55 protein-coding genes (2 of these 55 cut by a window edge) are annotated in these 55991 nt (G+C 64.5%); 35 read left to right on the top strand and 20 right to left on the bottom strand.

Translation table 11 applies throughout. The features are described from left to right. On the bottom strand, positions 1-796 hold the 5' portion of the coding sequence (locus FHW83_RS26245) for a YifB family Mg chelatase-like AAA ATPase (protein ID WP_176649313.1). Its footprint begins 713 nt before the window's first position; the window shows 796 of its 1509 coding nt (coding positions 1-796); its start codon is at positions 794-796; its stop codon lies beyond the left edge, outside the window. Positions 797-893: 97 nt separating this feature from the next. Next, a complete protein-coding gene (locus tag FHW83_RS26240; protein ID WP_155468325.1) occupies positions 894-1133 on the bottom strand; it encodes an accessory factor UbiK family protein in 240 nt (79 codons plus the stop codon). 246 nt (positions 1134-1379) lie between these two features. On the opposite strand from FHW83_RS26240, the gene FHW83_RS26235 reads away from it, so the two are divergent. The 13 genes from FHW83_RS26235 (at position 1380) to FHW83_RS26175 (ending at position 13807) form a co-directional block, all read left to right on the top strand. Beyond that, positions 1380-2126 carry a TorF family putative porin gene (locus tag FHW83_RS26235; RefSeq protein WP_176649312.1) on the top strand — a complete coding sequence of 249 codons (747 nt, stop codon included), beginning with the start codon at positions 1380-1382 and terminating at the stop codon, positions 2124-2126. A gap of 11 nt (positions 2127-2137) precedes the next feature. Next, positions 2138-2476 carry a P-II family nitrogen regulator gene (locus FHW83_RS26230; protein ID WP_092279474.1) on the top strand — a complete coding sequence of 113 codons (339 nt, stop codon included), beginning with the start codon at positions 2138-2140 and terminating at the stop codon, positions 2474-2476. A gap of 13 nt (positions 2477-2489) precedes the next feature. Continuing rightward, entirely contained in the window at positions 2490-4031 is a 1542-nt protein-coding gene (locus FHW83_RS26225; protein WP_176649311.1) for an ammonium transporter, read from the top strand. Between the two features lie 114 nt (positions 4032-4145). Further along, entirely contained in the window at positions 4146-5447 is a 1302-nt protein-coding gene (gene gshA, locus FHW83_RS26220) for a glutamate--cysteine ligase (protein WP_176649310.1), read from the top strand. A gap of 32 nt (positions 5448-5479) precedes the next feature. Then, the gene (gshB, locus tag FHW83_RS26215) at positions 5480-6430 is read left to right on the top strand and encodes a glutathione synthase (RefSeq protein WP_176649309.1); all 951 of its coding nucleotides are present in this window, start codon (positions 5480-5482) and stop codon (positions 6428-6430) included. Between the two features lie 31 nt (positions 6431-6461). Next, positions 6462-6863, top strand: a complete 402-nt coding sequence (locus FHW83_RS26210) for a PTS sugar transporter subunit IIA (protein WP_176649308.1) — start codon at positions 6462-6464, stop codon at positions 6861-6863. 48 nt (positions 6864-6911) lie between these two features. Then, positions 6912-7181, top strand: a complete 270-nt coding sequence (locus FHW83_RS26205) for an HPr family phosphocarrier protein (RefSeq protein WP_154360511.1) — start codon at positions 6912-6914, stop codon at positions 7179-7181. 44 nt (positions 7182-7225) lie between these two features. Further along, positions 7226-8971: a phosphoenolpyruvate--protein phosphotransferase gene (gene ptsP / locus FHW83_RS26200; protein WP_176649320.1), complete on the top strand. Its 1746-nt coding sequence runs from the start codon at positions 7226-7228 to the stop codon at positions 8969-8971. Positions 8972-9081: 110 nt separating this feature from the next. Beyond that, a complete protein-coding gene (locus FHW83_RS26195) occupies positions 9082-10197 on the top strand; it encodes a homoserine O-acetyltransferase (RefSeq protein ID WP_229224371.1) in 1116 nt (371 codons plus the stop codon). Then, positions 10194-10796 carry a methionine biosynthesis protein MetW gene (metW, locus tag FHW83_RS26190; protein WP_176649306.1) on the top strand — a complete coding sequence of 201 codons (603 nt, stop codon included), beginning with the start codon at positions 10194-10196 and terminating at the stop codon, positions 10794-10796. The genes FHW83_RS26195 and metW overlap by 4 nt, the downstream gene beginning before the upstream one ends. Then, positions 10797-12044 carry an AmpG family muropeptide MFS transporter gene (locus FHW83_RS26185; protein WP_176649305.1) on the top strand — a complete coding sequence of 416 codons (1248 nt, stop codon included), beginning with the start codon at positions 10797-10799 and terminating at the stop codon, positions 12042-12044. Continuing rightward, the gene (locus FHW83_RS26180; protein ID WP_176649304.1) at positions 12031-12915 is read left to right on the top strand and encodes a M48 family metallopeptidase; all 885 of its coding nucleotides are present in this window, start codon (positions 12031-12033) and stop codon (positions 12913-12915) included. Before FHW83_RS26185 ends, FHW83_RS26180 begins: the two co-directional genes overlap by 14 nt. A 1-nt stretch (position 12916) precedes the next feature. Continuing rightward, positions 12917-13807: a pseudouridine synthase gene (locus FHW83_RS26175; protein ID WP_176649303.1), complete on the top strand. Its 891-nt coding sequence runs from the start codon at positions 12917-12919 to the stop codon at positions 13805-13807. A 3-nt stretch (positions 13808-13810) separates the two neighbouring features. Here the strand turns inward: FHW83_RS26175 and FHW83_RS26170 are convergent, their stop codons facing one another. Both FHW83_RS26170 and FHW83_RS26165 read right to left on the bottom strand, forming a co-directional pair. Beyond that, complete coding sequence (locus FHW83_RS26170; protein WP_176649302.1) at positions 13811-16795, bottom strand: S-layer family protein; 2985 nt, start codon at positions 16793-16795, stop codon at positions 13811-13813. 145 nt (positions 16796-16940) lie between these two features. Then, the gene (locus FHW83_RS26165; RefSeq protein WP_176649301.1) at positions 16941-17714 is read right to left on the bottom strand and encodes an exodeoxyribonuclease III; all 774 of its coding nucleotides are present in this window, start codon (positions 17712-17714) and stop codon (positions 16941-16943) included. A 76-nt stretch (positions 17715-17790) separates the two neighbouring features. On the opposite strand from FHW83_RS26165, the gene pyrE reads away from it, so the two are divergent. From pyrE to FHW83_RS26130, 7 genes are all read left to right on the top strand, one after another. Then, on the top strand, positions 17791-18456 hold the full coding sequence (gene pyrE, locus FHW83_RS26160) for an orotate phosphoribosyltransferase (RefSeq protein ID WP_176649300.1): 666 nt from the start codon (positions 17791-17793) through the stop codon (positions 18454-18456). Between the two features lie 75 nt (positions 18457-18531). Then, the gene (locus FHW83_RS26155) at positions 18532-18903 is read left to right on the top strand and encodes a hypothetical protein (protein ID WP_176649299.1); all 372 of its coding nucleotides are present in this window, start codon (positions 18532-18534) and stop codon (positions 18901-18903) included. Next, positions 18903-19748 carry an alpha/beta fold hydrolase gene (locus tag FHW83_RS26150; protein WP_176649319.1) on the top strand — a complete coding sequence of 282 codons (846 nt, stop codon included), beginning with the start codon at positions 18903-18905 and terminating at the stop codon, positions 19746-19748. The genes FHW83_RS26155 and FHW83_RS26150 overlap by 1 nt, the downstream gene beginning before the upstream one ends. A gap of 116 nt (positions 19749-19864) precedes the next feature. Further along, positions 19865-20428 carry a transcriptional regulator gene (locus FHW83_RS26145; RefSeq protein ID WP_176649298.1) on the top strand — a complete coding sequence of 188 codons (564 nt, stop codon included), beginning with the start codon at positions 19865-19867 and terminating at the stop codon, positions 20426-20428. Further along, entirely contained in the window at positions 20425-20994 is a 570-nt protein-coding gene (locus tag FHW83_RS26140) for a transcriptional regulator (RefSeq protein ID WP_176649297.1), read from the top strand. The genes FHW83_RS26145 and FHW83_RS26140 overlap by 4 nt, the downstream gene beginning before the upstream one ends. Continuing rightward, positions 20991-22049, top strand: a complete 1059-nt coding sequence (locus tag FHW83_RS26135) for a sensor histidine kinase (RefSeq protein ID WP_176649296.1) — start codon at positions 20991-20993, stop codon at positions 22047-22049. Before FHW83_RS26140 ends, FHW83_RS26135 begins: the two co-directional genes overlap by 4 nt. Continuing rightward, positions 22046-22786, top strand: coding sequence for a LytTR family DNA-binding domain-containing protein (locus FHW83_RS26130; RefSeq protein ID WP_176649295.1), 741 nt, complete (start codon positions 22046-22048; stop codon positions 22784-22786). Before FHW83_RS26135 ends, FHW83_RS26130 begins: the two co-directional genes overlap by 4 nt. A gap of 1 nt (position 22787) precedes the next feature. On the opposite strand, the gene FHW83_RS26125 is transcribed toward FHW83_RS26130, so the two are convergent. From FHW83_RS26125 to gatC, 6 genes are all read right to left on the bottom strand, one after another. Further along, positions 22788-24053, bottom strand: a complete 1266-nt coding sequence (locus FHW83_RS26125) for a M56 family metallopeptidase (RefSeq protein WP_176649294.1) — start codon at positions 24051-24053, stop codon at positions 22788-22790. Then, a complete protein-coding gene (locus FHW83_RS26120; protein WP_176649293.1) occupies positions 24050-24421 on the bottom strand; it encodes a BlaI/MecI/CopY family transcriptional regulator in 372 nt (123 codons plus the stop codon). The genes FHW83_RS26125 and FHW83_RS26120 overlap by 4 nt, the downstream gene beginning before the upstream one ends. A 57-nt stretch (positions 24422-24478) precedes the next feature. Beyond that, complete coding sequence (locus FHW83_RS26115; RefSeq protein ID WP_176649292.1) at positions 24479-26074, bottom strand: alpha-amylase family glycosyl hydrolase; 1596 nt, start codon at positions 26072-26074, stop codon at positions 24479-24481. A 119-nt stretch (positions 26075-26193) separates the two neighbouring features. Further along, the gene (gatB, locus tag FHW83_RS26110) at positions 26194-27654 is read right to left on the bottom strand and encodes an Asp-tRNA(Asn)/Glu-tRNA(Gln) amidotransferase subunit GatB (protein WP_176649291.1); all 1461 of its coding nucleotides are present in this window, start codon (positions 27652-27654) and stop codon (positions 26194-26196) included. Between the two features lie 25 nt (positions 27655-27679). Next, positions 27680-29152 (bottom strand): Asp-tRNA(Asn)/Glu-tRNA(Gln) amidotransferase subunit GatA, encoded by a 1473-nt coding sequence (gatA, locus tag FHW83_RS26105; protein WP_176649290.1) that lies wholly within the window; start codon positions 29150-29152, stop codon positions 27680-27682. Between the two features lie 120 nt (positions 29153-29272). Further along, complete coding sequence (gene gatC / locus FHW83_RS26100; RefSeq protein ID WP_176649289.1) at positions 29273-29575, bottom strand: Asp-tRNA(Asn)/Glu-tRNA(Gln) amidotransferase subunit GatC; 303 nt, start codon at positions 29573-29575, stop codon at positions 29273-29275. Positions 29576-29827: 252 nt separating this feature from the next. Between gatC and FHW83_RS26095 the strand changes: the two genes are divergently transcribed. Genes FHW83_RS26095 through FHW83_RS26065 form a run of 7 tightly spaced genes read left to right on the top strand, consistent with a single transcriptional unit; the run spans position 29828 to position 38061 of the window. Next, positions 29828-30871, top strand: coding sequence for a rod shape-determining protein (locus tag FHW83_RS26095; RefSeq protein WP_072789105.1), 1044 nt, complete (start codon positions 29828-29830; stop codon positions 30869-30871). A 51-nt stretch (positions 30872-30922) separates the two neighbouring features. Further along, on the top strand, positions 30923-32128 hold the full coding sequence (gene mreC, locus FHW83_RS26090; RefSeq protein ID WP_176649288.1) for a rod shape-determining protein MreC: 1206 nt from the start codon (positions 30923-30925) through the stop codon (positions 32126-32128). Then, positions 32125-32637, top strand: a complete 513-nt coding sequence (gene mreD, locus FHW83_RS26085; RefSeq protein WP_176649287.1) for a rod shape-determining protein MreD — start codon at positions 32125-32127, stop codon at positions 32635-32637. Before mreC ends, mreD begins: the two co-directional genes overlap by 4 nt. Before the next feature lie 20 nt (positions 32638-32657). Beyond that, positions 32658-34706 carry a penicillin-binding protein 2 gene (gene mrdA / locus FHW83_RS26080; protein WP_176649286.1) on the top strand — a complete coding sequence of 683 codons (2049 nt, stop codon included), beginning with the start codon at positions 32658-32660 and terminating at the stop codon, positions 34704-34706. Between the two features lie 12 nt (positions 34707-34718). Beyond that, positions 34719-35834: a rod shape-determining protein RodA gene (gene rodA / locus FHW83_RS26075; RefSeq protein WP_176649285.1), complete on the top strand. Its 1116-nt coding sequence runs from the start codon at positions 34719-34721 to the stop codon at positions 35832-35834. Continuing rightward, positions 35834-36931, top strand: a complete 1098-nt coding sequence (gene rodA, locus FHW83_RS26070; protein WP_176649284.1) for a rod shape-determining protein RodA — start codon at positions 35834-35836, stop codon at positions 36929-36931. Before rodA (FHW83_RS26075) ends, rodA (FHW83_RS26070) begins: the two co-directional genes overlap by 1 nt. A gap of 53 nt (positions 36932-36984) precedes the next feature. After that, a complete protein-coding gene (locus FHW83_RS26065) occupies positions 36985-38061 on the top strand; it encodes a septal ring lytic transglycosylase RlpA family protein (protein ID WP_229224370.1) in 1077 nt (358 codons plus the stop codon). Here FHW83_RS26065 and FHW83_RS26060 read toward each other — a convergent pair whose 3' ends face one another. From FHW83_RS26060 to FHW83_RS26025, 8 genes are all read right to left on the bottom strand, one after another. Continuing rightward, positions 38062-38733, bottom strand: coding sequence for an SPOR domain-containing protein (locus FHW83_RS26060; RefSeq protein ID WP_176649282.1), 672 nt, complete (start codon positions 38731-38733; stop codon positions 38062-38064). A gap of 11 nt (positions 38734-38744) precedes the next feature. After that, complete coding sequence (locus tag FHW83_RS26055; RefSeq protein ID WP_176649281.1) at positions 38745-39497, bottom strand: type III pantothenate kinase; 753 nt, start codon at positions 39495-39497, stop codon at positions 38745-38747. Beyond that, on the bottom strand, positions 39494-40282 hold the full coding sequence (locus tag FHW83_RS26050; RefSeq protein ID WP_176649280.1) for a biotin--[acetyl-CoA-carboxylase] ligase: 789 nt from the start codon (positions 40280-40282) through the stop codon (positions 39494-39496). Before FHW83_RS26050 ends, FHW83_RS26055 begins: the two co-directional genes overlap by 4 nt. Next, positions 40275-41057 carry an SDR family oxidoreductase gene (locus tag FHW83_RS26045; RefSeq protein WP_176649279.1) on the bottom strand — a complete coding sequence of 261 codons (783 nt, stop codon included), beginning with the start codon at positions 41055-41057 and terminating at the stop codon, positions 40275-40277. The genes FHW83_RS26050 and FHW83_RS26045 overlap by 8 nt, the downstream gene beginning before the upstream one ends. 2 nt (positions 41058-41059) lie before the next feature. After that, complete coding sequence (locus FHW83_RS26040; protein WP_176649278.1) at positions 41060-41734, bottom strand: thiol:disulfide interchange protein DsbA/DsbL; 675 nt, start codon at positions 41732-41734, stop codon at positions 41060-41062. A gap of 9 nt (positions 41735-41743) precedes the next feature. Beyond that, the gene (locus FHW83_RS26035) at positions 41744-42454 is read right to left on the bottom strand and encodes an SPOR domain-containing protein (RefSeq protein ID WP_176649277.1); all 711 of its coding nucleotides are present in this window, start codon (positions 42452-42454) and stop codon (positions 41744-41746) included. A gap of 21 nt (positions 42455-42475) precedes the next feature. Beyond that, on the bottom strand, positions 42476-44185 hold the full coding sequence (argS, locus tag FHW83_RS26030) for an arginine--tRNA ligase (protein WP_176649276.1): 1710 nt from the start codon (positions 44183-44185) through the stop codon (positions 42476-42478). Positions 44186-44256: 71 nt separating this feature from the next. Beyond that, positions 44257-44517 (bottom strand): hypothetical protein, encoded by a 261-nt coding sequence (locus tag FHW83_RS26025; protein ID WP_176649275.1) that lies wholly within the window; start codon positions 44515-44517, stop codon positions 44257-44259. 147 nt (positions 44518-44664) lie between these two features. Between FHW83_RS26025 and rsmB the strand changes: the two genes are divergently transcribed. The 8 genes from rsmB to FHW83_RS25985 all read left to right on the top strand — a co-directional run bounded on the left by rsmB (position 44665) and on the right by FHW83_RS25985 (position 52677). After that, positions 44665-46077, top strand: coding sequence for a 16S rRNA (cytosine(967)-C(5))-methyltransferase RsmB (rsmB, locus tag FHW83_RS26020; RefSeq protein WP_176649274.1), 1413 nt, complete (start codon positions 44665-44667; stop codon positions 46075-46077). Between the two features lie 64 nt (positions 46078-46141). Then, the gene (locus tag FHW83_RS26015) at positions 46142-46669 is read left to right on the top strand and encodes a DUF4390 domain-containing protein (RefSeq protein WP_229224369.1); all 528 of its coding nucleotides are present in this window, start codon (positions 46142-46144) and stop codon (positions 46667-46669) included. Beyond that, a complete protein-coding gene (locus FHW83_RS26010; protein ID WP_176649272.1) occupies positions 46670-48961 on the top strand; it encodes an ATP-binding protein in 2292 nt (763 codons plus the stop codon). It abuts the gene before it with no gap. Positions 48962-49021: 60 nt separating this feature from the next. After that, on the top strand, positions 49022-49735 hold the full coding sequence (locus FHW83_RS26005; RefSeq protein ID WP_176649271.1) for a response regulator: 714 nt from the start codon (positions 49022-49024) through the stop codon (positions 49733-49735). Positions 49736-49751: 16 nt separating this feature from the next. Further along, complete coding sequence (locus FHW83_RS26000) at positions 49752-50171, top strand: GTPase (protein WP_176649270.1); 420 nt, start codon at positions 49752-49754, stop codon at positions 50169-50171. Between the two features lie 100 nt (positions 50172-50271). Then, positions 50272-50529, top strand: coding sequence for a DUF3567 domain-containing protein (locus FHW83_RS25995; protein ID WP_176649269.1), 258 nt, complete (start codon positions 50272-50274; stop codon positions 50527-50529). A 47-nt stretch (positions 50530-50576) separates the two neighbouring features. Continuing rightward, the gene (locus tag FHW83_RS25990; protein WP_176649268.1) at positions 50577-51350 is read left to right on the top strand and encodes a class II glutamine amidotransferase; all 774 of its coding nucleotides are present in this window, start codon (positions 50577-50579) and stop codon (positions 51348-51350) included. 46 nt (positions 51351-51396) lie between these two features. Further along, complete coding sequence (locus FHW83_RS25985) at positions 51397-52677, top strand: EAL and HDOD domain-containing protein (RefSeq protein ID WP_176649267.1); 1281 nt, start codon at positions 51397-51399, stop codon at positions 52675-52677. A 100-nt stretch (positions 52678-52777) separates the two neighbouring features. Here the strand turns inward: FHW83_RS25985 and FHW83_RS25980 are convergent, their stop codons facing one another. Together FHW83_RS25980 and metH are read right to left on the bottom strand one after the other, a co-directional pair. After that, entirely contained in the window at positions 52778-53155 is a 378-nt protein-coding gene (locus FHW83_RS25980) for an SPW repeat protein (RefSeq protein WP_176649266.1), read from the bottom strand. Between the two features lie 72 nt (positions 53156-53227). Next, positions 53228-55991 carry the 3' portion of a methionine synthase gene (gene metH / locus FHW83_RS25975; protein WP_218106453.1) on the bottom strand. The gene runs 998 nt beyond the window's last position, so only the last 2764 of its 3762 coding nucleotides appear in the window; its start codon lies beyond the right edge, outside the window — the gene reads right to left on this strand; it ends in the stop codon at positions 53228-53230.

Below are 55991 nucleotides of genomic sequence, written 5' to 3'. Positions count from 1 at the left end.
TCCACTGCTCGATGCGGAAGGCGCCGGTCAGCGATTGCACGGCGGCCGCCTCCAGCGCCTCCTCGTCGCTCATCTCCGGCAGCAAACCGGGAAAGCGCGATGCCAGCATGGTCTTGCCCGAGCCTGGCGGGCCGACCAGCAGCACCGAGTGGTTGCCGGCCGCCGCCACCTCCAGCGCGCGCTTGACCATGCGCTGCCCTTTGACGTCGGCAAAGTCGGGATACTCGGGCGCTGCCGCCGGTGGCGCCGCCTCGTGGCGCGACAGCATGCTGTCCACCGACTTGCCGGCAAAGTGGCCGCACACCTGCAGCAGCGACTCGGCCGGGTAGATGGCGGCGGTGGATACCAGCGCCGCTTCGTCGGCGTTGGCCATCGGCAGGATGAAGGCCAGGCAGCCGCCGTCGCGCCGGGTGGCCAGCGACATGGCCAGCGCGCCGCGTATCGGCCGCAATTCGCCGGACAGCGACAGCTCGCCGGCGAACTCGTACTGATGCAGGCGGCGCGAGGGGATTTGTTTGGAGGCGGCCAGGATGCCCAGCGCGATCGGCAGATCGAAGCGGCCGGACTCCTTGGGCATGTCGGCCGGCGCCAGGTTGACGGTGATGCGTTGGGCGGGGAATTCAAAGCCGCCGTTCTGGATGGCGGCGCGGACGCGGTCCTTGGCTTCCTTGACCTCGGTGTCGGCCAGGCCGACGATGGTGAAGGCCGGCAAGCCGTTGGCCAGGTGCACTTCGACGCTGACTTCCTGCGCCTCCATGCCGGCCAGGGCGCGGCTTTTGAGTACGGCAAGCGACATGATGAGGCGAACCGGCGAAAAGGGACCAGCCGCCAGCGTAGCTCGCGCCCGCCGCGTCGCTTTGCGCTAGCCCAAACGGACCAGCACAAACCACCGTTTATTGGTTGATCTTGCTTTCCAGCTCGGCCAGGCGGGTTTCCAGCGCCTCCAGCTTGGCGCGGGTCTTGGCCAGCACCTGGGTCTGGATGTCGAACTCTTCGCGCGTGACCAGGTCCAGTTTGGCGAAACCCTGCGTCATCATGGACTTGACGTTCTTTTCAATGTCCTTTGCTGGTGAGTTTTCGATGGCCTGGCTGATCTTGTTTTGCAAATCGTTAAAAAAATTGTTCTTATCCATAATATTCCTTGATCCGGTTAGTCCATCAATGCACCATCATGGTGCGGATCGGCGTTAATGTGGTGCGAAATCGCCGATATTCCTGTTTTGGGGCGTGACAATTCTCACTTTGGGGCACGCGGGCCGTTGTCAATGTTAGCTGGCACACATTCTGCTAAGAAGGCAATGAATGCTTTTCATTGCTTCGCTTGACAAGATTTTAAACCGCAACTGCTAATGACGTTCAACTCACCAGGAAAAACAACTATGAAAATGACCAAGAACCTCACTTTGATCGCTGCGTTGACCTTAGCATTCGCATCCATGGCGCACGCGGAGGAGGCGGCACCCGCCCCTGAAGCGAAACCAGACAACGAAGTCACCTATAACGCTGCCGTTGTCAGCGATTACCGTTACCGCGGTATTTCGCAAACCCGCCTCAAGCCAGCCCTGCAGGTTGGCGCGGATTACGTGAACAACCCTACCGGCTTCTACGTCGGCACCTGGGCCACCAACATCAAGTGGGTCAAGGATGGCGGCGGCGACGGCTCGATCGAATGGGACATCTACGGTGGCAAGCGCGGCGCCATCAACGACACCTTCAGCTACGACGTCGGCGGCCTGTACTACGCCTACCCATCGAACGAGCTGCACCCAAGCGCCAACACCTTCGAACTGTACGGCCAGATCAGCGCCGGCCCATTCTCGGTCAAGTACTCGCACTCGACCACCAACCTGTTCGGCTTCGCCGACAGCAAGAACTCGGGCTACCTGGACGCGCAGTTCAACAACGAAGTGTACGACGGCTATGTGCTGAACCTGCACGTCGGCCACCAGAACGTGAAGAACAACGGCGCGGCCAGCTACACCGATTACAAGGTCGGCGTCACCAAAGATTTCGGCGTAGTGAGTGTGGCACTGGCGGCGGTCTATGCCGACACGGACGCCTACGTCGGAAAGGGGAAGAACCTGGGTAAAACCGGTGCTGTCCTGACCATTTCCAAAACCTTCTAAGCGAGGCCCGTATGAAACTGATTACCGCCATTATCAAGCCGTTCAAGCTTGACGAGGTGCGTGAAGCCCTGTCGGCCATTAACGTGCAGGGTATTACCGTGACTGAAGTAAAAGGCTTCGGCCGCCAGAAAGGCCACACCGAGCTGTACCGTGGCGCCGAGTATGTGGTGGACTTCCTGCCGAAGACCAAGATCGAGGCGGCGGTGGACGATGCCGTGGTCGAGCAGGCCATCGAGGCGATCGAAGGCGCCGCCCGCACCGGCAAGATCGGCGATGGCAAGATCTTCGTGTACAACCTGGAACAAGTGATCCGTATTCGTACCGGCGAGACCGGCAACGAAGCTCTTTAAGAGGATGATGAGAATGAAAAAAACCATAACGAGCTTGCTAGCTGGGGTATCCATCCTGTTCGCGCTGGCAGCCCCAGTACACGCCCAGGACGCCAAGCCGGCTGAAGCACCAGCCGCCGCCGTGGCCTCCGCCCCGGTCGCCTCCGCCCCGGCCGCCGCGCCAGCGGCACCGGCAGCCGCCGCGCCAGCCGCCGCCGCTCCGGCCGAAGCCGCCGCGCCTGCCGCGCCGGTCCCGCAAAAGGGCGACACCGCCTGGATGATGGTCTCGACCCTGCTGGTGATCCTGATGACGATTCCCGGCCTGGCCCTGTTCTACGGCGGCCTGGTGCGCTCCAAGAACATGCTGTCGATCCTGATGCAGGTGTTCATGGTGTTCGCCCTGATCATCGTGCTGTGGTGCATCTACGGCTACTCGCTGGCTTTCACCGAGGGTAACGCCTTCTTCGGCAAGTTCGACCGTGCCTTCCTGAACGGCATCTGGGATCCGGCCAAGGGCGCGTTCTCGTACGCGGCCACCTTCAGCAAGGGCGTGGTGATTCCTGAGTTCGTGTACGTCGCGTTCCAGGCCACCTTCGCCGCCATCACCTGCGGCCTGATCATCGGCGCCTTCGCCGAGCGCGCCAAGTTCACCGCCGTGCTGGCCTTCGTGGTGATCTGGTTCACCTTCGCCTACCTGCCGATCGCCCACATGGTCTGGTTCTGGACCGGTCCGGACGCGATCAAGGACGCCGCCACCCTGGCATCGGAAACCGCCAAAGCCGGCTTCCTGTTCCAAAAAGGTGCGCTGGACTTCGCCGGCGGCACCGTGGTGCACATCAACGCCGCCGTGGCTGGCCTGGTCGGCGCCTACATGATCGGCAAACGCGTCGGCTACGGCCGCGAATCGATGGCGCCGCACTCGGTCACCATGACCATGATTGGTGCGTCGCTGCTGTGGGTGGGCTGGTTCGGCTTCAACGCCGGTTCGGCACTGGAAGCGGCCGACATCGCCGGCCTGGCCTTCATCAACACCTTGCTGGCCACCGCCGCCGCCACCGTGTCGTGGGTGTTCGCCGAGTGGATCTTCAAGGGCAAGCCATCGATGCTGGGCGGCGCCTCGGGCGCGGTGGCTGGCCTGGTGGCCATCACCCCGGCATGCGGCTTCGTCGGTCCGATGGGCGCCCTGATCATCGGCCTGCTGGCCGGCGTGATCTGCCTGTGGGGCGTGAACGGCCTGAAACGCCTGCTGGGCGCGGATGACTCGCTGGACGTGTTCGGCGTGCACGGCGTCGGCGGTATCCTGGGCGCGCTGCTGACCGGTGTGTTCGCCGCACCATCGCTGGGCGGCCAGGGCATCTTCGACTACGTTGCCAACAAGGCATCGGCCGACTACTCGATCATCGGCCAGGTGACCACCCAGGCCACCGGCGTCGGCGTGACCATCATCTGGTCGGCCGTGGTGTCGGTGATCGCCTACAAGCTGGTGGACATCGTCATCGGCCTGCGCGTGCCGGAAGAGGAAGAGCGCGAAGGCCTGGATATCACCACCCACGGTGAATCCGCCTACCATGCTTAATTAACAACATTGCATCCGAAAAGCGCCCCACGGGGCGCTTTTTTTATTGCCTGCCTTTAAAATAGGGTTTTTGCCCTCATTTGGCATAGTCCGCACGGTAATAAGGATGTAAACATGGTTCCCCACCTCGTCACGGCCCTGAGCGGACCCCTGCTCGACCTGGAAGAAAAAATCCTGGCCGCCACCCCCGCGATCGAACGCTGGTTCCGCCTCGAATGGCAGGAGCACACGCCGCCGTTTTATTGCTCGGTTGACATGCGCAATGCCGGCTACAAGCTGGCGCCGGTGGATACCAACCTGTTCCCGGGCGGCTTCAACATGCTGGCCACCGAGATGCTGCCGCTGTCGGTGCAAGCCGCCATGGCGGCGATCGACAAGTATTGCCCGGACGCGCGCAACCTGCTGCTGATACCGGAAATCACCCAGCGCCACCCGACTTACTGGCAAAACGTGGCCCGCCTGATGCAGATTTTCCGCCAGACCGGCTTGCACGTGCGGCTTGGTTCGCTGTCGCCGGAAGTCACCGAGCCGACCCCGCTGCCGCTGCCGGACGGCAATATGCTGGTGGTGGAGCCGCTGGTGCGCTCGCCCAACGGCCGCCGCGTCGGCCTCAAGGATTTCGATCCGTGCACGATTTTGCTCAACAACGACCTGTCGGCCGGCATTCCGGACATCCTGCAGAACATCCACGAGCAAAGCCTGCTGCCGCCGCCGCACGCGGGCTGGGCGCTGCGCCGCAAGAGCAACCACATGAACGCCTACGACGAGGTGGTCAAGAAGTTCGGCAAGCTGATCGGCGTCGATCCGTGGATGCTGAATCCGTTCCACGCCAAGTGCGACGCGGTCAACTTCCGCACCGGCGAGGGCTACGAGTGCCTCGCCGCCAATGTCGACGCGCTGCTGGCCAAGATCAAGAAGAAGTACAAGGAATACGGCATCAAGGACCAGAAGCCGTTCGTGATCGTCAAGCCGGACGCCGGCACCTACGGCACCAGCATCCTGACCATCAAGGATTCGGCCGAGATCATGGACCTGACCCAGGCCCAGCGCGACAAGATGATTGTCATCAAGGATGGCAAGGAAGTGACCGACTTCATCATCCAGGAAGGCGTGCCGACCTTTGAAAGCATCGAGAGCGCGGTGGCCGAGCCGGTGGTGTACATGATAGACCGCTACGTGGTGGGCGGCTTCTACCGCATCCACGCCGAGAAGGGCATCGACCAGAACCTCAACGCGCCCGGTTCGCAATACGTGCCGCTGGCGTTCGCCCAGCAGCACGCGGTGCCCGATCTCAAGGCCAAGCCGGGCACGGCGGCGCCGAACCGCTTCTATGTGTATGGCGTGGTGGCGCGCCTGGCGCTGCTGGCGGCGTCGCTGGAAATGGAGCGCACGGATCCGAATCCGGAAGTGTACTAAAATCAGCCATTACCTCTACTGTTGAACGCCCAATGAAAATCGCCTTCCTCGCCGACCCGCTGTCGACCTTCAAGACCTACAAGGATTCCACCTATGCCATGATGGTCGAGGCGGGCAAGCGCGGCCACGCCGTCTACGCCTTCGAGCAAAAGGACATGGCGGTGGAGCAGGGCGTGGTCACCGCCAGGGTGGCGCGGATCACCCTGACCGGCGACAGCCAGGACTGGTATCGCGCGGCCGATCCGGTCGAAACCAACCTGGGCGAGTTCGACGCCATCATCCAGCGCAAGGACCCGCCGTTCGACATGGAATACGTGTACGGCACCTACCTGCTGGAGCTGGCCGAGAAGCAGGGCGCGATGGTGTTCAACAAGCCGTCCGCCATCCGCGACCACAATGAGAAGCTGGCCATCGCCCAGTTCAGCCAGTTCACCTCGCCCACGCTGGTGACGGCCGACGAGGCGCGCCTGCGCGCGTTCCAGAAGCAGCATGGCGACATCATCCTCAAGCCGCTGGACGGCATGGGCGGCGCCGGCATCTTCCGCGTCGGCGCCGACGGCATGAACCTCGGCTCCATCATCGAGACCCTGACCCAGCACGGCCGGCAAACCATCATGGCCCAGCGCTATATCCCGGACATCGTCAAGGGTGACAAGCGCATCCTGGTGATCGCCGGCAAGCCGGTGCCGTACTCGCTGGCGCGCATCCCGCAAAACGGCGAGGTGCGCGGCAACCTAGCGGCCGGCGGCATCGGCGTGGCCCAGCCGCTGACCGAGCGCGACTTTGAAATCGCCAACACGCTGGGGCCGATATTGGCCGCCCGCGGCCTGTTGCTGGTAGGATTAGATGTGATCGGCGACTTCCTGACCGAAGTCAACGTCACCAGCCCGACCTGTTTCCAGGAGATCACCCAGCAAGCCGGCTTCCCGGTGGCGGCGACTTTCATCGATGCGGTCGAGGCGGCGGTGGCGCTGGGCCGATGAAATCTTCAATACTCACTGGCGGTTTAACAATATGGTAGGCATACTGCTTATGACGCACGCACCACTGGGGGCGGCCTTTCTCGCGGCCTGCGCCCATGTGTTTCGTGGTCCGACCGAGCACCTGGAAGCGATTGACGTGATCGCCGACCAGGACCTGGGCGAAGTCCAGAATCTGGCGGCGGCGGCGATCAAGCGCCTGGACGATGGCGACGGCGTGCTGGTGATCACCGACGTCAAGGGCGGCACGCCGGCCAACTGCTGCAACCGGCTGGCCGACGCCGGCCGGGTGGAGGTCATCGCGGGCATCAGTTTGCCGATGCTGCTGCGCGCCATCACCTACCGCCGCGACACGCTGGACGTGGTTGTCGAGATGGCGCTGGCCGGCGCGCAAAGTGGAGCGGTGCGCGTCGACAACCGGACACGGGTCGGGTAACACCGGCCAATTTTTAGCAATGCGCACTCTGATTGAGACAAAAGAAAAATGATTCAGCAAGAACTCGAAATTATCAACAAGCTTGGTTTGCATGCGCGCGCTTCCGCCAAATTCACCCAACTGGCAGCAAAATACAAAAGCGATGTCTGGCTGACGCGTAACGCGCGCCGCATCAACGCCAAGTCCATCATGGGCGTGATGATGCTGGCGGCCGGCAAGGGCGCCAAGGTCCTGCTGGAAGCCGACGGCGACGATGAAGGCGATTGCGTCGCCGCCCTGACCGCCCTGGTCAACGACAAGTTCGGCGAAGGCGAGTAATGGCGGCGGAACGCAGCCGTCCCCGCTTCCCCGCAGGCCCGCCGATGGCCTCGTTCACCCTGCACGGCATCCCGGTCTCGCGCGGCATCGCCATCGGCCGCGCCCACCTGCTGGCGCCGGCGGCGCTGGACGTCAAGCACTACCTGGTGGCGGAGGAGCAGGTCGAGGCCGAGGTCACGCGCCTGCAGCAGGCGCTGGCCGCCGTGCACAAGGAACTGCAGACGCTGTGGAACGAGCTGCCCAAGGACGCGCCGACGGAGCTGGGCGCGTTCATCGACGTGCACGCCCTGATCCTGTCAGACCCGATGATCTCGGAGGCGCCGCTCGACATCATCCGCACCCGCCACTACAACGCCGAATGGGCGCTGCTGACCCAGATCGACGAGCTGTCGGCGCAGTTCGACGAGATCGAAGACCCCTACCTGCGCGAACGCAAGGCCGACATCCAGCAGGTGGCCGAGCGCGTGCTCAAGGTGCTGATGGGCACCGAGCAGATGCTGCCCAAGGCCGATGGCGGCGATGACGAGGTCCAGCCGCAGATGATCATCGTCGCGCACGATATCTCGCCGGCCGACATGCTGCAGTTCCGCGACCGCTCCTTCATCGGCTTTGTGACCGACGTCGGCGGCCAGAACTCGCACACCGCCATCGTCGCGCGTTCGCTGGACATTCCGGCGGTGGTCGGCATGTCCGGCGCCTCCACCCTGATCGAGCAGGACGACTGGCTGATCATCGACGGCGACGCCGGCGTGGTGATCGCCAATCCGAGCGCGCTGGTGCTGGAGCAGTACCGCGAACGCCAGGGCGCCGCCGCGCGCGCGCGCAAGAAACTGCAGAAGCTGAAGAAAACCCCGGCCATCACCAAGGACGGCACCGAGATCACCCTGCTGGCCAACATCGAGCTGCCGGACGACTGCCCGGCCGCGCTGGAGGCGGGCGCCAACGGCGTGGGGCTGTTCCGTTCCGAGTTCCTGTTCATGGGCCGCAACAGCAAGATCCCGTCCGAGGACGAGCAGTTCGAGCAGTACAAGAAAGCCGTGGTGGCGATGAAGGGCCGCCCGGTCACCATCCGCACGCTGGACATCGGCGCCGACAAGCCGCTCGATCAAAGCGAGCAGACCGCGCTCAATCCGGCGTTGGGCCTGCGCGCCATCCGCTACTGCCTGGCGGAGCCGCAAATCTTCCTGACGCAGCTGCGCGCCATCCTGCGCGCGTCGGCGTTCGGCAAGGTGCGCATCCTGATCCCGATGCTGGCGCATGCTTTCGAGATCGACCAGTCGCTGGCCATGGTGGCGCAAGCCAAGGCCGAGCTGCGCGAGCAGAACGTCAAGTTCGACGAAAACGTCGACGTCGGCGCCATGATCGAAATTCCGGCCGCCGCGCTGGCGCTGCCCATGTTCGTCAAGCGCATGGACTTCCTGTCGATCGGCACCAATGACCTGATCCAGTACACGCTGGCCATCGACCGGGTTGATTATGAGGTCGCACACCTTTACAATCCGCTGCATCCGGCTGTGCTGCAATTGATCTCGATGACGATTGCGGCCGGGCATAAAGCCGGGATCGACGTCGCCGTGTGCGGCGAAATGGCGGGGGATGTCAAACTGACACGCCTGCTGCTGGGCATGGGATTGCGGGAATTCTCGATGCATCCAGCCCAACTGCTCTCGGTCAAGCAGGAAATCCTGAACAGCGACCTTGCGCGCATCATGCCGCAAACCCGCAAGATCATGCGCTCGATGGAACCCAACGTAATTGCAGACGCGGTCGAACAATTGCAGTTGATGTAAAGCTGGTGGAGCCCACCCTCGCGGCTCCACCTTGTTAGATGGCCCGTGGGGCCGCCCCCAAAAAAACTAAACCAACGATGTCATCCCTCGGATACGTTAAGCCGCAAACCATGCATTTTGCCGAGCCCCTGCTCCTGCAAAGCGGCGCGTCGCTGCGCGACTATATGCTGATGTACGAAACCTACGGCACGCTGAACGCCGACAAGTCCAACGCGGTGCTGGTCTGCCACGCCCTGAACGCCTCGCACCACGTGGCCGGCGAATACGAAGGCAAGCCGAAAAGCACCGGCTGGTGGGACAATATGGTCGGCCCGGGCAAACCGCTGGACACCGACAAGTTCTTCGTTATCGGGATTAACAACCTCGGTTCCTGCTTCGGTTCGACCGGCCCGATGCACGTCAACCCGGCCACCGGCAAGCCTTACGGCGCCGCCTTCCCGGTGGTGACGGTGGAAGACTGGGTGGCCGCGCAGGCGCGCCTGGCCGACGCGCTGGGCATCCAGCAGTTCGCCGCCGTCATGGGCGGCTCGCTGGGCGGCATGCAGGCGTTGTCGTGGTCCATCATGTATCCGGAGCGCCTGCGCCACTGCGTGGTGATCGCTTCCACGCCCAAGCTGTCGGCGCAGAACATCGCCTTCAACGACGTGGCGCGCCAGGCCATCCTGTCCGATCCCGATTACCATGGCGGCGACTTCTACGAGCACGGCGTGGTGCCGAAGAACGGCCTGCGCGTGGCGCGCATGGTCGGCCACATCACCTACCTGTCGGACGACGACATGGCGGAGAAGTTCGGCCGCAAGCTGCGCGACTTCGCCGAGAGCGGCGACTACAAGTTCGATTTCGGCGTCGACTTCGAGATCGAATCCTACCTGCGCTACCAGGGCGACAAGTTCAGCGAATACTTCGACGCCAACACCTACCTGCTGATCACCAAGGCGCTCGATTACTTCGACCCCGCGCGCCTGCATGGCGGCGACCTGGCCAAGACCCTGGCCGGTACCAAGGCCAAGTTCTTCCTGGCGTCCTTCACCACCGACTGGCGTTTCTCGCCTGAGCGCAGCCGCGAGATCGTGCGTGCGCTGGTCAGCAACCGCCGCCAGGTCACTTACGCGGAAATCGACGCGCCCCATGGCCACGACGCCTTCCTGCTGGAGGATCCGCGCTACATGAACATGGTGCGCGCCTATTACGGCCAGGTGTGGAACGAGATCGGGGGCAAGGTATGAACTTCAATGAATTGAGCGCGGCACGGCCGGACTTGGCCTTCATCGCCCACTGGATTGGCGACAGGTCGCATGTGCTGGACCTGGGTTGCGGCGACGGCGTGATGATGGACTATCTGCAGAGCGACAAGCAATGCACCGGCTACGGCATCGAGCTGGCCGACGACGAGGTGCTGGCCAGCACCCGGCGCGGCGTGCGCGTGATCCAGCAGGACATGGAAAAGGGGCTGGCGCTGTTCGGCAACAACAGCTTCGACACGGTGCTGTGCCTGTCCTCGCTGCAGATGATGAAGCACGTCGAGGCGCTGCTGCGCGACATCGTCCGCGTCGGCAAGGAGGCGATCGTGTCGTTCCCGAATTTTGCCTACTGGCCGCACCGCGTGGCCTTGCTGAAGGGCCGCATGCCGGTGTCGGAATCGCTGCCGTACGAATGGTACGACACCCCCAACCTGCGCTGCGCCACCATCAACGATTTCCGCGACCTGGCGGAGGAGTGCGGGCTGGAAGTGATCGAATGTGTAGCGCTGGCGGAGGGGAAACGTGTATCCTTCCTGCCTAATCTGCGCGGCGATCTGGCCGTGTTCCGACTACGGAAAAAATAAATGACCCAAACCCGGCCCTGGCATAGCTACCTCAACGGACGCACCGTCTCCATCCTGTTCCTGGGATTCAGTTCGGGGCTGCCGCTCTACACGCTGATCTACCTGATGCAGGCGTGGCTGGCCAAGTCCGGGCTGGACGTCAAGGCGCTGGGCCTGTTCGGCCTGGCGATGTTCCCCTACACCTTCAAGTTCCTGTGGGCGCCGTTCATGGACCGCTACACGGTGCTGCCGCTGGGCCGCCGGCGCGGCTGGATGGCGCTGACCCAGCTGGCGCTGTTCGCCTTCATCGGCGGCCTGGGCATGCTGGACCCGAAGCTGGAGCTGTCGCTGATCGCCGGCATGGTGTTCCTGATCGCCTTCCTGTCGGCCAGCCAGGACGTGGTGATCGACGCCTACCGGCGCGAGATTCTGGCGGAGGAGGAGCAGGGCCTGGGCGCGGCCATCATCGTCAACGCCTACAAGGCCGCCAGCCTGATACCGAGCGCGCTGGGTTTGGTGATGGCGGACAGCCAGCCGTGGCAGATCGTGTTCTGGACCGTGGCGGCCTTCATGCTGCCGGGCTTTGTGTGCACCTTGCTGGCCAAGGAGCCGACGCTGTACGGCGAGCCGCCGAAGAATCTGCAAGAGGCGGTGGTGCTGCCCTTCCTGGAATTCGTGCGGCGCGATGGCTGGAAGCAGGCGCTGTTCATCATCGCCTTCGTGCTGCTGTATAAAATCGGCGACACCATGTCGACCGCGCTGTCGACCAAATTCTTCCTCGATATCGGTTTCTCCACCAAGGACATCGGCCTGGCGGCCAACGCCACCGGCTGGTGGGCCAGCCTGGCCGGCGGTGCCGTGGGCGGTATCTGGATGATCAAGCTGGGTATCAACCGCGCGCTGTGGGTGTTTGGCGTGCTGCAGGCGATCGCCATTCTCGGCTTCGCCTGGCTGGCGCAGGTCGGCCCGGACAAGCTGCTGCTGAGCGCCGTGTTCGGCTTCGAGGCGTTCGCCAGCCTGGGCCTCGGCTCGGCGGCGCTGGTGGCCTTCATGTCGCGCGCCACCGATCCGCGCTACACGGCCACGCAATACGCGCTGTTTTCCAGCCTGGCTGCGGTCCCGCGCACATTCATCAATTCTTCGGTAGGGTATATTGTTGCCGAAACCGGATGGTTCTGGTTCTTTATCGTATGCTTTATCCTTGCATTCCCTGCAATGATGATGCTGCCCAAAATCGCTCCGTGGAATAGTGGACATGAAAAAGTTTAAATTGAAGAGCGCCGTGCTGGCGCTGCTGCTCTGTACCAGCGCCATGTCGCTGTACGCGCAGGATGACGGTATCCCGGTCTCCAAGCTGTCGCGCATGCGCGGCCTGGCCGGCGCCGATGCCGCGCAGTTCGATCAACAGTCGAAACTGCAGTACAACCAGATGCTGTCCGAGGCGCACAAGAAGGACGCGGTGGCCACCGACACCAATCCGCAGCTGATCCGCCTGCGCGCCATCGCCAAGCGCATCATTCCGTTCACCACGCGCTGGAACCCGGATGCGGCCAAGTGGGACTGGCAGGTCAACCTGCTGCGCTCCGACACCGTCAACGCCTTCTGCATGCCGGGCGGCCGCATCGCCTTCTACAACGGCATCCTGACCAAGCTGAATCTGACCGACGACGAGGTGGCGATGGTGATGGGCCACGAGATCGCCCACGCGCTGCGCGAGCACGCGCGCGAGCAGGCCGGCAAGAACAACGTCACCTCGCTGCTGGGCCGCGTGGCCGGCGCCGCCGGCGCGGCCTACTTCGGCCTCGATCCGCGCCTGGGCGACGCGGTCGGCAGCGGCGCCGCCAAGGTGGCCTCGCTGAGCTTCTCGCGCAGCGACGAGACCGAGGCCGACCTGGTGGGCATGGACCTGGCCGCGCGCGCCGGTTTCGATCCGCGCGCCGGTATCGCGCTGTGGGAGAAGATGGGCGCGATCAACAAGAACCAGCCGATCAGCTTCCTGTCGACCCACCCGGCCGGCAAGGACCGCATCAAGGAGATGAACGCCAATATGCATCTGGTGCTGCCGGTGTACGCGCGCGCCAAGGGCCTGGACCCGAACAAGCTGCCGCCATACCGCTCGCTCGCGCTGCCCAAGACCTGATATGTCGCGTCACCCGCTGCCCATGCGCGACGGCGTCGCGCCCAGCTATCTGTATCTGCCGGAGGGCGACTGGCCTGACATGATCAGCTTCCTGGTGGCGCGCTTTCCGGACGTGAGCGAGGCGGCGTGGCGCGAGCGCATGGCGCGCGGCGATGTGGTGGATAACGACGGCAAACCGTTGCTGCCCACCAGCCGCTTCAAGCGCGGCCTGCGCATGTTCTACTACCGCGAGCTGGAATACCCGGAAACGCCGATCCCGTTCCAGGAGGAGATCCTGCACCTGGACGAGCATCTGGTGGTGGTGGACAAGCCGCACTTCCTGCCGGTGATACCGTCCGGCCGCTTCCTGCATGAGACCTTGCTGGTACGGCTGCGCAAAACGCTGGGAGAGGAAGACCTGGTGCCGATCCACCGGCTCGACCGCGAGACGGCCGGGGTGGTGATCTTTTCGCGCAACCCCGCCAGCCGCGGCGTGTACCAGTCCATGTTCCAGAAGCGCGTAATCGACAAGGAATACGAGGCGCTGGCGCCACGCCTGCACGATGTGCAGTTCCCCTTTACCTATCGCAGCCGCATGGTGGAGGGCGACAAGTTCTTCGTCATGAAGGAGGTGGAGGGCGAGCCGAATTCGGAAACGCTGATCGACGTGGTCGAGCATCGCGGTGAACTGACCCTGTACCGCCTGTATCCGCATACCGGCCGCCAGCACCAGTTGCGCGTGCACCTGTCGTCGCTGGGCATCCCGATCGTCAATGACGCCTTCTATCCGGTGGCCCTGCCGTGCAAGCAGGACGACGTGTCGCAGCCCTTGCAGCTGCTGGCGCGCGCCATCAGCTTCATCGATCCGCTGAGCGGCGAATGGCGCGAGTTCCGCTCGCGCCGTAGCCTGTAGCGCTTACGCCGAGATGGACGACAGGTCGACTTGCACGCCGACGATCACCGCCACAGTCACCGTCGCTCCCGTGTTGTGATAGATGTTGTAGCCGCCCGAGGTGCCGTCCGCGTGCCAGACTGCGCTGTCCAGCGTGATGGTGGTGTCGCCGCCGCCGGTGTTGGTGATGTTCAGGCGGCTGCCGCTGGTAAAGGACGTCACGTTGGAGGTGCCGAGAATGACCAGGCTATTGGTGCCGTCGGAACCGAAGTTGAGGGTCTCGATGCCGGTAAAGTTGTACAGATTGGACAGCGAGGCCGTGGTGTCATTGTTCAGGTTCAGCGTATCGGCGCCGGCGCCCGCGCTCACCACGGCGCTGGCATAGCCGTCCAGCGAGATGATGTCCGCGCCGCTGCCGGTGGTGACCGAGGCGGCCAAGCCGGCGCTGACCACGTTGCTGCCGCCGCCTGTCGTCACGCTGGCATTGTCGCCCACGCCGACCGTGGAATTCGACCCCGCCACGACGGTGTCGCCGTCGCCGCCAAACACCAGGGCGTGATTGCCGAGTGTGATGCTGTCCGCGCCGTCGCCGCCGATCACGGTGGTGTAATTGTCGGACGCGTGGTTGAAGGTGACACCGCCATCGGCCAGGTAGTAGGCCACGCCCGCCGTGGTCTGGCCGGGGAAGGGCGTGATGTTGCCGGCGCCATCGCTCAGGCGCAGCGCGTAGTTGTTGCCCAGTTCGCCGGAGACGCCGCTCAGCTCCCAGGTCGATACGCCCGAGCCGATAAAGGTGGTGGTGGCCTGCACCCAGGTGGCGCCGTGGTCGAAGCTGACTTCCACCAGCTCGTTCGAGGTGTCGGTGCTGCCGGTGATGCCGCCGTCAATGCTGCTGGCGCCGCTCGTGAACGACTGGCCCACCACCAGCGCGGCCGATGCCGCCGTGTCCACTTCCAGCGTGGCGCTGATGCTGGAGATCTGGCTGTCCATGCCACTGACCACTTGCTTGACCTGAATGCTGTCCATGGCGTAGGTGCCGTCGGTCAGGTTGAAGCCATCGCCGCTGCCCAGGTGCCAGCTGTCGCTTGAGCCGAGGCGGTAGTACCAGTCGCCGCCGCTGTCCACGCCGCTGATGCTGATGCGGTTGTTGCTGGTGATGCCGTCGGTGTGGCGAGTGGAGCTGGCATCGGTGTCCCAGGCCGGCGCCGTGTCTTCGTAGTTGATGCTCAGCGCGCCGGGCAAGGAACCGCCGCTATAGGTGCCGGCGGTGGTGAAGTGCAGCATCGGGTTGTCGCCGGTGATGCCGAAGTTGCCGGCCAGGTCGCTGATGGCCGCGCCCTGCACCGTGTAATGGGTGCCGGAGGTGAGTGCGCTGCTCAGGTTGATGGTCAGCGTCTTGCCGCTGGCCGCGCTGCTCGACAGCGTGACTTCCTGCATGTTGTCGGGATTGTCGTCATCCCGGATCTGGACCACGGTGCCGTCTTCCACCGCGATGTTCTCGTTGAAGGTGAAGGTCAGCTTGGTGATGCCGGTGCTGACCCCGGTGGCGTCTTCCACCGGCGCCGATGTGGAGATGACCGGCGCGGTCTTGTCGAGGGTGATGGCGCTGGTGCCGCTGGCGGTGCCGGTATTGCCGGCGATGTCGACAATGCGCGCGGCCAGCGTGTGCGCGCCTTCGCTCAGCGAACCGAGCGCGATGCTGACCGAGGTGCGCGCGGTCGGGTTGTACTGGTCGACGCTGAAGTAGTCCTGGCCGTAGTACAGGTCGGACGCCTGGATCACGTAGCTGGCCACCACTTGCGAGCTGTGGCTGGTGTCGACGATCTCGATGGTGTCGCCGGCGTGGAAGCCGTGCAGGCCGGCCACGTCGAGCGTGACCAGTTCCGTCGAGTAGGTGATGCGGTCGCTGTGCGAGACGCCGGTGTCGCTGTCGCTGGGCAGCGTCAGCGCGTGGCCGGCCAGCGACACGGCGCTGGTCAGCAAGGTGTACTCGGACGAGGCCACGCCGCTGGTGTTGCCGGCGGCGTCGGTCACGCGCGCCAGCACCTCGTGCGTGCCACTCTGCAGCGTGAGCTTGGTGCTGCTGGACCAGCTGCCGGCGCTGGCGGTGGCGCTGACCCAGCTGGCGCCGCCGTCGACCGACACCTGCAGCGTCTGGCCCGCGAGCAGCGAGCCGGAGTAGGTGCCGCTGATGGTCTGGATCGCGGTCTTGGTGATCAGGTCCGAGGCGCTGACGCCGGTGTCGGCGGAAAACGTGAAGTTGCTGCTGACGTCGATCTCGATCGGGTGGTTGTTGTAGCTGTAGGTATGGCTGGCCTGGGCGCTGCTGCCGCCGGTGGTGTTGCTCACGCGCGCCAGCAAGTTGCCGTCGAGGGCGCCGCCGGCGGCCTCGGTCAGGTTGTCGAGGTCGATCTGGCCGCTGTAGCTCCAGGTCTTGGCGCTGCTGTTGACGGTGGCCTTGTACCAGCTGGCGCCGTTGTCCAGCGACACCTGGACAAACTCGTTGGCGCCCAGCGTGCCGGTGTAGGTGCCGGTCACCACCTGGTCGCGCGCGGCGGTGATGTAGTCGCTGCTGTTGGTGCCGGTGTCGGTGAAGTGAATGGTGGTGCCCACCGCCGCCGCCGGCGTGGCCACCGGGGCTGCGGTGCCGGTGGCAACAAAGTTGAACAGCCGTGGCGAACTGATGGCCGCGTTGGCGCCGCCGCCATCGCTTTCCTCCACCGCGCCGGCGTTCATGGTGACGCTGTAGCTCAACCCGTTCTTGAGCGCGCTGTTGAGGTGGAACGTGACATCCTTGCCGTAGGTGATCTGTGGATCGCCGGCCGACAGCGTGCGCGCGTCGGTGGCGCCGACGATGCGTTCCTTCAGTCCCCCGGAGCCATAGTAGGACTGGGCGTAGCCGTCGCTGATCACAATATTGCCATCGCCGCTGGCGACCACGCGGTCAAAGTGCAGGACGATGGTGGAGTTGTCGGTGATGGTGACGGACTGCAGGACAGGGGTAGTCATGACGCTCAAGGTTATCTTTGGGAAAGCTCCAATGATAACAATGAAACATGGATATTTCTAATTAGTAAATTTCATGAGACCGAAATTTGTGCCGCGAAACAACGAAGTTGCTGCGCCCCAACTATGGAACGCAGCAAGTGAGCACTTACATCGCGTCGTAGATAATGGTCAGCGGCGCGTGGTCGGAGAATTTCTCATCCTTGTAGATGGCCACGCTGGTGGCCTTGGCGGCGATGCCCGGGGTGGCCACGTGGTAATCGATGCGCCAGCCCACATTCTTGGCGTAGGCCTGGCCGCGGTTGCTCCACCAGGTGTACTGCTCTTCGCGCGGATCGAGGCCGCGGTGCACGTCGACGAAACCGACTTCGTCAAAGATGCGGGTCATCCATTCGCGCTCTTCCGGCAGGAAGCCGGAGTTCTTCTTGTTGCCCTTCCAGTTCTTCAGGTCGATTTCCTTGTGGGCGATGTTCCAGTCGCCGCAGATCACCACCTCGCGGCCCTCGGCGTGCAGTTGCCGCAGGTGCGGCAGGAACAGGTCCATGAAGCGGAACTTGGCCTCCTGGCGCTCCGGACCGGACGAGCCGGACGGGCAATACACCGAGATCACGGTCAGCTTGCCGAAATCGCAGCGCACGTAGCGGCCTTCGGCGTCGAACTCGGGCGAGCCGAAGCCGATCACCACGCGGTCCGGTTCGATCTTGCTGTAGACGCCGGTGCCGGAATAGCCTTTTTTCTCGGCGTAGTGGAAGTGGCCGTGGTAGCCGCCGGGATTGAGGAATTCCGGCGTCATGTCCGGCGCCTGCGCCTTGAGTTCCTGCACACAGACGAAGTCGGCGTCCTGCTTGGCCATCCAGTTGAAAAAGCCCTTGGAGGCGGCGGAGCGGATGCCATTCAGGTTGGCGGAGATGATTTTTGGCATAGAAGATTCAGGGCAGAAAATACGGAATGCGCTAGTGTAGCGGTAAAATACCGGCACTTTAAAGAAATGAGGCAACATGAACACCTTACGTCAGGAATTTATCCAGTTTTCGGTCAACACGGGCGTGCTGCGCTTCGGCGAGTTCACCACCAAGGCCGGCCGTCAGTCGCCGTACTTCTTCAACGCCGGCCTGTTCCACGACGGCGCCACGCTGGCCCAGCTGGCGCAGTTCTACGCGCAGACGCTGCTCGATTCCGGCGTCCAGTTCGACATGCTGTTCGGCCCTGCCTACAAGGGCATCACGCTGGCCTCGGCCACGGCGGTGGCGCTGGCCGGCAAGGGCCGCAACACCTCGTTCGCCTTCAACCGCAAGGAGGCCAAGGACCACGGCGAGGGCGGCACCATCGTTGGCGCCAAGCTGCAAGGCAAGGTGGTCATCATTGACGATGTGATCTCGGCCGGCACCTCGGTGCGCGAATCGGTGGAGATGATCCGCGCGGCCGGCGCCGAGCCGTGCGCCGTGCTGATCGCGCTGGACCGCATGGAGCGCGCCGGTAAGGACGGACAACTGTCAGAATTGTCGGCAGTGCAGGAAGTGACCGAGAAATATGGCATTCCAGTGATTTCGATCGGCAACCTCGACGACCTGTTCGGCTTCCTGAACGGCGCCGCCGCCGATCCGCAGCTGGCCCAGTACAAGGACGCGGTGGCGGCTTACCGCAGCCGCTACGGCATTGCCTAATTGGCTATATTGCTAGACTTTGATATTTCTATGGTGTAACCTCCTCGCGGTAGGAGACCAACCAGAGGCAGACCAATGAATATCGCAACACTGAAGGTACACGGCGACGATGAAGGCCTGGCAGACATCCGCGATGGCCTGCCTACCGAGCCGCACGGCGACTGGCAAAAGGGCGACGTCAAGCCAGACGGCCGGGTGCGCATCGACTCCGGGTTTTACGTGGCCATCGGCACCGAGCAGAACCCGGACGAGCTGCTCAAGCAGATCCGTTTCTACCTTGGCGAGTGCCAGGCGCGCGGCATCCACTTCGAGCGTTCCGACGTCGCCGCCGAGCTGCGCGTCTCCTTCCCCACCGACCAGGGCGCGTCAACGCCCAGCCTGGACTTCTCGCTAGCCGACATGACCATGCTGGTTGAAATGGGCATCAATCTGAGCATCACCGCTTGATGCGGTTTTCCGAGGACCGACTCACCACTTTCAGCGCAGGGCAGGGCGCGCAGCGGCGCGTGCATGTGTGGGAGCCGGAGGCGCCGCGCGCGGTCATCCTCGCCATCCACGGCGGCATGGCGCACGGCGGCGACTACGTCACGCCGGCGTTGTACTTCCGCCAGCACGGCATCGCCACCGTGGCCTACGACTTGTGCGGCCACCAGGACGCGCGCCGGGTCGACATTCCCGGCTTCGAGGTCTTCCTCGACGACAGCCTGCTGTTCCTGCAATGGGTCAGGCAGCAGTATCCGGGCTTGCCGATATACGTGATGGGGCACTCTATGGGCGCGCTGATCGCGACCCATCTGGCGCTTGGCCACTTTGCCGGCGAGGCCGCGATCAAGGGCTACATCCTGTCCTCGCCATACTACGTGAACGCGATCAAGGTGTCGCCGGTGCTGCTGGCGCTGGCCGGCGTGCTGGGCGCGCTGGCGCCGCGCATGAAGGTGCCGCTGGAGTCGCTCACGGATCAGCTCACGCACGACGGCGGCATCACCGCGCGCCATCACGCCGATGAGCGCGACGGCATTCGCGCCACCGAAATCACGGTCCGCTTCGGCAACGCGCTGACCGCCGCGCAGCAAGGCCTGGCCGCGCGCATGTCCGCGTGGACGCAGCCGCTGTTCGCGGTGGTGGCCGGCGACGACAAGCTGGCCGACGCCAACGCCGCCGAGGCCATGCTGAAGTCCGTGCCAGCGCATCTGCTGACCTACCGGCGCTACCCGCAAAACTTCCACGAAAACTTCAATGAGCTGAATCGCGAAGAGATCTTTGCCGATATCCTTGCGTGGATGATGCGTTAATCCGCTTTTCCCGACGCTTATCCGTCGTGCCGCGCGCTTGTCGCAGCGTTCACACGGCTTGCTCCCGCAGGTGCACAGTAGCGCTCATGACAACCCGTCATGCCCTTGGAGATCACATGAAAACGAAAATTCTGGCCGCGGTCCTGCTGGCGGCGACCCTGTGCGGTTCGGCCAATGCCGCTCGGGTGGAAGGATGGATACTCTCCGGCGAGCGCGCCGGTTCCTATGAAATTGGCGAAGATACCGGAGAGGGCAAGAGCAACAAGGTGCCGCGCTTCATCCGTTACACCGGCGGCGACGCGTCGTCCTTCGGCACGCTGATGCAGCAAATCTCGGCCAGGAACTACCAGGGCAAGCGCGTGCGCTTCCAGGCGCTGGTCAAGACGCGCGACGTCAGCAACTGGGCCGGCTTGTGGATGAGCGCATTGCGCGCGCGCGAGGAGCGCCCGGAAGCGTTCTACAACAGCCAGGACAAGCCCATCGCCGGCACCACCGATTGGCAGGTGCGCAGCGTCACGCTGGACATCCCGGAGGATGCGGCCACGCTGAACTTCGGCGTGATTAACGCCGGCAAAGGACAGGTGTGGATCGACGAGCTGTCACTGGAGGTGGTCGGCAAGGACGTGCCGGTGGATGTGATGCCGGGCCGTTATGTACCGGCGGAGACACCGTCGCTATGAAGCCGCTGCACGTGATCGCCGCCGCGCTGGCCGCCACCTCCTTGTGGGTGGTGGCGGCGGAATCGGTTGGCAAACTGCCGCCGCCATGGTTTGTCTCGGGCGACCATGCCACCTCCTATCAGGCTGGCATCGACAACGTCGAGACCATCAGCGGCAAGGGCGCCAAGTTCCTGCGCTATGCGCAGGGCGAGGACAAGGGCTTCGGCTCGCTGGTGCAGATGATCTCGGCGCAGCGCTACCTGGGCCAGCGGGTGCGCTTCCGCGCCATGGTCAAGACGCGCGACGTCAGCAACTGGGCCGGCCTGTGGATGCAGGTACAGGCGCAGAAACGGCCCAATGGCGCGTTTTATAACAGCAGCGACCAGCCGATCAAGGGCACCACTGCGTGGCAGGTGCGTAGCGTGACGCTGGACGTGCCGGAAGACGGCACCACCATCTCGTTCGGCGTGATCAACTCCGGCAGCGGCCAGGTGTGGATCGATGAGCTGTCGTTTGAGGTGGTGGACAAGACAGTGCCAGTGGATGTGATGCCGCCTTCGCGTCTGCCGGAGAAGCCGGTTCTATGATGACGATGCGATGGCGCGGCGCGGACGCTGGTGGCGCACCGGAGGCGCTGCGGCGCGTGGCCGCCTGCACGCCGCGCCAGTGCGCCTTAAGTGCGCTGCTGGTGTGTGCCGGCACGCTGGCGGCGATCCAACTGCGCGCTTACACCTGGCTGGCGCTGTTCGCGGCCTTGCTGCTGCCGCTGGGCGCCTCTGCCGGCGTGATGCTGCTGATGCAGCGCCATGTCCGTGGCCGCGGTTGGGCCGCTTTGTGGGCAGCGTTGCTGGCGCTGGGGTGCGCCAGCACGGCGGCGGCAGGGTGGATCTACGCGCTTGGCCTGTCCTGGATCGGCATCGATCCGCTCAACGAAGCGCAGGTAATGGCGGTGCAGGCGCTGTTGTTCATGCTGTTGTTTGTACTGCCGTTGTGGATGGCGCGGCATCGCGCGCGCACCTTGCATATCGCCCAGTTGTCGCAGGCGGCGATGGCCTCGGACCTGAAAGCCCTGCAGGCGCAAATCGAACCGCACTTCCTCTACAACACGCTAGCCAACACGCGCTATCTGGTGCGGCACCAGCCGGAACGGGCGCTCGGCATGCTGGACCACCTGATCGCCTACCTGCGCAGCGCATTGCCCGACCTGCGCAGCCCGATGTCCACGCTGGGCCGCGAGTGCGAGCTGGCCGCTCATTATCTGGAGCTGATGGCGATACGCTACGGCGACCGTCTCAGCGTGCACATTGCCTGTGCCGACGAGGTGCGCGACCTGGCGCTGCCGCCGCTGATGCTGATGCCGTTGGTGGAGAACGCCGTGCAGCATGGCGTCGAGCCGCACGCCGGCGCGGTCGCCGTCACCGTGCAGGCGCGGCGCGCCGATGGCCGCGTGCTGGTGGCGGTGCGCGACAACGGCGCCGGTCTGGGCAACGCCGTGTTGGGTAGCGGCGTGGGCCTGCGTAATGTGCGCCAGCGGCTGGAAGCCCTGTATGGCGGCGCGGCCAGCCTGCGCTTGAGCGTCGGCGCCGACGGCTGGACCGTCGCGGAATTGAACCTGCCCTTATCCCGTCCGGAGTCTGCATGAAGCAAGCCCCCCGCATCCTGATTGCAGATGACGAGCCGCTGCTGCGCGCCGAACTGGAAGCGGCGCTGGCCGCGCTCTGGCCCGAGGCGCAACTGGTGGCTTCGGCCGGCGATGGCATCGAAGCGCTGCGTCTCGCGCGCGAGCTGGAGCCGGACATCGCCTTCCTCGACATTCGCATGCCGGGCCTGAACGGACTGGAAGTGGCGCGCACCTTCGGCTCGCGCACGCATATCGTGTTCGTAACGGCCTATCAGGAACACGCGTTGGCGGCGTTCGACGAAGGCGCGGTGGACTACCTGCTCAAGCCGCTTGATACCGGACGGCTGGCGCGCGCCATCGAACGCCTGCGCAGCCGCCTTGGCACGCCACCTCCCGATCTCGCCCGGTTGGTGCAGCAGTTGGCGCCGAAGAAGCCGCCCGCGTGGCTGCAGGCCAGCGTGGGCAACACCATTCACTTCATCGACCTGAACGAGGTGGTTTACTTCGCTTCAGAACTCAAGTACACACGGGTGGTCACCGATCAACTGGAAGCCCACATCCGCACACCCTTGAAGGATCTGGCCGGGCAACTGGAGGAGGCGGGCTTCTGGCAAATCCACCGTGGCTACCTGGTGGCCGTCAAACGCATCGCCGCCGTCAACCGGGACGCCGACGGTGCCGTGTGGCTGACCCTGCGCGACCACCCACTGCGCCTGCCGGTCAGCCAACGCTTCCAGCACCGTTTCAAAGGCATGTAAGCTATTCCAGCGTCCAGACGTATCGCAGGCTTGTCCAGGATTCGACGGGTTTGCCGGCTTTGGTGGCGGGTTTGAAGGTGCATTTCTCGATACCGGTGCGTGAAGCTTCATCCAGATCGGCGTGGCCGCTGCTGTGTTCTATGCGTGATTTTTTTACTTTGCCGGTAGGGTCAATCAGGAAGCCCAGTTGCACTGTGCCGGTGCGCGACTCCTTGAACGCTTGCTGCGGATACACGGGCTTGGCGCAGCTCTTGATGTCGATCCGCGCGTCGACGCGGTTGGAGACATTCTTGTCGGTTGCTGTCGCCTCCGCGTAGATCGACAGGCAGGCCAGCGCCACGCCTGCCATGGCGATGGCAGCTTTCCAGTTGAGGGCTTGCGGCGCAGGGCGCAGCAGGTGTTGGATACGCATCATCAGATTTCCTCCGTTGGCCGCTTGGGCCAGTTGGTGAGTGGAGAACTGGCGTTTTTCCAGTTCGGATAATGCAAGTGCCAGGCGCCGCGGTTCGCCGAGCTGTCTTGCAGCGACATCGTCTGCGATCAGTTCGCGCTCAAGACGGATGCGGTTCGATATCCACCACACGGCCGGATGGTAGAACAGCAGCGTCTCAATCACGTTCTGCAGCAGGTTAATCAGGTAATCATGGCGCTTGATGTGCGCAATCTCGTGCGCCAGCAGGGCTTCCAGCAGGTCCGGCGGCATGCCGCCCACCAGCGCCGCCGGCATCAGCACGACGGGACGCCACCAGCCGGCGGTGATGGGGCTGGACAGCGCATCCACCACCCGCAGACGCACATGGCGTGTGATGCCGAAGCGCTGCGCCAGCCTTGCCAGATCGGCCTCCCAGCGCAACTGATCGTGACGCTGGCAGCTGCTTGGCCGGCGCGTGGTGCGGTCTATCCATAGCAGCCCCGCGATCATGCGCAGGGCCAGTGCGGCGGCGCATAGCGCCCAGATGCCGACGATGCCGCGCAGTGAATTCAGCAGCATGAACCTGGTGCCCTCATCGCCGGTGATGTGGTCCGTCCATTGCAGACCAGGCAGGGCGGCGCTGACGGCCGCCGCATCGCCGGTCAGGCGCTGTATCAGGTCGAACAGCGGCCAGCACAGGCACGCCAGCAGGGAGACGCAGGCCACCAGATAACGGTATTCAGCGCGGCTGTTGCGCAGCAGGGTAAGGGCGACCGCGCAGGCGCAGCCGAGCAGCAAGCCTTGCCACAGGAAGTGCATCAGCGTCAGCCCGAGCTCGAAGATGAAGGCGCTCATTTGTTTTCTTCCTTAAGCAGTTTTTCGATTTCCGCTCGCTCTTTTTTGGAGATGCCGGAGCGCAGCGCGGCCAGCACCAGCGCCTTGGCCGAGCCGGCGAAGGCCTTCTGCATCAGATCTTTGAGCAGGCTGGATTGCATGCTGTCCTGTGCCTGCGCCGGCGCGTAGATGTGGGAGCGCTGGCTCTCGTCGCGCGTCAGGATGCCCTTGGTGTGCATGATCTGCATCAGGCGCAGCACGGTGCCGTAGGCCAGCTCCGGTTTATCGGCCAGCATGGCCTCGTGCACCTGCTTGGCGGTGGCCGAACCGAGCGGCCACAATGCCTGCAGCAGTTCGAGTTCGGCGGTGGTCGGTTTCGGAATACTCATGACGTCTCCCTGAATGCGGTAGACGTAGAATATTCTGTCTAGACAAAAATGTATACTTTAATTTTGTCGTGCGATGATCCAACCGTGCGGCGCCAGTGTGGCGTCTTCGGCGCGCCAGCCGGCGGCGTAGAGCGGTTCGATGCGCGCGAGTTCGGCGGAGAAGGTTTGCGCAGTGGACGACAGGTTGGCCAGCACCACGAGGCGCTGGTTGGCGTCGTTGCGGGTGAAGCCGATGGCGCCAGGCGGCAGACCGTCCAGGAACTCGGTGGCGCCTGTACGCAGCGCGGCGTGGCGGCGGCGCAGAGCGATCAGCGTCTGGTAATGGGTGTACATTTCGTTGTCGAAGGCTTTCCAGTCCAGCTGCCAGCCGTCGAACAATACCTGCCAGCCGGTCCATGTGGGTTCGTTGAATTCCTGTCCCATCAGGATGTGCGGCACGCCGTCCATGCACAGCATCACGGTGGCGGCGGGGCGATGAGCCTCGGTGCCGAGGAAGCTGGAGATGCGGCCTTGCTCCTTGTCCTCCAGCCAGCGCATGCGCAAGGCGCCGCGCGGGAAGCTGTAGGTGGATTCGTTCCAGTAGCGGGCAAAGGCGGTGTTGTCGGCCTGGCGCAGCATTTCGCGCGTGCCGCCTTCGTAGGTAAGGTCACAAGCGGCCAGGTGGTGGAATTCGTCGTAGGACTGCGAAATGAGGGCGATGTCCGGACGCAGCGCGCTGAGCTCCGCGCGGATCTCGTCGAGGAAGTCGCATGGTGTGATGTCGGAGTCGTCGAAGCGCAGGCCGTCGAAGCCGAAGCGTTCGATCCAGCAGCGCATGCTGGCGATCAGATACTGCCGCAACTCGCTGTCGGCAAAGTTAAAGCCGGCGAAGTAGTCGCGATTCGGCACGGCGTAGTAGATGCTGCCGTCGCCACGCCGCGTGTACCAGTGCGGATACTCGCGCGTGAAGGGATGGTCCGCGCTGCTGCGGTTGAGCGTCCAGTCCATGATGACGCGCATGCCGCGATCGTGCGCCGCCGCCACCAGTGCGCGCAAGGACGCGGCATCGCCCAGTGCAGGATCGATGCTGTTGAAATCGCGCACAGCGTAGGGATCGCCCAGCGCGCCGCGCCGCCCTTCAATGCCGATCGGGTGGAAAGGCATGATCCACAACACGTCGACACCCAATTCGTCCAGGTAGGAGAGCCTGGCGCGCACGCCATCGAAGTTGCCGCCGAAGGCCGGTACCGACAGCTGGTAGATCACGCCGTCGCGCAGCCACGCCGGGCTGGCCAGCGCTGCGCGCGCATGCAGCGGACCTGGCGCGGCGGCGCTCATGCCCTGCTGGCGCATCAGCACCGCGCCTGTCTCATCGACGGTCAGGCAGGAGTTGTTCTGGCCATCTTCGGAGATCCATGGATTGGCGGGATCGGGTATCCAGTCGCGGTCGTCGATGACGAACTTGTAGAGATGGCGGCCGGCCGGTATCGGCAGCGTGACTTGCCAGCGCGCGCCGGAGGCGCGCTCCATCATGCAGACGTCCCCCGCCCAGCAGTTGAAAGTGCCTGCCAGCGCAACGCTGTGGGCGTCCGCCGGGGCATCGAAGACGAAGCGCACGCCGCCGGGAACGGCGTGGGGCAGCAGGGCCGGGTCGGCGCGGAATTGCAAGTCCATGTCTCTCCTTTGTAATTAAACTACTTATATTATGTAAATATATAGTAATTTTACTACATTTCCAATAAAAAACGCCCCGCGAGCGTTAGCCGGCGGGGCGTTTTTTTGCGAGACGGGGATCAGCCGGCCAGCTTGGCTTTCAGCAGTTCGGTCAGCTGCGCCGGGTTGGCTTTGCCGCGCGAGGCTTTCATGGCCTGGCCGATCAGAGCGTTGATCGCGGCTTCCTTACCGGCGCGATACTGCTCCACCGACCTGGCGTTGTTGGCGATGACTTCGTTGACGATGGCTTCCAGCGCGCCGGTGTCCGAAATCTGTTTCAGGCCTTTCGATTCGATCAGCGCATCAACCAGATTGTCATCGTCCGACTTGGCGGCCCACATGTCGCCAAACAGTTCTTTCGCGGTCTTGTTGTTGATGGTGCCGTCGGCGATACGCTTCAGCATCAGCGCCAGCTGCGCAGGCTTGACCGGCGCGTCCGCGATGTCCACGCCTTCACGGTTCAGGGTCGACGATACGTCGCCCATCAGCCAGTTGGCGGCGGCCTTGGCGTTTTCCTTGCCGGCTGCATCCACCACGGCCACGAAGTAGGTCGCCATGGCTTTCGACGCGGTCAGCACCAGCGAGTCATATTCCGGCAGCGCGTATTCGCTGACGAAGCGTGCGCGCATGGCGGCCGGCAGTTCCGGCATCGACGCTTTCACGGTGTCGATCCACGCGTTGGAGATGACCAGCGGCGGCAGGTCCGGGTCCGGGAAGTAGCGGTAATCCTGCGCGTCTTCCTTGCTGCGCATTTCGCGGGTTTCTTTTTTGTCCGGATCGTACAGGCGGGTCGCCTGCACCACCTTGCCGCCGTCTTCAATCAGCTCGATCTGGCGGCGCACTTCCACGTGCACGGCTTCCTCGATGAAGCGGAACGAGTTCAGGTTCTTGATCTCGCAGCGGGTGCCGAATTCTTTCTGGCCTTTCGGACGCACGGAGACGTTGATGTCGCAGCGGAACGAGCCTTCCTGCATATTGCCGTCGCAGACGCCCAGCCACATCACCAGCGAGTGCAGGGCTTTGCAGTAGGCCACCGCTTCAGCGGCGCTGCGGATTTCCGGCTCGGAGACGATTTCCAGCAGCGGCGTGCCGGCGCGATTCAGGTCGATGCCCGACATGCCGGCATAGTCCTCGTGCAGCGATTTGCCGGCGTCTTCTTCCAGGTGGGCGCGCGTCAGGTTGACGGTCTTGGTGACGAATTCGCCATCCTTGTCGTAGCCGAAGGTGATGGCGCCGCCTTGCACCACCGGGTCTTCGAACTGGCTGATCTGGTAGCCCTTCGGCAGATCCGGGTAGAAGTAGTTTTTGCGGGCGAAGATCGAGGCCGGCGCGATTTTCGCGCCCACGGCCAGGCCGAAGCGGATCGCGCGGTCCACCGCCTGCTTGTTCATGACCGGCAGCACGCCTGGCAGCGCCAGGTCAACCGGGCTGGCTTGCGTGTTGGCTTCCGCGCCGAAGGTGGTCGGCGAGCCGCTGAAGATTTTAGATGCGGTAGTGAGTTGTACGTGGTTCTCAATACCGATGACGACTTCCCATTCCATATGATTCTCGCTGTATTCGTTGTTCTTAGATGCCGGCCGGAGCGCGGGTGTGCCAGTCGGTCGCTTGCTGGTAGGCGTGCGCCACATTCAGCAGCTTGGCTTCACCAAAGTGCTTGCCGATGATCTGCAGGCCGACCGGGCGATTCTTCGCGCCGAAGCCCACCGGGATCGACATGCCAGGCAGGCCGGCCAGGCTGGTGGACAGGGTGTAGATGTCGGCCAGGTAGGCGGCCACCGGGTCGTCCGACTTGTCGCCCAGATCCCACGCCACGGTTGGCGCCACCGGGCCCATGATGACATCGCACACGGCGTCCGGGCCGTTCAGCACCTTCTCGAAATCCTGCGCGATCAGGCGGCGGATCTTCTGCGCCTTCAGGTAGTAGGCGTCGTAGTAGCCATGGCACAGCACATAGGTGCCGACCATGATGCGGCGCTTGACCTCAGGACCGAAGCCCTGGTCGCGGGTCTTGCGGTACATGTCCTGCAGGTCCTTGTAGCCTTCGGCGCGGAAGCCGTAGCGCACACCGTCAAAGCGCGACAGGTTGGACGAGGCTTCGGCCGGCGCGATCATGTAATAGGCCGGGATCGACAGCGCGGTATTCGGCAGCGAGACATCCACCAGCGTCGCGCCCAGTTCGACGTACTTGGCCAGCGCGGCGCGCACGGCGTCTTCCACGTCTTTCGACAGGCCTTCACCGAAGTATTCCTTCGGCACGCCGATGCGCAGGCCGGTCAGCGGCTGGCCCAGTTCGCGGGTGAAGTCTTCGTCCACGCCGCCCAGTTCCGGCGTCAGCGAGGTCGAGTCGCGTTCGTCGAAGCCGGCCATGGCGTTCAGCAGCAGGGCGCAATCCTCGGCGGTTTGCGCCATCGGGCCGCCCTGGTCCAGCGACGAGGCAAACGCGATCATGCCGAAGCGCGATACGCGGCCGTAGGTCGGCTTGATGCCGGTGATGCCGCAGAAGGCGGCCGGCTGGCGGATCGAGCCGCCGGTGTCGGTGCCGGTGACGGCTGGCGACAGGCGCGCGGCGATGGCCGCTGCCGAGCCGCCCGACGAGCCGCCCGGCACGGCGCTCTTGTCCCACGGGTTTTTCACCGCGCCGAAGGCCGAGTTCTCGTTGGCCGAGCCCATGGCGAATTCGTCGCAATTCAGCTTGCCCAGGGTGACCATGCCGGCTTTGCGGAACTTCTCGACCACGGTGGCGTCGAATGGGCTGACGTAGTTGGCCAGCATTTTCGAACCGGCGGTCGAGCGCCAGCCCTTGGTGACGAAGATGTCCTTGTGGGCGATCGGCACGCCGGTCAGCGGGGTGGCGGTGCCGGCGGCGATGCGCGCGTCGGCTTCGGCGGCTTGCGCCAGGGTCAGTTCGCGCTCCACGTGCAGGAAGGCGTTCAGATCGCTTTTCTCGATACGGTCGAGGAAGTGCGTGGCCAGTTCGGTGGCGGAAATCGCTTTGCTCTGCAGGAGTGCGGACAGCTCTTTAATGGTTTTGGTGTGCATGGTGGTTCAGTTGAATTCGTTGCGTCGTCAGCGTCATTCCGGCGGAGGCCGGAATCCATAGAACGCGAGCCTGGATGCTCAGCATGGATCCCGGCCTGCGCCGGCATGACGTGGTGTTTTTTACTCGATCACTTTCGGCACCAGGTACAAGCCGTCCTGGGTCTTCGGCGCCACGGTTTGATAGTCGTCGCGGCGATTCGGTTCGCTGGCCACGTCTTCGCGCAGGCGCAGGGCGATGTTGTTCATGTGCGCCGCCAGCGGGTGGCTCAGCGGGGCAACGCCTTCGGTGTCGACCGCCTGCATCTGCTCGGCCAGCGCAAAAATGCCATTGAGCTGGTCCAGCGCCGTGGCGGCCTGCTGCTCGCTCATCTCAAGTTGGGCCAGTTTGGCAATGCGGGTTACGTCGGATAAGGTCAGGGACATGGCGCGGTTAATTGTAATATTGATAAAAACTTGAATATCTGCCTATTCGTCTTCAACTAGCGACGAATGCCGCTTAAATCGCGGGCTCGGGCACTGCACTTTTGGATGGATTTTGGATAAATCGCAGTCAAATTATAAGGTAGAATGGCGGGTTGATGCGTTGTCGGCGCCGAATCATTGCTGCCGCCGCATTCGGACAGAATTTTCACTTAACGGTTTACGCGCACACTGGTAGCGCCACAGGACACTTTAATGTTTGGTTTTTTACGTCGTTACATTTCCTCCGACCTGGCCATTGACTTGGGCACGGCCAATACTTTGATCTACGTCCGCGGCCAAGGCATCGTTCTGGATGAACCTTCGGTGGTGGCGATCCGCCAGGAAGGCGGCCCGAATGGCAAGAAGACCATTCAAGCGGTTGGTAAAGAAGCAAAGCAGATGCTGGGCAAGGTGCCTGGCAATATCGAGGCGATCCGCCCGATGAAAGACGGCGTGATCGCCGACTTCACCGTCACCGAGCAAATGCTGAAGCAGTTCATCCGCATGGTGCACGACTCCAAATTCTTCCGTCCATCGCCACGCATCATCATCTGCGTGCCGTGCGGCTCGACCCAGGTGGAACGCCGCGCGATCCGCGAATCGGCGCTGGGCGCCGGCGCCTCGCAGGTGTACCTGATCGAAGAGCCGATGGCGGCAGCCATCGGCGCCGGCCTGCCGGTCTCCGACGCCACCGGCTCGATGGTGGTCGACATCGGCGGCGGCACCACCGAGGTGGGCATCATCTCGCTGGGCGGCATGGTGTACAAAGGTTCGGTGCGCGTCGGCGGCGACAAGTTCGATGAAGCCATCGTCAACTACATCCGCCGCAACTACGGCATGCTGATCGGCGAGCAGACTGCGGAAGCGATCAAGAAAGCCATCGGTTCGGCCTTCCCAGGCTCCGAAGTCAAGGAGATGGAAGTCAAGGGCCGCAACCTGTCGGAAGGTATTCCGCGCTCGTTCACCATCTCGTCCAACGAGATCCTGGAGGCGCTGACCGACCCGCTGAACAACATCGTCTCGGCCGTGAAGAACGCGCTGGAACAGACCCCGCCGGAACTGGGCGCGGACATCGCGGAAAAAGGCATGATGCTGACCGGCGGCGGCGCGCTGCTGCGCGACCTGGATCGCCTGCTGATGGAGGAAACCGGCCTGCCGGTGCTGGTGGCGGAAGATCCGCTGACCTGCGTGGTGCGCGGCTCCGGCATGGCGCTGGAGCGGATGGACCAACTGGGTTCGATCTTCTCCTACGAATGATCTGACTAAAACGGGGCCGCGAAACAGCGGCCCCGATGCTTATTGGAAGTCATGGAATACAGTCCTCCGCCACTTTTCAAGCAAGGCGCCTCGGCGCGGGTCAAGATGACGGTGTTCGCGTGCATATCGATTGCACTGCTGCTGGTCGATTCGCATATGCGAACCCTGACCACGGTGCGCCAGGTGGCCGGCACCGTGCTGTATCCGCTGCAAATGGCGGCCTTGCTGCCGCGCGACGCCATCTACGGCGTCGGCGATTATTTCTCCACCTTGTCGTCGATGGAAAAGCAGGTGCGCGAGCTGCGCCGCCAGCAGATCCTCAGTTCGCAGGCTTTGCAGCAGGCGCAGTTGCAGGCCGCCGAGAACGCGCAGCTGCGCCGCCTGCTGGAGGCGCGCCAGCATCTGCCGGTGAAGTCGATGCTGGCCGATGTGCTGTACGATGCGCGCGACGTCAACAGCCGCAAGATCATTCTCGATCGCGGCACGCGCCATGATGTGACGCTGGGTTTGCCGGTGATCGACAACCAGGGCGTGGTAGGGCAGGTGACGCGGGTGTTCCCGTTCACCTCCGAGGTGACCCTGTTGTCCGACAAGGAGCAGGCGATTCCGGTGCAGCTGCTGCGCAATGGCTTGCGGTCCGTGGCCTATGGACGCGGCAAGGCCGGTAATCTGGAACTGCGCTTCACGGCGCCGAATGCGGATATTCAGGTGGGCGATATCGTGGTCACCTCGGGCCTGGACGGCGTGTATCCGGCCGGGCTGGCGGTGGCGCGCGTGACGCAGGTGGAAAACAGCGCCGGCGGCTCGTTCGGCGGTGTGATCTGCCAGCCGCTGGCCGGCATCATGAACAACACGCAGCTGCTGATCCTGATGTCGACGCCGGACATGCCTCCACGTCCGGCGGATGAGGAGCCGCGCGCGCCGCGCAAGCACAATAACAAGATGGCGCCGATCAAGGATGTGCCGAAAGAGGAGGGCCAGCCGGCAGCCGCCGGCGCCGTGCCGGCCGCCGCGCCGGCCGCGAATGGCGCCCCCGGCCTGATGCCCGTGATGCCGCCGCCCGCGCCCAAGCCTGCCGCCACCGATGCCGCAGGCGCCGCGACCGCGCCAGCCACCGGTCAAGCGGCTGCCGGCGCCAAGTCCGCCGTCGCGCCAGCCGCCGGCCCCGCAGCCACGGGCACCAAGTCCGCCGCCGCCGCGCCAGCTGGCGCACCGGCCGCGCCGCACGCCAATCAATCCAAGGAGCCGGCACGATGAATCGTCCGCATTACATCCTGCTGCCGGTCAGCCCGCTGTTCATCGCCTTCAGCCTGTTCTGCGCCTTTCTTCTGAACCTGCTGCCTTGGGGCCAGTTCATCGGCGTGCCGGACTTCGTGGCGCTGGTGCTGGTGTTTTGGGGTGTGCACCAGCCGCGCAAGGTCGGCATCGGCACCGCTTTCTTCCTCGGCCTGCTGATGGACGTGCACGACGCCACACTGCTGGGCGAGAACGCGCTGTCGTACACATTGCTGTCGTACTTCGCCATCATGCTGCACCGCCGGGTGCTGTGGTTCCCGATCTGGACCCAGGCCATGCACGTGTTCCCGCTGTTGCTGATGGCGCAGTCGGTACAACTGGTGGTGCGCTTCTTCGTGTCCGGCAAATTCCCAGGCTGGTTCTACTTCATCGAAAGCGTGGTGGCGTCGGCCCTATGGCCGCTGACCACCTGGCTGCTGCTGGCGCCACAACGCCGCGCGGTGGACCGCGACCATACCCGCCCGATCTGATTTGATACCGCGTCGATAGCATGACTGAAATTAAGGACAACCAGCGCGAACTGCAGCAGTTCCGCCTGCGCCTGACGGTGCTGGGTGGACTGGTGTTTTTCTGCTTCGCGATGCTGCTGCTGCGCTTCATCTGGCTGCAGGTCGTGAAGTACAGCGACTTCGCCGTGAAAGCGGAAGAGAACCGCATCGCCATCGTGCCCATCGTGCCGAACCGCGGTCTGATTTTGGACCGCAACGGCGTGGTCCTGGCGCGCAACTACTCCGCCTTCACGCTGGAGATCACGCCGTCCAAGCTGCACACCACGCTGGACGAAGCCATCGACGAGCTGTCCAAGCTGGTGACGGTGGACGTAAAAGACCGCAAGCGCTTCAAGAAGCTGCTGGATGAATCCAAAGGCTTTGAAAGCGTGCCGCTGCGCACCCGCCTGACCGACGAGGAAGTGGCGCGCTTCACCGCGCAGCGCTTCCGCTTTCCCGGCGTGGAAGTGCAGGCGCGCCTGTTTCGCCAGTACCCGCTGGGCGAAACCGCTTCGCACGTGATCGGCTACATCGGCCGCATCAACCAGAACGAAGTGAAAGCCATCGAGGCCACCGACGACGGCCCGAATTACAAGGGCACCGACCATATCGGCAAAGAGGGCCTGGAAAAAAGCTACGAAAAGCAGCTGCACGGCCAGACCGGCTACGAGGAAGTGGAAGTATCGGCCGGCGGCCGCGCCATCCGCACTCTGTCGCGCACGCCCGCCACGCCGGGCAATAACCTGATCCTGTCGATCGACATCGAACTGCAAAAGGTGGTGGAAGAAGCGTTTGGCGAATGGCGCGGCGCCTTCGTCGCCATCGAACCGGAGACGGGCGACATCCTGGCCTACGTCTCGCGTCCCGGCTATGACCCCAACCTGTTCGTCGACGGCATCGACTCGCAAAGCTGGAACGAACTCAATACCTCGCTGGACCGGCCGATGGTGAACCGTCCGCTGTCCGGCACCTACGCGCCGGGTTCCACCTTCAAGCCCTTCATGGCGCTGGCCGCGCTGGAACTGGGCAAGCGCAATCCGGCCACCGCGTACCCGGACCCCGGCTACTTCTATCTCGGCGGCCACAAGTTCCGCGACGATAAAGTGGGCGGCCACGGCAACGTCGATTTGCGCCGCTCGGTCATCGTGTCCTGCAATACGTACTACTACCAGCTCGGCAACGACATGGGCATCGACGCCATCACCACCTTCATGAAGCCATTCGGCTTCGGTGAAAAAACCGGCATCGACCTGGATAACGAAAAGACCGGCGTGCTGCCGTCGAAAGAGTGGAAGCGCAAGCGCTTCAAGGGCAACGCCGGCAAGTGGGTTGGCGGCGACACCATCTCGGTGTCCAACGGCTCCGGCTACAACTCGTACACCCCGCTGCAGATCGCCCACGCCATGGCCAACCTGGCCAACAACGGCATTGTGATGAAGCCTCACCTGGTGAAGATCATCGAGGACGGCGGCACGCGCGCGCGCAAGCTCACCGTGCCGAGCGAAAGTTACCGCATCCCGCTCAAGCAGGAAAACATCGACATCATCAAGAGCGCCATGGTGGGCGTGAACAGTGAGCCGGGCGGCACCGCCTACCGCGCCTTCGCCAACGCCGGCTACACCTCCGGCGGCAAGACCGGCACGGCGCAGGTGGTGGGCATCAAGGCCAACGAGAAGTACAACGCCGCCGCGTTGGCCGAGCGTCTGCGCGACAACGCTCTGTACACCGCCTTCGCGCCGGCCGACAAGCCGAAGATCGTGGTGGCCATGGTGGTGGAAAACGCCGGCTGGGGCGCGGAGATCGCCGCGCCGATCGCGCGCAAGGCGCTCGACTTCTACCTGTTGGGCAAGCGTCCGACCGACAAGGAGACCACCAAGGTGCCGAAGGAGGACGCGGCGGAATTCGTGCCGATCGAGGATCCCGAGGCCGCCGAAGCCGCCGCCGCAGCGGCCGAAGCGCGCCGCGAGCCTGCGCCGCCGCCTGCGCCGCCGCCCACGCCCGCCGCCGCGCCGGCCGCGCAGCCGGTGGCGCCGGTGCGGAAGAAACAATAAGGAGTTCCGATCATGCGCATACACGAAAGACGTTCGCTGTGGCGTCGCATGCGACCCTACTTCACCGTGTTTGACGGCCCGCTCACGCTCATCATTATCATGCTGCTGACGGTGAGCATGATTACCCTGTATTCGGCCAGCATCGGCATCCCGGGCAAGATGGAGGACCAGGTACGCAACATCCTGCTGTCCTTCTTCGTCATGTGGCTGGTGGCGAACATCTCGCCGCAGATGATGATGCGGATCGCCGTTCCCGCATACGCCTTCGGCGTGTTCCTGCTTGTGTGCGTGGCGCTGTTCGGCACCATCAAGCTGGGCGCGCGGCGCTGGCTGCACATTGGCGTGGTGGATATCCAGCCGTCGGAATTCATGAAGATCGTCACGCCGCTGATGCTGGCATGGTTCTTCCAGAGCCGCGCCGGCCACCTGACGTGGCAGTCGTATGCCATCGCGGCGCTGCTGCTGGCGGTGCCGGTGGGCCTGATCGTGCGCCAGCCGGACCTGGGCACGGCGTTGCTGGTGGTGGCGGCCGGTTTCTGCGTGATCTTCCTGGCCGGCCTGGCGTGGAAGGCGCTGGTGGGATTGTTCGCGGCCGGCGCGGCCAGCCTGCCGATTATCTGGTCGGTGCTGCACGACTACCAGCGCGAGCGCGTGATGACGCTGATCGACCCGACCTCGGACCCGCTGGGCAAGGGTTTCCACATCATCCAATCCACCATCGCGGTGGGATCGGGCGGCGTCACCGGCAAGGGCTGGACGCACGGCACCCAGGCCCACCTCGAATTCATCCCCGAGCGCACCACCGACTTTATCTTTGCGGTCTACTCGGAGGAATTTGGCCTGATCGGCAACCTGATCCTGATGGTGCTGTACCTGATGCTGATCGGCCGCGGCCTGATGATCGCCGGGAATGCGCCCAACTTCTTTACCCGCCTGCTGGCCGGCGCGGTCACCATGATTTACTTCACCTATGCCTTCGTCAACATGGGCATGGTGAGCGGCATCCTGCCGGTGGTGGGCGTGCCGCTGCCGTTCATGAGCTATGGCGGCACCGCGCTGCTGACGCTGGGTCTGGGCGCCGGCATCCTGATGAGCATCCAGCGCCACCGCAAACTGGTGCAGACCTGATGGCGATTGCGGATGGACGCTCGCTGTGGCAGCGTGTGCAGCCCTACGTGCTGGTGTTCGATGTGCCGCTGGCGCTGATCATCGGCGTGCTGCTGTCGGTCGGCCTGATCACCTTGTACTCGGCCGGCATCGCCATTCCGGGCAAGGTGTGGGACCAGCTGCGCAATATCGCGGCGGCGGTGCTGGTGATGTGGATCGTGGCGAATATCCCGCCGCAGACCATGATGCGGATGGCGGTGCCGGTGTACGCGGTCGGCGTGGCGCTGCTGGTGGCGGTGGCGCTGTTTGGCGTAATCAAGGGCGGCTCGCGCCGCTGGCTGTACGTCGGCACGCAGATCCAGCCTTCCGAGTTGATGAAGATCGCGATGCCGCTGATGCTGGCGTGGTTCTTCCAGCGCGAGCAGGGACATGTGCGCTGGCAGACCTACGTGATCGCCGCGCTGCTGCTGGCGATACCGGCCGGCCTGATCGCGCGCCAGCCGGACCTTGGCACCGCGCTGCTGGTGACGGCGGCCGGCGCCTACGTGATCTTCCTCGGCGGCCTGTCGTGGCGCGCGCTGGGCGTGCTGGCCGGCCTGGCGGCGGCCGCGTTGCCACTGTTGTGGGCCGTGATGCACGACTACCAGCGCGACCGCGTGCTGACGCTGATCGATCCGTATCACGACCCGCTGGGCAAGGGCTTCCACATCATCCAGTCGATGATCGCCATCGGCTCCGGCGGCGTGACTGGCAAGGGCTGGACCCACGGCACCCAGGCCCACCTGGAATTCATCCCCGAGCGCACCACCGACTTTATCTTTGCCGTGTTCTCGGAGGAGTTTGGCCTGCTTGGCAACCTGGTGCTGATGGTGCTGTACCTGCTACTGATCTGGCGCGGCCTGACCATCGCCATGAATGCGCCGACCTTGTTTACACGCCTGCTGGCCGGCGCCGTCACCATGATTTACTTCACCTACGCCTTCGTCAACATGGGCATGGTGAGCGGGATTATTCCGGTGGTGGGCGTGCCGCTGCCGTTCATGAGCTATGGCGGCACGGCCTTGATGACCCTCGGTCTCGGAGGCGGTATCCTGATGAGTGTGCAGCGTCATCGGTGATACTATCTCGGCCTATGCGCTTCTCACGTCTTCATCTTATCAATCTGACCACCATGGCCACGGCGCTGGCACTGGTGGGCTGCGGCAGCGCGCCGGTGGCCACGCAGCCGGCGCCGCGTCCCGTGCAGACCGGCGGGCCGGTGATCAAATCGCCGTCCACCACCAAGCCCGATCCGTCGCTGCCGGTGCTGCCGCCCGCGAACTCGGGTCGTGGCGGCTACTACCAGGACGATGGTCCCGGCGACTCGCCGCCGCCCAACCTGGCCGACACGCCGGACGCAGACGTGCGCAACGATCCGCTGCTGCCGCGCTCCAACCGTCCCTATGTCGTCTTCGGCAAGACCTACACGCCGATCACCAACGACGAACCGTTCACGCAGATCGGCATCGGCAGTTGGTACGGCAAGAAATTCCACGGCCAGCGTACCTCCTCCGGGGAACTGTACGACATGTACAAGATGACGGCGGCCCATCCCACGCTGCCGATTCCCTCCTACGCGCGCCTGACCAATATGCTGAGCGGCGCCACCGTGATCGTGCGCATCAACGACCGTGGACCGTTCCACGCCAACCGCGCCATCGACGTCTCGTACACGGCGGCCCTGAAACTGGGCTTGCTGGGCAAGGGCAGCCACGAACTGAAAATCGAACGCATCCTGCCGGAGGAAATCGACCGCATGCTGGCCACGCGCGATGGCATATCGGGCAGCGCCAAGGCGCGCCTGACGCCGCAGCCCAAGGATCGCCTGGCGCAGGCCTCCAACGCGCCGACACCGACCGTGACCGCCACCATGATCAATCAGCCGCTGGTGCTGACGCCGTCGGCGCCGGCCGGCCCGCCGAAGGATATCGAGACGCTGATGCTGGCCGACCGCGCGCCGGCGGACTACGCGGCGCCCGCCGCCCCAGCGGGCGGCTTCTATTTGCAGCTGGGCGCCTACTCGCGCGCGGAAAATGCCGACGCCGTGCGCGGCAAGCTGGCGAGCAAACTGAATGGACTGGAGGTGGTGCAGGGCGGTTCGGTGTTCCGCCTGTTCAGCGGTCCGTTCACCACGCGGCAGGAAGCGCAGCAGGCGGCGCAAGGGCTGCCGACATCGCTGGGCCTCAAGCCCATCGTGGTGCAGCGCTGATTATTTGCAGTTGCGCAGTTCCGCGTTGGGGAAGCCGGCGCGAATCTTTTCCAGCCTGGCCTTGAGGTCGGCGTCGACGTCGCGGAACTGGAAGGCCAGCAGCTTGCTGCCGCTCATGCGCGGCGCCACGCGCGCGGTGCGCACGCCTTGCTTCATCAACGCCGCCAGCTGGTTCTGCGCCGCGCCCTCGGTCTTGAACACGCCCAGCGAGATCCCCCAGCGCAGCGGCGTGTTATCGGACATGACGAAGTAATTGGTGATGCCCAGCGCGCGCAGCTCGCCGGCCTTCTTGTCGGCGCCTTCCTTGCTGCCTTGCGGCGGAATATAAACGATATAGCTCGATATCTCGGTGCCCGGCAGGTTGTGGCGCGACTGGCGGTCGCCCAGTTTCAGCGCTTCCAGCTGGCTTTCGAAACGGCGCGCGTCGGCCAGCACGAAACTGGCGATCTCCACGCAGGCCTGCGTTTCCGGCTTGGCTTCCGGCGCGGTGGCGCTCACGCTGGCGGCGTTGGCTTTTTCGGCCGGGATGATGGTCAGCTTGTTGGCGTTCAGTTGATTGAGCAGCCGCTCCGGTTCGTGCTCGTTGCCGCTGAAGTGGCCCAGATAGCCGCGCCCATACGCGAACAGCGCGGCGTTCACGGCGAGCAGGGACCAGAAAATAAACTTCAGCACAGGGTGTTCCTCTATCCGGCGCTGCGCACGGCAGCGTGTAATCCGATCAGCACGATGTTTTCAACGATACGGTACGGTACTTTCAGCATCGGCGCGATGTAGGGCGCGGCGCCGCCCGAGATGATGCACTCGGCGGCCTGATGCTGGGCGCAGGCATGTTCGATGGCGCCGCTCTGCGCGGCCAGGATGCCGCTCAGGATGGCGTCGTCGGTGTTGTCCGCGAATCCATCCGCCAGCTTACCGTCTTGGGCGATCTGCGGCAACTGCGCGGTGTTGCGCGCCAGCGAGCTGGCCATCAGGCCCAGTCCAGGCAGGATCATCCCGCCCAGGAACAGGCCGTCCGGGGTGACGGCGTCGATGGTGGTGGCGGTGCCGCAGTTGACCACGATGGCCGCCACGCCCGGCGCCAGCGCGTGGCCGGCGATGGCGGCGGCGAAACGGTCGCAACCCAGCTGCGCCGGATTGCGGTAGCCGTTGGTGAGGCCGGCCAGCGCCGGCAGCGACGCGAACCACTCCACCGGCGCCTCCGGCATGCAGCGTTGCAGCACGTATTCCACCTGCACGCGCAGGGCGTTGCCGGCGACGTTGGCGATCAGCACGCGGCTGACGCCATGCATGGCGGCGGCCTCGCACCAGACCAGTTCCAGTTGCGGCATGTCGGCGTGGCTGGCGGCGCCGTGCGCGGTCCAGTCGCCCAGCGGCGCGTCCGGCGCCACCAGCGCCCATTTGACGCGGGTGTTGCCGGCGTCGATCAGTAAAATCATGTTGGTGCTCCCGATAAGCGCAGCGATACATCGCCGGAGAGGATTTCCACGCGGCCCTGGCCGGTGTCCAGCAGCAGACGGCCGATGTGGTCCACGCCGACAGCGCGGCCTTGTTGCAGCACGGCGCCCTGGTCCAGCAGGACCACGTCCCGGCCCTGCCACGCGTGCAGCGCGTTCCAGCGTTCCGTGAACGGCGCGAAGCCGGTATCGTCGAATTCCGCCAGCACGGCGGCCAGGCGGCTGAGCAGGGCGGCCATCAGCTGGTTGCGGTCCATCTGCGCCAGCCATGGCGCGCTGGCGACTTCGCGGCCGATCGCCGCTTCCAGTTCGTCCGGCATGACGAGGTTGATGCCGCAGCCGATGACGGCCCAGATGGCGTCGTCGGTTTTCTGCGTTTCGACCAGAATGCCGGCCAGCTTGGCGCCATCACGCAGCAGGTCATTTGGCCATTTGATCCGCACCGGCACGCCCAGCGAGACGATGGTTTCGGCCAGCGCCACGCCGACCGCCATCGGCAGGCCGCTCATCTTGTGCAGCGGGCCTTTGAAGGGCCAGGCCAGGGAGAACATCAGCGCGGCGCCAGGCTTGGACAGCCACGCACGGCCGGCGCGGCCCCGGCCTGCGGTCTGGTTCTCAGCGATGCGCAGCAGCGGGCCGTTCAAGCTGCCAATGCGAGCCAGCAGGTCGGCGTTGGTGGAGCCGGTTTCGGCGACGACTTCAATCGCCACGTGGGTGGCGGAGGTGGCGCAGTGCGCGCTGATGGCCTGGGCGGACAAGTTACTCATGGCGCGCTTGACGAGGTTTGTGCGGCGCCTTACCGAAGGCCCAGTCGTAGACGGGATTCGGCAGCAGGCGCAGCACCTTGGCGACGATCCCCATCTGCCAAGGAATGACGGCGTAGCTGCGGCCGGCGGCGATCACGCGCGCGGCCTGCACGGCAAATTTGTCCGGGTCCATCAGGAACGGCATGGGGTAGGGATTCTTCTGCGTCATCGGCGTGTCGATGTAGCCGGGGCAGATGGTGACCACGCGGATGCCGTGCGGCTTCATCTCCAGCCGCAGCGACTCGCAGTAGCTGATCACCGCCGCCTTGGATGCGCTGTACGCCTCGGCACCCGGCAGGCCGCGGATGCCGGCCACGCTGCCGATGCCCACCAGCCGCCCCGGCGTGCGCTGCGCGCGCATGGCGGCGATGAAGGGCGCGAAAGTGGCGGCGGTGGCCACCACGTTGGTGGCGATGATCTCGGCGAAGACCGGAATGTCTTCCGCATACTCGGTCAGCGTGCCGACCGAGATGCCGGCGTTGGCGATCACCACGTCAACGCCGCCGGCGGCGCTGAGGAAGGCCTGCGCCGCCTCGTTGATGGCGGCGTGGTCGCGCACATCCACCGCGTAGGCCCGGTGCTGCTGTGGATTGGGGAGCGTGGCGATCAGGGCGGCGAGCGCTTCGCCGCGCCGGGCCAGCAGGCCCAGCGTGGCGCCCTGCGCCGCATACTGGCGGGCCAGCGCGGCGCCCAGGCCGCTGGAGGCGCCGGTGATGAAGACGCGCAAAGGCGTCATGCCTACTTCTTCTCTGCCTTGGCTTTGGCGACCAGCACGTCCAGCACTTGCGTCACTTCGCCGTGCAGGTCGGCCTCGGTCTTGGCGGCGTTGACGCCGGCATCGGCCATGGTCGGGGAGGTCAGGTACTTGCCGTCCACCGCCAGCATCGGCCACGAGTCGACGTTGTAGGCGTCCATCATGGCGGTCGATTTGCGCACGCGGCCGGCCACGCCGAAGCCGCGATAGGTGTCGATGAATTTCTGCTTGTCGATGCCCTGCTTGGCGATGAACTCAAACACCTGCTCGTCGCGGCGCAGCGGGTTGCGGTTGACGTGGATCTCCTTGAAGGCCTTGCTGTGCAGCTCCGGCGTCAGCACGCCCATGGCCTCCAGCGTGAAGAACATTTTTTCCTGCGGCAGATCGGTGCCGGCGCGCGAGATGTGCATGCGCTTGAAGACGATGTTGTCGCCCTGTTTTTTCACCCAGGCGTTGAGCGAGTCGTCGAAGGCGGCGCAGTGTGGGCAGGCGTAGTCGAAGAACTCGATGATCTCGACCTTCTTGCCGGTGTCCACCGGCTGCGGCGCGGCCAGGGTCTTGTATTCCACGCCGTTCTTCGGATCGGCCGGGGAGGCCACGGCGGTCAGCGCGGCGGCGCTCAGCACCAGTGCCGGCAAGGCGAATTTCAGGAAGCGCATCGTTACTCCTTATTTCTGGTTACGCACAACGGCAACGTCGATGCCGTTTTCGGACAGCTTGCTACGGACCTTGTTCATCGCTTCCACCTGGTTGTAAGGGCCGAGGCGCACGCGATGCAGCACGCCGGTGTCGGTCGAACGGTCCGAGATGTTGGCTTCGAAGCCCAGCAAGGCCAGCTTGGCGCGCGCGCTTTCGGCGTCGGCCACCTCGCGGAAGGCGCCGGCCTGCAGGTAGTAGATGAATTTGTCGTCGCCGGCGGCGGCATCGGCGGCCTTGGCTACCGGCTGCGGCGCCACGTTGGCGGCATTTGGCGTGGCGGCTGGCGCGGCCGGCTTGGCCGCCGCGGCCGGCGCGGTTGGCGTGCCCTGGATCTTGTCGACCATGGCCTGCAGCTGGTCGGCCGCGGGTTTGCTTGGCGCCGCCGGCGTGGCCGGCGCGGCGGCGGGCGCCGGCTGCTGGTCCTTGGCGAAGTCCTTGGCCGCTTCGCGTGCCGCGTCCTTGTTGCCGTACATCGGCTTGTTAGGATCGGCGATCTGTCCCGCAGTTGGTTCCGCCGCTTTGCTCGGGTGGCCCTTGTCCGTGAACGGCGTCGATCCCTTGGTGATCATCAGCGCCACCACGACCGCGATACTGAGGCCGATGACCAGGCCGATAACGATGCCGACGAAGGTGTTTCCCTGCTGTTGCGAACGTGGGGTAAAGCTGGAGCGGAAATTCATTGTGCGGGATGTCCTTCGCGATTACATTTTGTTGGGAGCCGAAACGCCGATCAGCGCCAGGCCGTTGCGCAGCACCTGGCGGGTGGCGACCATCAGCGCGATACGCGCGGCTTTCAGCGCCTCGTCGTCGACCAGCACGCGCTCGGCAAAGTAGAAGCTGTGCAGGTTGGCGGCCAGGTCGCGCAGGTAGAACGCGATCTGGTGCGGGCCCAGTTCCGCCTGGGCGCGCGCCAGCGCTTCCGGATAGGCGGCCAGGGTGGCGAGCAGCGCGGCTTCGGTTGGCGCGGTCAGCGGCGACAGATCCACATTCGCCAGCGACGCTTCGTCGCCGGTCCACTGTTCCAGCATGCGGCAGATGCGCGCGTGGGCGTACTGCACGTAGTAGACCGGATTCTCGTCCGAGGTTTTCAGCGCGACGTCGACGTCGAACACGAATTCGGTGTCGGCTTTACGCGAGATCAGGAAGAAGCGCACGGCGTCGCGGCCCTTGGTGATGTCGCCGCCGCCCGACCATTCGATCAGGTCGCGCACGGTGACGTAGGAGCCGGCGCGCTTGGAGATCTTGACCTCTTCGCCGCCCTTCATCACGGTGACCATCTTGTGCAGCACGTAGTCCGGGAAGCCTTGCGGGATGCCGACGTTGACGGCCTGCAGGCCGGCGCGCACACGGGCGATGGTGCCGTGGTGGTCGGAGCCCTGCACGTTGATGGCCTGGTGGAAGCCGCGCTGGAACTTGACGATGTGATAGGCCACGTCCGGCACGAAGTAGGTGTAGGTGCCGTCCTTCTTGCGCATCACGCGGTTCTTGTCGTCGCCGTAGTCCTCGGTGCGCAGCCACAGGGCGCCGTCTTCCTCGTAGGTCTTGCCGGACTTGTTCAGCATCTCGACGGCGGCGTCCACCTTGCCGTCCGAGTACAGCGACGATTCGAGGTAGTAGTTGTCGAACTTGACGCCGAAGGCCTGCAGGTCGATGTCCTGCTCGTTGCGCAGGTAGGTCACGGCGAAGGCGCGGATCGATTCGATGTCTTCCACGTCGCCCGAGGCGGTGGCCGGCGAGCCGTCGGACGCCGACACGGTCTTTTTGGCCTTGAAGTCGGCGGCGATGTCGGCGATGTAGTCGCCGTTGTAGGCCGATTCCGGCCATTCGGCGTCGCCCGGCTTGTAGCCGCGCAGGCGCGCCTGCACCGAGTTGGCCAGGGTCTGGATCTGGACGCCGGCGTCGTTGTAGTAGAACTCGCGGGTGACGTCGTAGCCTTGCGAGACGAACAGCGACGACAGCGCGTCGCCCAGCGCCGCCTGGCGGCCGTGGCCCACGTGCAGCGGGCCGGTCGGGTTGGCGGAGACGAATTCGATGATGACTTTCTTGCCCTTGCCGGCGTCGCCGGAACCGTAGGCGGCGCCTTGCGCCAGCACGGTCTTGACCACCGACTGCTTGGCGGCGGCGCTGACGCGCAGGTTGATGAAGCCCGGGCCGGCGATTTCGGCGGTGTCGATCAGGCCGTCGCGGGCCGGGTTGGCCAGCAGGGCGTCGACCAGTTTGGTGGCCAGTTCGCGCGGGTTCATTTTCAGCTGCTTGGCCAGCTGCATGGCGATGTTACAAGCCACATCGCCGTGTGACGGGTCGCGTGGTCGCTCCAGCACGACGTTGGCAACCACTTCGGTGCCGGCGAGGATGGGGGCGAGGGCGGCCTGGAACAGGGCGGTAATGTCTTGTTTTTGTTGGGCTAACATGCGCTTAAAAATTCATCAGATGGTGGAAACGGCGGGCGCACGGGCGCCGGCCAAACAGCGGCAATTATAGCTTAGTGGACAAACTTTGCCGCCGTGAACGCGATGGTGCCGACCACGGCGGAGAGGGTGACGGCGGTGCCGACGAACCACTTGATGAGGCGGGCCTCGAGCTTGGCGATGGCCTCGTGCGTTTTTGCGATGTCTTCCCGCGTCGCGTAATTGGATTTGATGACCGCGACGTCAGTTTCCACAAGGTGCAGCCGTTCACCGATGCCAGCCAGTTGGGCCTGGACGGGATCGGCAGTGGATCCGGATTTTATTTGAGTCGCCATATGCGGATACTACGCCTGAAAACGTGCCTATGTTTGTGTCAAATCAAGCGTAACGGATACAAGTGTTTACATATGTCGTAATCGCCTTGTCATAGGCTCTCCTGTATACTGCGCGATCACAGCCGTCACCCATTCCGGAATTAGCATATGAACAAGCGTCCAACGCTCACTTTGAAGTCGCCCGCCAAGCCCCAGCCGGCCGCGCCGAAATTGCGCGCCAGCCATGCGCGCGACCTGAAACCAGCGTTGCAGACCGGTTTCCAGACCCGCCTCAAGCCCGATTCGCTGGCCTTCAGCCTGATCGGCGCCGCCAGCGCCATCGCCCAGGTGAAAACCGGCACCAACCTGCCGCAGGCGCTGGCCCAGGTGTGGGCCAAGCAGCCGGACACCACGCCGCAGGCGCGCGGCGCCATGCAGGACATCGCCTACCGCGCCATGCGCCAGCTCGGCCAGAGCGAGGCGCTGGTGGCGCTGATGGCGCCCAAGGCCCCGGAACCGCTGGTGTCGGCCCTGCTGTCCTGCGCGCTGGCGCTGATGGCCGCGCCGGACGAGACGCCGCCGTACGAGGAATTCACCGTGGTCGACCAGACCGTCACCGCCGCCGACGCCCACCCGGACACCGCCCGCGCCAAGGGCATGGTCAACGCCGTGCTGCGCCGCTTCCTGCGCGAGCGCCAGGCGCTGCTGGACACGGCGCTGCTGCAACCGGTGGCGAAATGGAACTATCCGCAGTGGTGGATCGACGCCGTCAAGACCGCCTGGCCGCAGGACTGGCAGGGCGTGCTGGCGACCGGCAACACGGCGCCGCCGCTGACCCTGCGCATCAACGCCCGCCAGACCAGCATGGAACAGTACCTGGCCAGGCTGGCCGAGGCCGGCATGGCCGCGCGCCAGATCGGCCCCTACGCCGTGCGCCTGGACAAACCGGTCGGCGTGCAACTCATCCCTGGCTTTGGCGAGGGCCTGGTCTCGGTGCAGGATGCCGGCGCCCAGCTGGCCGCGCCGCTGCTGGACGTGCAAGACGGCATGCGCGTGCTGGACGCCTGCGCCGCGCCCGGCGGCAAGACCTGCCACATCCTGGAGCTGGCCGACGCCCAGGTCACCGCGCTGGACGCCGATCCCAAGCGCCTGGCGCGCGTGGGCGAGAACCTCGAGCGCCTGCGGCTCCAGGCCACGCTGAAGCCGGCCGATGCGCAAAATAAAGATTGGTGGGACGGCCGACCGTTCGACCGCATCCTGGCCGACGTGCCGTGCACCGCCTCCGGCATCGTGCGCCGCCACCCGGATATCCGCTGGCTGCGCCGCAAGGGCGACACGCTCCAACTTGCAACACTTTCCGGAAAAATCCTGGACAACCTTTGGCAGATGCTGGCACCGGGTGGTAAATTGCTATTCGTGACATGTTCCTTGTGGCCGCAGGAATCCGAGGCGCAGGCGGCCGCGTTTGCTGTACGCAACCAGGCTGTCCGACTGGATGCGCCCGGCCAATTGCTCCCCGCCGGCGGCTCCGGGCAGGATCACGATGGTTTGTTCTACGCGCTGTTTGAGAAAAATGCGTAACCTCTTGAGTACCGGCCCACACGTGACACGACGATTTTTTCGACTTCTGATCGGATCCCTGCTGATGCTGCTGGCATTGCTGCCGCTGGCGTCGCGCGCGTCCGAGGGCGTGGAAATCCGGCGTTCGCTGGTCGAGGCCACCGAGGACGGCTACCGCCTGTCCGCCACCTACGGCTTCGAGCTGAGCCGCGAGATGGAGGACGCGCTGCAATACGGCAAGACCCTGTACTTCTACACCGAGATCGAATTCACCCGCCCGCGCTGGTACTGGTTCGACGAGAAGGCCATCACCGCGCGCCAGACCATCAGCCTGTCCTACAACGTGCTGACGCGCCAGTACAACGTGGCCATCAGCGGCAATGTGCACCAGAGTTTCTCCTCGCTCGACGACGCCCTGTTCCTGATCCGCCGCCCCAACCGCTGGCTGGTGGCGCCGCGCGGCGCGCTCAAGGTGGGCGAGGTCTACAACGTCAAGCTGAGCATGGGGCTGGACCCCAACTACGTGCCCAAGCCGCTCAAGGTCAACGCCCTGAACAACAACGAGTGGCGCCTGGCGTCCGACAAGAAATCCTTCCAGTACAGGGCCGAGTAAGTGAAGACTGCCCTGCGGTATTTTTCGGTGGTGGGCGGCGGCATCGTCAGCATCCTGCTGTTCCTGCTGGCCTCGGCCTCCGATAATTCCGGCTTTTTCGACCGCTACTATGGCTGGCTGCTGGGCCTGAACGCGGCGGTGGCGGTGGCGCTGCTGCTGCTGGTGGTGGTGTCGCTGTTCCGCCTGTACGCGCGCTACAAGGCCGGCAAGTTCGGCTCCAAGCTGATGACGCGGCTGGTGCTGCTGTTCGCCGGCATCGGCGTGCTGCCGGGGCTGGTGATCTTCCTGGTCTCGGTGCAGTTCGTTTCCCATTCGATCGAATCGTGGTTCAACGTGCCGGTGGAGGCCGCGCTGGAGTCGGGCATCAACCTGTCGCGCGCCGGCCTCGACCGCGCCGTGGGCGAGCTGACCCAGACCGCCAGCCGCACCGTGCAGGAGCTGGCCGACCGCCCGTTCGGCACCGAGCGCGCCACCCTGGCGGCGCTGGTCAAGAACGAGCCGGGCATGCAGAACGCCATCATCGTCGACGCCGAGGGCGGGCTGGTGGTGAGCGCGCGCGCCAGCCGCAGCGGCAACCTCAGCGCCGACCTGCCGACCCGCGCCATGATGGCCAAGGTGAAGAAGGACGAGGTGTACGGCGCGCCCGAGGGCGGCAACGAGCTGCACAGCGACCTGGTCAACGCGCCGCTGCCTGCCGAGGCCGTCAACCAGCTGCGCCTGCGCGTGCTGATCGCCATTCCCGACCATGTGCAGCCCAATGGCACCCACCTGGCGCCGCGCTACCTGCAACTGCTGCAACTGGCGCCGGCCCAGCTGGCGGCCGACGGCGAAACCATCCGCGCCGCCTACGCCGACTACAAGGAACGCTTCGACGCCCGCGAGGGCCTGCGCAAGATGTACATCGTGACGCTGACGCTGACCCTGCTGCTGGCGGTGTTTGGCGCCATCGCCAGCGCCTTCCTGATCGCCAGCGACCTGGCCCAGCCGCTGCTGCTGCTGGCCGAGGGCACGCGCGCGGTGGCCGAGGGCGACCTGTCGCCGCGGCCCATCGTCGCCACCTCCGACGAGCTGGGCACGCTGACGCAGTCGTTCAACACCATGACGCGCCAGCTGTCGGACGCGCGCAGCGCGGTCGAGCGCAACCGCGCGGCGCTGCAGAACGCCAAGGCCCACCTGGAGTCGGTGCTGGCCAATATGTCGGCCGGGGTGATGGTGCTGGACCACGAGTTCCACCTGATCAGCTGCAACGACTCGGTCGAGCGCATCCTGCAGCAGGCCGGCGTCACCATGATCGGCCAGAAGCTCGATGAAATCGAGGGCCTGCAGGAGTTCGGCGGCGCCATCGTGGCCGCGTTCGCCGCGCAGAACGCCCAGTCGGCGGCCGGGCGCAACATCGCGCGCCTGCACTGGCAGCGCCAGATCGAGGTGCCGCGCGCGGCCGCCGGGGTGGAGGGCAACGACCTGACCCTGCTCACGCGCGGCTCGCGCCTGCCGGTCGAGGGCGGCAGCGGCTACCTGGTGGTGTTCGACGATATCTCCGACGTGATCTCGGCCCAGCGCTCGATCGCCTGGGGCGAGGTGGCGCGCCGCCTGGCGCACGAGATCAAGAATCCGCTGACGCCGATCCAGCTGTCGGCCGAGCGCCTGCAGATGAAGCTGGAGGACAAGCTGATGCCGGTCGACGCCGCGCTGCTCAACAAGGGCACCGCCACCATCGTCAACCAGGTGGCGGCCATGAAGCGCATGGTGGACGACTTCCGCGACTACGCCAAGACGCCGCCGGCGGTGCTCGAGCCGCTCGACCTGAACGCGCTGGTGGACGAGATCCTGCACCTGTACATCAGCGGCGAGGGCAACGATATCATCCACCCGGCGCTGGCGCCCGGCCTGCCGCTGATCATGGGCGATCCGACCCAGCTGCGGCAGGTGATCCACAACCTGCTGCAGAACGCCCAGGACGCCATGGCCGAGCTGCCGGACGGCGCACCGCAAGCACGGATTGACGTGATCACCGAAGCCATTCATTATCAGGGCGCGGACGGCGGACAGCGCGTGGCGGTGCGGCTGGCGATCTCGGACAACGGCCCCGGCTTCGCGCCGAAGATCCTGGCCAAGGCGTTTGAACCGTACGTGACATCGAAGGCGCGCGGCACCGGCCTCGGGCTGGCGATGGTGAAAAAAATTATCGAGGAACATGGCGGACGGATCGATATCCAGAACCATGTCGATAGAAGTGGCGCGTCAGTGTTGATTTTGCTGTTAAAGTTAGCACCGGCGTCGCAAAATAGCTGAAGTGCTATGAACTACAAAAATCATTGCCGTCGATAGACGGCGAAATGAGGACAAGGGAAGATGGCAAACATTCTGGTTGTTGACGATGAAATGGGTATCCGCGAGTTGCTCTCGGAAATCTTGAGCGACGAGGGACACGCAATACAACTGGCGGAAAACGCCCAGCAGGCCCGCGAAGCGCGGGCCCAGGGCGCGCCGGACCTGGTGCTGCTCGATATCTGGATGCCCGATACCGACGGCGTCACGCTGCTCAAGGAATGGCAGCGCGACGGCTTGCTGACCATGCCGGTGATCATGATGTCGGGCCACGCGACCATCGACACGGCGGTGGAGGCCACGCGCATCGGCGCGCTGAACTTCCTGGAAAAACCGATTGCCCTGCAGAAGCTGCTGAAGGCGGTGCAGGCCGGCCTGACGCGGGCGCAGGAGACCGTGCGCGCGCCGGCGCTGGCGCAGCGCCCGGTGGTGGTGGCGCAGCCGGAGGAATCGGCGGCGAGCGGGTTCGTGCAGCCGACCGCCTCGGCGGCGATCGCCGTGCGCGGCGGCGCCACCGTGGCCGGCGCCGACAACCACATGTTCAACCTGTCGTTCGACCTGCCGCTGCGCGAGGCGCGCGACGCCTTCGAGCGCATGTATTTCGAGCACCACCTGGGGCGCGAGGGCGGCAGCATGACGCGCGTGGCCGAGAAGACCGGCCTCGAGCGTACCCACCTGTACCGCAAGCTCAAGCAGCTGGGCGTGGAGCCGGGCAAACTGGCAAAGAAGGGCGCCTGAGTTAGTGATTGCTAGCGTGGCCAGTCCAGTCGACCCCGGCGCCGCCCATCACCGGCCGCCGGTGCCAACCTGGCTGGTCACCGGCTCCCGCGCCGGCGCGCGCGAGGCGGCCATCGCGGCCCACCTGCCAAAAGAGGGGGCCAGCGTCATCATTCTGGAGGGTTTGTCGGACGGCGGTTCGACGTTATCCTTTGATCCTGCGGATGGTCCTTTCCCTTACGAAATTGTGCCGCAAGTGTTGCGTATCGCACCAGGCTGCCTGCATTGCAGCGGTAATCTGATTTTGCGAGTAACATTGAACCGTGTGCTGCGCCGTCCCCCCGCGCGGCTCTACCTCAGCCTGGCCTCCGCCGAGCATCTGGAACAGCTGCGTTCCTGGTTGTCCGAGGCGCCCTACGCGGCCTTGCTGGATTTGCAAGACGACATCGCGGCCTAACCCCAGCCCGCTGATTGGCCTTGAAATGGCCCGTTTTTGACCCTATTTAAGGGTTGAAGGCGGAAACGCAGGTGTTTCGCCCCTTGTGAAAGGATGCAAAATGAACCTCATCTACAACAGCGAGCAATACAGTGTTGTTGAATTCGGCGCGGACCGGAACCTGGAGGCCTTGCGCTTCGGAGGGTATGAAATCGTCGACAAAGGCGGCAAGCGCGAAATCTTCATCGCCGGCGTGCTGGCGCAGAGTTTCCGTCGCGACGTCAATGAGTTGATCGCCAACGAACCGACCATGGCGGAGATCGATGAATTCCTGGGCAGCTACGACGTGCTGATGAGCCAGCCCGTGCTGCTGCATTAATCGCATAAAAAGGGCCTGCCGGCACATGGCGTGGTTATAATCACGCCATGTGCCAACTACTAGGAATGAACTGCAATGTCCCGACCGACATTGTGTTCAGCTTTACCGGCTTCGCCATGCGCGGCGGCCACACCGATACCCACCACGACGGCTGGGGCATCGCCTTTTTCGAGGGCGCCGGCGTGCGCCACTTCGTCGACCACCAGGCGGCCATCGCCTCACCGATCGCCGAGCTGATCAAGCGTTACCCGATCAAATCCACCAACGTCATCGCCCACATCCGCAAGGCCACGCAGGGCCAGGTGGCGCTGGAGAATTGCCACCCCTTCGTGCGCGAGCTGTGGGGGCAGTACTGGGTGTTCGCCCACAATGGCGACCTCAAGGAATTCGCGCCCATGCTGAACGGCGCCTTCCGCCCGGTCGGCACCACCGACAGCGAACGGGCGTTCTGCTACATCCTGCAGCAGCTGCGCGCCCGTTTCGGCGAGACGCGCCCGCCGCTGGCGCAACTGCGCTCGGTGCTGAGCTCGCTGGTGCACGAGATCGCCACCCACGGCACCTTCAACATGCTGCTGTCCTCGGGCGGCGAGCTGTTCGCCCACTGCTCGACCAATCTGTTCTACCTGGTGCGCCAGCATCCGTTCGACACCGCCAAGCTGTCCGACGAGGACGTCAGCGTGGATTTCGCCCAGGTCACCACGCCCAACGACCGCGTGGCCATCATCGTCACCCAGCCGCTGACCACCAACGAGCGCTGGACCGCCTTCCTGCCCGGCGAACTCAAGCTGTTTATCGACGGGGTGCCGCAAGCGCCAGATTGATTTAATTTTGCAAGACACAGCCGTCCATTGCTGTCAAAATAGGCAAATGATCGATCTAACTCTACATGACACCGGTCCGCTCAGCTTGCGCGTGCGCGAGTTCTACCTGGGCCGCCAGCCCATCCTGGACCGCACCCAGGCCTTGTTCGGCTACGAGTTGCTATTCCGCAACGCGCCGGTCGGGCCGGCGCATGTCACCAACGATTTGACCGCCACGGCGGCCGTGATCGCCCATGCGTCCCAGCTTGGCATGGAGAAAACCATCGGCGACGCGATGGGTTTCGTCAATGTGGACGCCAGCGTCATCATGAGCGACATCTTCCCCTTCCTGCCGCGCGAGAAGGTGGTGCTGGAGATCATCAACAGCATGCCGGCCACGCCGGCGGTGCTGGCGCGCATCCGCGAGCTGGTGGGCCATGGCTTCAGCTTCGCGCTGGACGACGTCACCGGCGAGAATCCGGACGTGCTGGCGCTGCTGCCGCTGGTCGATTACGTCAAGATGGACATGCGCAATATCCCGCTGTCGTCGCTGAGCAAGCTGGCGCCGCGTTTCCGTCAGGACAAGAAGAAGCTGGTGGCGGAAAAGGTCGAAACGCGCGAGGAATTCAAGAATTGCCTGGACCTGGGCTTCGACTACTTCCAGGGCTATTACTTCTCCAAGCCGGTCATCATGAGCGGCAAGAAGCTGTCGCCGTCGCAGCTGGCGGTGATGGAGCTGATGACGCTGGTCACCTCGGATGCCGACAACCAGGAAATCGAACGCGCCATCAAGCGCGACGTGTCGCTGGCGCTCAACCTGCTGCGCCTGGTGAACACGCCGGCGGTGGGCGCGCGCCAGCGCATCGATTCGCTGAGCCAGGCCGTGACCATCCTCGGCCGCCGTCAATTGCAGCGCTGGCTGCAAATCATGCTGTACGCCGAGCCGAGCAAGCGCGGCCACAGCATGACCCCGCTGCTGATGCTGGCCACCACCCGCGGCCGCCTGCTGGAGCTGCTGGCCGGCAAGCTGCGGCCGAGCCAGCGCGAGTCGGCCGATATCGCGTTCACGGTCGGCATCATGTCGCTGATGGACACGCTGTTCGGCATTTCCATGGCGGAGATCCTGGAGCAGATCCCGGTCAGCGACGAGGTGCGCGGCGCGCTGCTGCACCGGGCCGGCTTCTTTGGCGACCTGCTCAAGCTGGTCGAATGCATCGAGCGCATCGAGGAGATGGACAGCCACATCGTGCCCACCCTGCGCGACCTCGCCATGTCCACCGATGAGCTGGTGGAGCTGGAGATGGCCGCGTTTGAATGGAGCGACAACGTGGTGCGCTACGCGCTCTGACGACCCATCGTCATTCCGGCGCAGGCCGGAATCCATGGAACGCGTGCGTTGAGGTAGCGCATGCGTTCCATGGGTTCCGGCCTTCGCCGGAACGACGGGCTCAGGTCGCGTGGCCGGCACCCGGCCAGTGCTTGACCAGCTCCGGATCGGTCCGCATCTCCCACAGCGCCAGCACGGCCACGGCGATGCCGACGATGAGCGAGTTCCACATCAACTCGGTGTTGTCCTCGATGCGCAGCACCCATGGTGACACCGCCACCCAAATCCCCACCAGCAGGTTGAGCACCACGGCCCAGAAGTAGGTCTTGTACAGGTCGAACGCCGCCAGCAGCACCATCACCGCGCCCGAGATGAAGGCGGTCCACGCCTGTATCGATGGAATCGGATAGCCGAACACCCACGGCGTGATGAAGAACCACAGGCCCAGCAGCAGGATCAGCTGGTCCTGCCAGCGTTTGACGGATGGATTGTTTGCCATATTGCCTCCCAAGTAGATGCCGCCGGCTGGCGGTGTTCTACTTAGTCAGGCAAGGCATGCAAAAAGTTCAACTCAGGAGAGGTTGGGCGCCAGCCAGCGTTCCAGCTCGGCCTTGTCGACGCCGCGGCGCGCGGCCATGTCGCTGACCTGGTCGTCGCCGATCTTGCCGACCACGAAGTACTTCGATTCCGGATGCGCGAAGTAGAAGCCGGACACCGCCGCGCCCGGATACATGGCGAACGAATCGGTCAGTTCCATGCCGATCTCTCCCGCCTGCATGGTGTTGAACATCTCGCGCTTGACGGTGTGCTCCGGGCAGGCCGGGTAGCCTGGCGCAGGACGGATGCCAAGGTATTTCTCGCCGATGAGTTCCTCGTTGCTCAGCTTCTCGTCGGCCACGTAGCCCCACAGGTCGGTGCGCACGCGCTCGTGCAGGTATTCGGCGAACGCCTCGGCCAGGCGGTCGGCCAGCGACTTCAGCATGATCGACGAGTAGTCGTCATGCGCATCCTCGAAGCGCTTCTCGTGCTTCTCGATGCCGAGGCCGGCGGTGACGGCGAACATGCCGATGTAATCCTTGATGCCGCTGTCCTTGGGCGCGATGAAGTCGGCCAGGCACTGGTTGGGGCGCTGCACGCCATCGACCACCGGCTTCACGCCTTGCTGGCGCAGGCCGTAGTAGGTGAAGTCCACGGTCGAACGCGTATCGTCGGTGTAGATTTCGATGTCGTCGTCGTTGACCGAGTTGGCCGGCAGCAGCGAGATGACGCCGTTGGCGGTCAGCCAGCGGCCATCGATCAGCTTCTTCAGCATGGCCTGGCCTTCCTCGAACACCTTGGTGGCGGCTTCGCCCACCACCTCGTCGGTCAGGATGGCGGGGAAGGGGCCGGCCAGGTCCCAGGTCTGGAAGAACGGACCCCAGTCGATGTATTTGGCGATGGTGGCCAGGTCGACGTTCCTGAATTCGCGGCGGCCGATGAACTTCGGCTTGACCGGCGCGAACGCCAGCTTCATCTTGTTGGCGCGCGCCTCGGCCAGCGGCAGCATCGGCAGCGCTTTCTTGTTGGCGTGCTGTTCGCGGATGCGCTCGTAATCCTGCTCCAGTTCGGCGATGTACTGCTCGCGCGACTCCGGCGTCAACAGCGACTGCGCCACCGACACCGAACGCGACGCGTCCGGGACGTACACCACCGGGCCGTCGTAGTTGTGGGCGATCTTCACCGCCGTGTGGGCGCGGCTGGTGGTGGCGCCGCCGATCAGCAGCGGGATCTTCAGCATGCGGAAGTGCTCGTCGCGCTGCATTTCCTTGGCCACGTGGGCCATCTCTTCCAGCGACGGCGTGATCAGGCCGGACAGGCCGATGATGTCGGCGTTCTCCAGCTTGGCCTTGGCCAGGATCTCGGAGGCCGGCACCATCACGCCCATGTTCACGACCTCGAAGTTATTGCACTGCAGGACCACCGAGACGATGTTCTTGCCGATGTCGTGCACGTCGCCCTTCACGGTGGCGATGACGATCTTGCCCTTCGGTTTGGCGACGATGCCGGTGCGGCGTTCTTCCTCGGCCTTTTCTTCTTCGATGAACGGGATCAGATGCGCTACTGCCTGCTTCATCACGCGCGCCGATTTCACCACCTGCGGCAGGAACATCTTGCCCTGGCCGAACAGGTCGCCGACGATGTTCATGCCATCCATCAGCGGACCTTCGATCACGTGGATAGGACGGCCGCCCTTGGCCGCCACGGCGGCGCGCATTTCTTCCGTGTCCTCGGTGATGAACTGGGTGATGCCGTGCACCAGCGCGTGCGCCAGGCGCTTTTCGACCGGGCCGTTGCGCCATTCCAGCGTGGCCGCTTCCTGCTTGCCGGCGCCGGCCTTCAGCGTGCCGGCGAATTCGATCATGCGTTCGGTGGCGTCCTCGCGGCGGTTCAGCACCACGTCTTCCACGCGCTCGCGCAGTTCCGGCTCCAGGTCGTCGTAGACGCCGACCATGCCGGCGTTGACGATGCCCATGGTCATGCCGGCCTTGATGGCGTGGTACAGGAACACGGTGTGGATGGCCTCACGCGCCGGGTCGTTGCCGCGGAACGAGAACGAGACGTTGGACACGCCGCCCGAGATTTTCGCGTGCGGCAGGTTTTCCTTGATCCAGCGGGTGGCGTTGATGAAGTCCACCGCGTAGTTGTTGTGTTCCTCGATGCCGGTGGCGACCGCGAAGATGTTCGGGTCGAAGATGATGTCTTCCGGCGGGAAGCCGACCTTCTCGGTCAGCACCTTGTAGGCGCGGCCGCAGATTTCGATCTTGCGCTCGAAGGTGTCGGCCTGGCCTTTTTCGTCGAAGGCCATGACGATGACGGCGGCGCCGTAGGCGCGGCACAGCTTGGCCTGGCGGATGAACTCCTCCTCGCCTTCCTTCATCGAGATGGAGTTGACGATGGACTTGCCCTGCACGCATTTCAGGCCGGCCTCGATCACCGACCATTTGGACGAGTCGATCATGATCGGCACGCGCGAGATGTCCGGCTCGGAGGCGATCAGGTTGAGGAAGCGGGTCATCGCGGCCTGCGAGTCCAGCATCGCCTCGTCCATGTTGATGTCGATGACCTGGGCGCCGTTTTCCACCTGCTGGCGCGCCACGCTGAGCGCCTCGTCGTACTGCTCGTTCAGGATCATGCGGGCGAAGGCCTTGGAGCCGGTGACGTTGGTGCGCTCGCCAACGTTGACGAACAGCGAGTCGTCATCGATGGTGAATGGCTCCAGGCCCGACAGGCGCTGCGCGACCGGCACTTGCGGCACGGTGCGCGGCGGCACGCTGGCCAGGATCTCGCCGATGGCC

Source organism: Duganella sp. SG902 (genome assembly GCF_013376005.1).
Lineage (GTDB): Bacteria > Pseudomonadota > Gammaproteobacteria > Burkholderiales > Burkholderiaceae_D > Rugamonas.
This window is presented reverse-complemented; position numbering and strand designations above follow the sequence as displayed.

What these genes read in the sequence shown, in the direction of transcription:
- FHW83_RS26025 (WP_176649275.1), bottom strand. Translation starts at nt 44,517, where the DNA reads ATGGCGACTCAAATAAAATCCGGATCCACTGCCGATCCCGTCCAGGCC.
- mreD (WP_176649287.1), top strand. Translation starts at nt 32,125, where the DNA reads ATGAATCGTCCGCATTACATCCTGCTGCCGGTCAGCCCGCTGTTCATC.
- FHW83_RS26210 (WP_176649308.1), top strand. Translation starts at nt 6,462, where the DNA reads ATGGTAGGCATACTGCTTATGACGCACGCACCACTGGGGGCGGCCTTT.
- FHW83_RS26185 (WP_176649305.1), top strand. Translation starts at nt 10,797, where the DNA reads ATGACCCAAACCCGGCCCTGGCATAGCTACCTCAACGGACGCACCGTC.
- argS (WP_176649276.1), bottom strand. Translation starts at nt 44,185, where the DNA reads ATGTTAGCCCAACAAAAACAAGACATTACCGCCCTGTTCCAGGCCGCC.
- ptsP (WP_176649320.1), top strand. Translation starts at nt 7,226, where the DNA reads ATGGCCTCGTTCACCCTGCACGGCATCCCGGTCTCGCGCGGCATCGCC.
- FHW83_RS26150 (WP_176649319.1), top strand. Translation starts at nt 18,903, where the DNA reads ATGCGGTTTTCCGAGGACCGACTCACCACTTTCAGCGCAGGGCAGGGC.
- metW (WP_176649306.1), top strand. Translation starts at nt 10,194, where the DNA reads ATGAACTTCAATGAATTGAGCGCGGCACGGCCGGACTTGGCCTTCATC.
- FHW83_RS26235 (WP_176649312.1), top strand. Translation starts at nt 1,380, where the DNA reads ATGAAAATGACCAAGAACCTCACTTTGATCGCTGCGTTGACCTTAGCA.
- FHW83_RS26055 (WP_176649281.1), bottom strand. Translation starts at nt 39,497, where the DNA reads ATGATTTTACTGATCGACGCCGGCAACACCCGCGTCAAATGGGCGCTG.
- gatB (WP_176649291.1), bottom strand. Translation starts at nt 27,654, where the DNA reads ATGGAATGGGAAGTCGTCATCGGTATTGAGAACCACGTACAACTCACT.
- rodA (WP_176649285.1), top strand. Translation starts at nt 34,719, where the DNA reads ATGCGCATACACGAAAGACGTTCGCTGTGGCGTCGCATGCGACCCTAC.
- FHW83_RS26240 (WP_155468325.1), bottom strand. Translation starts at nt 1,133, where the DNA reads ATGGATAAGAACAATTTTTTTAACGATTTGCAAAACAAGATCAGCCAG.
- FHW83_RS26230 (WP_092279474.1), top strand. Translation starts at nt 2,138, where the DNA reads ATGAAACTGATTACCGCCATTATCAAGCCGTTCAAGCTTGACGAGGTG.
- rsmB (WP_176649274.1), top strand. Translation starts at nt 44,665, where the DNA reads ATGAACAAGCGTCCAACGCTCACTTTGAAGTCGCCCGCCAAGCCCCAG.
- FHW83_RS26205 (WP_154360511.1), top strand. Translation starts at nt 6,912, where the DNA reads ATGATTCAGCAAGAACTCGAAATTATCAACAAGCTTGGTTTGCATGCG.
- FHW83_RS26040 (WP_176649278.1), bottom strand. Translation starts at nt 41,734, where the DNA reads ATGCGCTTCCTGAAATTCGCCTTGCCGGCACTGGTGCTGAGCGCCGCC.
- FHW83_RS26170 (WP_176649302.1), bottom strand. Translation starts at nt 16,795, where the DNA reads ATGACTACCCCTGTCCTGCAGTCCGTCACCATCACCGACAACTCCACC.
- FHW83_RS26165 (WP_176649301.1), bottom strand. Translation starts at nt 17,714, where the DNA reads ATGCCAAAAATCATCTCCGCCAACCTGAATGGCATCCGCTCCGCCGCC.
- FHW83_RS26005 (WP_176649271.1), top strand. Translation starts at nt 49,022, where the DNA reads ATGGCAAACATTCTGGTTGTTGACGATGAAATGGGTATCCGCGAGTTG.
- FHW83_RS25990 (WP_176649268.1), top strand. Translation starts at nt 50,577, where the DNA reads ATGTGCCAACTACTAGGAATGAACTGCAATGTCCCGACCGACATTGTG.
- FHW83_RS26120 (WP_176649293.1), bottom strand. Translation starts at nt 24,421, where the DNA reads ATGAGTATTCCGAAACCGACCACCGCCGAACTCGAACTGCTGCAGGCA.
- FHW83_RS26015 (WP_229224369.1), top strand. Translation starts at nt 46,142, where the DNA reads ATGCTGCTGGCATTGCTGCCGCTGGCGTCGCGCGCGTCCGAGGGCGTG.
- FHW83_RS26155 (WP_176649299.1), top strand. Translation starts at nt 18,532, where the DNA reads ATGAATATCGCAACACTGAAGGTACACGGCGACGATGAAGGCCTGGCA.
- FHW83_RS26135 (WP_176649296.1), top strand. Translation starts at nt 20,991, where the DNA reads ATGATGACGATGCGATGGCGCGGCGCGGACGCTGGTGGCGCACCGGAG.
- FHW83_RS26195 (WP_229224371.1), top strand. Translation starts at nt 9,082, where the DNA reads ATGCATTTTGCCGAGCCCCTGCTCCTGCAAAGCGGCGCGTCGCTGCGC.
- mreC (WP_176649288.1), top strand. Translation starts at nt 30,923, where the DNA reads ATGGAATACAGTCCTCCGCCACTTTTCAAGCAAGGCGCCTCGGCGCGG.
- gshB (WP_176649309.1), top strand. Translation starts at nt 5,480, where the DNA reads ATGAAAATCGCCTTCCTCGCCGACCCGCTGTCGACCTTCAAGACCTAC.
- FHW83_RS25995 (WP_176649269.1), top strand. Translation starts at nt 50,272, where the DNA reads ATGAACCTCATCTACAACAGCGAGCAATACAGTGTTGTTGAATTCGGC.
- rodA (WP_176649284.1), top strand. Translation starts at nt 35,834, where the DNA reads ATGGCGATTGCGGATGGACGCTCGCTGTGGCAGCGTGTGCAGCCCTAC.
- FHW83_RS26065 (WP_229224370.1), top strand. Translation starts at nt 36,985, where the DNA reads ATGGCCACGGCGCTGGCACTGGTGGGCTGCGGCAGCGCGCCGGTGGCC.
- FHW83_RS26115 (WP_176649292.1), bottom strand. Translation starts at nt 26,074, where the DNA reads ATGGACTTGCAATTCCGCGCCGACCCGGCCCTGCTGCCCCACGCCGTT.
- FHW83_RS26140 (WP_176649297.1), top strand. Translation starts at nt 20,425, where the DNA reads ATGAAGCCGCTGCACGTGATCGCCGCCGCGCTGGCCGCCACCTCCTTG.
- FHW83_RS26175 (WP_176649303.1), top strand. Translation starts at nt 12,917, where the DNA reads ATGTCGCGTCACCCGCTGCCCATGCGCGACGGCGTCGCGCCCAGCTAT.
- FHW83_RS26130 (WP_176649295.1), top strand. Translation starts at nt 22,046, where the DNA reads ATGAAGCAAGCCCCCCGCATCCTGATTGCAGATGACGAGCCGCTGCTG.
- FHW83_RS26050 (WP_176649280.1), bottom strand. Translation starts at nt 40,282, where the DNA reads ATGAGTAACTTGTCCGCCCAGGCCATCAGCGCGCACTGCGCCACCTCC.
- FHW83_RS26180 (WP_176649304.1), top strand. Translation starts at nt 12,031, where the DNA reads ATGAAAAAGTTTAAATTGAAGAGCGCCGTGCTGGCGCTGCTGCTCTGT.
- gatC (WP_176649289.1), bottom strand. Translation starts at nt 29,575, where the DNA reads ATGTCCCTGACCTTATCCGACGTAACCCGCATTGCCAAACTGGCCCAA.
- FHW83_RS26035 (WP_176649277.1), bottom strand. Translation starts at nt 42,454, where the DNA reads ATGAATTTCCGCTCCAGCTTTACCCCACGTTCGCAACAGCAGGGAAAC.
- FHW83_RS26225 (WP_176649311.1), top strand. Translation starts at nt 2,490, where the DNA reads ATGAAAAAAACCATAACGAGCTTGCTAGCTGGGGTATCCATCCTGTTC.
- pyrE (WP_176649300.1), top strand. Translation starts at nt 17,791, where the DNA reads ATGAACACCTTACGTCAGGAATTTATCCAGTTTTCGGTCAACACGGGC.
- gatA (WP_176649290.1), bottom strand. Translation starts at nt 29,152, where the DNA reads ATGCACACCAAAACCATTAAAGAGCTGTCCGCACTCCTGCAGAGCAAA.
- FHW83_RS25980 (WP_176649266.1), bottom strand. Translation starts at nt 53,155, where the DNA reads ATGGCAAACAATCCATCCGTCAAACGCTGGCAGGACCAGCTGATCCTG.
- mrdA (WP_176649286.1), top strand. Translation starts at nt 32,658, where the DNA reads ATGACTGAAATTAAGGACAACCAGCGCGAACTGCAGCAGTTCCGCCTG.
- FHW83_RS26045 (WP_176649279.1), bottom strand. Translation starts at nt 41,057, where the DNA reads ATGACGCCTTTGCGCGTCTTCATCACCGGCGCCTCCAGCGGCCTGGGC.
- gshA (WP_176649310.1), top strand. Translation starts at nt 4,146, where the DNA reads ATGGTTCCCCACCTCGTCACGGCCCTGAGCGGACCCCTGCTCGACCTG.
- FHW83_RS26145 (WP_176649298.1), top strand. Translation starts at nt 19,865, where the DNA reads ATGAAAACGAAAATTCTGGCCGCGGTCCTGCTGGCGGCGACCCTGTGC.
- FHW83_RS26095 (WP_072789105.1), top strand. Translation starts at nt 29,828, where the DNA reads ATGTTTGGTTTTTTACGTCGTTACATTTCCTCCGACCTGGCCATTGAC.
- FHW83_RS25985 (WP_176649267.1), top strand. Translation starts at nt 51,397, where the DNA reads ATGATCGATCTAACTCTACATGACACCGGTCCGCTCAGCTTGCGCGTG.
- FHW83_RS26125 (WP_176649294.1), bottom strand. Translation starts at nt 24,053, where the DNA reads ATGAGCGCCTTCATCTTCGAGCTCGGGCTGACGCTGATGCACTTCCTG.